We start from the raw sequence: 57,671 nt of genomic DNA on the forward strand, positions 1-57,671 counted from the left end.
CTTTTTTAGCCATGCTTTTCGAGTCACGACCTAGGAACCAATCTTTGACGCTACCTAATGTGACGTATAAGCAAGGTACCCAAATTAGCGTAATTACTGTCGCAAAGACGATACCAAATGCCAGAGAAACAGCCATTGGGATCACTAATTGTGCCTGCAAGCTAGTTTCAGTAGTAATAGGCAGTAAGCCGAAGAAGGTTGTAAGCGAGGTCAGGATAATAGCTCGGAAGCGACGAGTACCAGCATTTACAGCTGCCTCAACTCGTGACATACCTTCAGCACGTGCTCGACCAATAAAGTCGACCATCAACAGGCTGTCGTTCACTACAACCCCCGATAAAGCAATAATACCGAAGAAGGAGAACATGGATAAATCAAGTCCTAAAAGTAAATGACCTACCATTGCTCCAATAATGCCGAATGGAATCGCTGACATAACAACGACAGGTTTGATATAGGATTTCAAAGGTATCGCCATTAAACCGTAAATTAATATAAGAGCGATAATAGCCCCTTGAAGAAGTTCTCTTTTTAACTTTTCGGCATCTTCGCTTGGCCCACCTTTCTCCAGTTTTACTGTAGGGTGTTGCGCCAATATGTTTGGAACAACGTTAGTATTCATATCCTCTTGAATCTCTCCAGAGGTGATCGGTGCCTGAGGACTAACATCCGCGCTAATGCGATTTGCGCGAACACCATCAATCCTTGAAATTCTTGCGTAACCTTCTTGCACCTCATAGTCAGCTACATCGGTAAAAGTCACATATTCCCCAGAGGGTGTTTTGATTGGCATTTGTTCCAGATTGCCGATTGAGCGTCTGTCTTCTAGCGGATATCGAACAAAGACTTTTACTTCTTCGTTATCGCGTAGGAAGCGCTGAGCCTCTGAGCCATAGAATGCGTTACGAACCTGCTGAGAAAGAATTTGCGTGCTTAACCCCAGGTTATAGCCGTGAGGCTTAACTTCAACAACGACTTCTTCTTTACCACCGGACAAGTTATCACTGATGTCATAAACACCATCATACTCAGCCAGTTTGGCTCGGATTTTCTCTGTGACGATCTGTAATTCTTCAATATCTGAACCTACTAGACGATATCCTACTTGATCTCCGCCTGGGCCACCGCCGCCGCCGCCAAAGCTTATTTCTTCGATTGCGGGTAATGTTCCGACCTTGTTTCGCCAGCGGTCAATCAATTCAAACTGATGAATTGGTAAGTTTTCACTTTTCACCAACTCAGTCCACATATAACCGCCTGTATTTTCGCGAGTCCACATAAAGGCATGTTGGAAGACGCCAATTCCATGCTCAGCTTCGACCTCTTTATGTAGCTCGTTGAGTTTGTCCCAGACAACCTGAACGTTGCTCATGGCTTGCTCGGCAGTAGCACCTTCAGCCATTTTGATTTCGACAAACACACCATCATTTGGAATACTTGGGAACAAACGCGCTTTTACCCAACCGCTGCCAATAAAGCCGATGGTTGTGATAAATAACAAACAGAGAAAGGTTAGAATAGTTAGGCCTCTGTACTTTAAGAATAGCTCAAGTTTTGGCCTGTAAACATTTTTTATAAAGCGCGATAATAGATCTTTAACTTTTAAACGTATTGCGCGGAAGAATCCTTTGACGGCTCTTACTTTGGGGTTTTTAGTATCTTCTACTTTATTCAGCTTCATGTGAGCCAGGTGAGCCGGCAGAATGAGTTTTGACTCAACCAACGAGAACATCAAGCAGAACATGACTACTAGCCCCATGGATGCCATCGCATTGCTCCATGGTCCGCTGATTGCTAACATCGGATAAAAAGCAGCAATAGTCGTCAATACACCGAAGGTTGCTGGAAGCGCGACTCTTTTAGAGCCTTCCACGACACTATCAATGCTGTGTCCCTTTTCCTCAATCGAAGCCCAGGCGCTCTCCGCAATAATAATCGCATCATCGACCACGATCCCCAGCACCAGAATAAATCCGAAGAGGGTGATCATGTTGATGGTCATGGCAAAGCCAGGATACATGTACATCAGGGCGAATGCACCCAGGAAACACAAGGGGATACCAACCATGACCCAGAAAGCCAGTTTAAAGCGCAAGAAAAGAGCTAAAACGATGAAAACCAGGATCACACCTGTGATCATGTTTTGCTGCATCATCTCAAGACGACCTTTCAGGTAATAAGTACCATCTCCCCATGCTTCAATACCTATTCCTGCCGGAAGTGTGGGAGTTTTCTTATCCAGATACTCGTAAATTTGCTCAGCTATCAGTAGATCATCAGACTCAAGGGACGAGCGAACTCTCAAGCTGACCGTTGGTTGGCCGTCAAAGCGTGACAGAAAATTCCACTCAGCAAAGCCATCATCAATCGCTGCAATATCTGCCAATAATAAAGTGGTGCCATCCGGACGTGTTATGACCGGTATTTTTGCAAAGTCGTATGCATCGTAGGCCTGGTTCTTGGTTCTAACTAAGATATCACCGCCTAGAGTTTTGATGGTGCCGCTAGGCAAGTCCAGAGAGTGGCTACGGACAGCATTGGCAACATCCTGTAGGGTTAATCCATATTTGCGTAATTGATAATCGCTAACCTGAATACCTACTTCGTATGGTCTTGCGCCTTGTACCTCAACTAGTCCAACGTTCGAAAGTGTCAGGAGTTCATTTTTAATATCCTTGGCATACTCTTTAAGAGTCTGCTCATTAGCATCACCAAATACATTGATGCGCATGACATCGCGTTGGTTGCGATTTTCGTAGATCACAGGGCGTTCAGCTAGTGCTGGGAAGTTTGGAATAGCATCAACCTTAACTTTGATTTCATCCATCACGGCAGAAACGTCATAGTTGTCCTGAATTTCTACAGTGATACTTCCCATCCCTTCAGACGCGGTTGAAGTAACTTTTTTTATCCCCTCAATTTCTTTAATATTTTCTTCAATGAGGATGACAATGCCTTCTTCAACTTCCTGAGGCGCTGCGCCTGGGTAGGGCACTTGTATACTTACCGAGTTGATAACGATATCAGGGAAAACTTGTTGGCGAAGGTTCATTAAACCTATGACCCCAGCAACAAAAATGAAGATCATTAAAAGGTTTGCCGCAACTGAATTACGGGCAAACCAGGAAATGATTCCGGTATGTGTATCGTATTGTTTGACCATCTGCGAATTCCTTATTGCTTAGCTGCGTCAGCGCTCGTATTGAGAGCGGTGTCATTGGTATTTGCAGTGCTGGACTTCGGCTGACTACCAATTTTTTGGACTTTCATACCGTTAACGGGATTATGGACCGGAGTAATGATGACCTCGTCACCAGAGTTCAAGCCATTATCGATGTAAATAGTATTTGCTTCAGTACGCGCTAAGGTAACTTCCTGCAAGCGAATTTCACTTTCATTTTCCAGGATCAAAACCGTATTGCCGAAGTAAAGAGCTTGTCGTGGAAGAGCAATTAGGCCTTCACGCTGTTTACCAGCAATTTCAGCTCGGACAAACGTTCCGAATCTAAGCGGTCTGTTGTCACTATTTTGTGCTTTTAAATTATAAGGGTCTTGAATTTGAGCGACTAAGTAAGTTAAACGGTTTGTTTGTTCAACAACGCCTTCTGTACGGACAATTTTACCAAACCAGCTTTGCTCTTTTCCTGCATAGCTACCCATTAGGCGCACATCAGGCTGCGTTTGTGGATTTTCCATGTCAGGTAAGAGTAGATAAGCTAGCTCTTGATCTGGAACCGGTAAGCGAACTTCTGCATACTCTGTGCCATAAAGGGTTGCTACCTGACTGCCCACATTTACAAACTGACCCAGGCCAACCATTTTACTTTGAATTAATGCATTAAAACTCGCTTTAACTTTTGTTCTCTCTAAATCACGTCGAGCACGCATCAAATCCGCTTCTGCAGATTGAACTGTTGCTTCAGCTTGTTTCAATTGAGGGAGTCTTAGAGCAAGAGCAGAAGGCTCACCCGAGCCGATTTTTTTCCAGTCCTTACGAGCTTGCTCAGTTCGAGCTTTGGCATCCTGGAAGTTAGCTTGAGCTTGTGCAAGAGCTGCTTCTGCACTACGCATATTAGCAACATAGTTAGCAGGATCAATGGTAAACAGCGTTTCACCTTTTTCTACAAAGGCACCAACTCTAAAGTTATCAGAGACACTGATAATGCGGCCACTTACTTCAGCAACCATAGTTGAATTTTCAACTGGCAGGACTGGTCCTTGGCTGTCAACAATGAATTGAATGTCTTCACCTTCGACGGTTTTGGTTTCAACGACGATGGCTTGGACAAAAGGTTTCTTTTTTGGTGGTTCCGGCTTCATCTGGATAAGGCCGACAATAATTACAATAGTTGCGATAACTATTGAAGCACCAATTACGATTCTTTTGGTCATTATTTTTTCCCGCTTTACAAATTTTAGGATTACTCCAACTCGAAGCTATTATAACTCTCGACCATTTTTATAACCTAATGTTCAGTAATGACAAAAGGTTAACAAATGTTTCAATACGGTATTTTAAAGGCTGAAGTGTGAAAAAAAGGTGCCCGAAGGCACCTTTTAGTTGTTTTTAGATAGTAATTAGCTATGAAGGGTTTAGTTCGATAGTTTAAATTACTTGTCTGTGAGCCACTGATGTAACCAATTATTGACTACTTGGTGCCATTGTATGCTGTTATTAGGCTTCAAAACCCAGTGATTTTCATTTTCGAAAATTAACATTTGGCTTGGGATATCCTGGCGCTGAAGCGCTGTGAAAGTGGCCAAAGATTGTGTTTCTGGAACTCTGTAGTCTTTACTGCCTTGAACCACTAACATAGGTGTTTTCCAATTTTTAACAAAATGAACTGGATTATGTTTCTCAAAGTTTTCCGGTTTGTCGAAATAGGTACCACCATTTTCCCACTCTACAAACCAAAGTTCTTCAGTTGAGTAGTACATCATGCGGTTGTCGAAAATACCGTCGTGATTAACCAGGCACTTAAATTGATCAGACCAATTGCCAGCAATCCAGTTAATCATATAGCCACCATAGGAAGCTCCTAAAGCGCATGCATTATCGGTATCGACAAACTCATAGTTCTCTTCAACGTAGGCTAAACCTTTCTGTAAATCTTCCAGTGGCTTGCCACCCCAGTCGCCGGTAATTGAATCAGTAAAGTCTTGGCCATAGCCAGTAGAGCCATGGAAGTCGATCATAACGGCAACAAATCCCTGACCAGTATAAGTCTGTGGGTTCCAGCGGTAGTGGAAGTGATCACCAAAGCTGCCTTGAGGGCCGCCATGAATGAGAAATGCTAAGGGATACTCTTTCTCTTCATCAAAGTCAGCTGGTTTAATGATATAGCCGTAGACAGTTTCATCATTCCAGCCTTTAAAGCTGAATTGCTCGTAATCACCAAACTCAAGTTCAGACATGACTTCTTGATTAGCATGGGTAAGTTGACGTTTGTTAGCGCCATTAAGATCCATAATGAATAAATCAGCAGGATTTTTCAGATCATCATATTGATAAACGATTTTATCTGAACCCACATCAAATGCGGACACATAGCCAGCGTCAGTAAGTTGCTGCTTTTGTTTGGTTGCTAAATCGTATGACCAGATAACATTTTTACCAATATGGTTGCCATATAAGAAAACTTGTTTGCCGTCTTTGCCAAACTGGAAGCCGTAGAACGAGCGGTCCCACTCTTTAGTGACATTATCTGTTTTGCCTGTTTTCAAATCACGAATATGCAACTGTCGACGATCCGCTTCAAAGCCGGGACGATCCATCGCAAGCCAGGCTAATTTTCTGCCGTCCGGGCTAAATACAGGATAAGTATCCCATGCTAAATTGTCTTTGGTCAGATTATTAGCCTTGCCCCCTTTTATTGAAACTTCATATAAATCAAAGTTCGTTGAGGTAGGTTCTTTCTTGTCCGCGATACGCAGCGTGAAAATAACGGTCTTGCCATCTGGACTAATAGTGTATTCTTCGTCGCCACCAAATGGGCTTGAGGGAACATTGCCATTTAAGCTGTGGGAAAGGGCGATTGCATCTGTAAAAGGAGAGTTAGAAAGCTTGGCACTGAATAAGCGACTTTGTGTACCATCTAACCAATGATCCCAATGACGGACAAAGCTCTTGTCATACAGCTTGCCTTCCTGTTTGCTAATGCTCGCCGCTTCAGATTTTTCTTTGCTGCATTCTAGTGTTTCGCACTCAGGATAAACCGACGCGCTAAAAACAACCTGGCCTCCTGTTGGTGACAGTTTGAAAGTACCAATACTGACAGGTACATCGGAAACTTGCTCAATAGATTCAGACTCGACCGTATATCGCCAAAGCTGATTGCTACCACTGCGACTTGATAAGAAATAAAGATACTTACCATCAGCCGACCATTTAGGACTGGTGTCAGTAGCGGGGTCAGTCGTTATCTGTTTAGGTTTACTCTCTTCATCAAGCGAGCTGGTCAGGTAAATATCAAAGGTGCCCTTATCAGCTTCAAGATCTGTCGAACGAAGGATATAAGCCACCGAGTTGCCATCAGGTGACAGAGCAGGGGAGGCAACACGCTTCATGGTCACCATATCTTCAGCCGTAAATGGCTTCGATGCCACAACTTCACCAGCGTTTAAAGCCAGTAAGCCAAATAACAGGAATAAGTGTTTCATAACAGACTCAAACTTTTCTTAGTGTTAGGTGGTCAAAACTATACTGAGCTTTTCTCGCTAAGTCGATAATTTGCATCAAAATACAGTTGACAGTAACAAGCCCCGTGCTAAAATGCGCGCCATTGTTTTGGGGCTATAGCTCAGCTGGGAGAGCGCTACACTGGCAGTGTAGAGGTCAGCGGTTCGATCCCGCTTAGCTCCACCAATTTTGTGTTACTGCTTTGTTGAATGGTTCGTCGTTTACTGGAGTAAACTTACTCACCATTCGCCTCGCATTAACAGCAAAAGAATATTAGTTGTCAAAAGTAAGAATTGTGTCCCGTTCGTCTAGAGGCCTAGGACACCGCCCTTTCACGGCGGTAACAGGGGTTCGACTCCCCTACGGGATGCCACATTAAGAAAGCCCGACCTCCAGGTCGGGCTTTTTTTATGTCATTACGAAAGTGTAGGAGAACCAGTTCGACGACAACCAAGGATGGTTGAAGTGCCGAAAATGCAGGAGCAATTTTCGGCCTCCTCGATAGCAATGGCACTATATTGATTTAGGCAACATTGTCTCTGAGCTTTTTCCACGGTGTAGCCTAGAGTGTTTCTGAAAGGCCTAAGAGCAGATACTGACTCTGAATAATATTATTGGTTAGGGCGGTGCAACTGTATTGGCTTTTCCCTTGCTATTCTCAGTGAATAAGAAGACAGTGGTTAATCTCTTCTGCTTAATGTGAACTTGCACCAGCTGTACCTTTATTAGCCTATCTGACTGATTTATCGCCACTTTCGATTTAAAACAGTAAAAAACATAAAAATAGCCATAAAAATTTTGACAAACGGGGGTAGGGGCATTATTATTGCGCCCGCGTTTGAGAGAACAGTTTCAAACATTGTGTCCCGTTCGTCTAGAGGCCTAGGACACCGCCCTTTCACGGCGGTAACAGGGGTTCGACTCCCCTACGGGATGCCATATACAGAAAAAGCCCAGCTATATGCTGGGCTTTTTTGTATCTGTATTTTATAGCGGAGCCCTTAAACACTTCGACGACAACCAGGGATGGTTGAAGTGCCGAAAACGCAGGAGCAGTTTTCGGCCTCCCCTACGGGCAGCAAATGCTCCCGGCATTGTTGCTGCATTCCCCACATCCCTGTGGGTCAGTTCCATATAAATAAAACCCAGCCCTTGTGGCTGGGTTTTTTTATATCATATCGAAAGAGAAGGAGAACTCGTTCGACGATCGCCAGGAAGGCGAAAGTGCCGAAAATGCAGGAGCAATTTTCGGCCTCCCCGATAGCCATGACACTATATTAACCTTAGCACCCGCAGCTGGTTTCTTTATATCTGTATTTCGTTTGGGGATGGAGAAGCCCTGCCAGGGTTCGAAAAATTTGTCTGGAACAAATTTTAACAGCGGAGCAGGGCGACGCTGGCCCGAAGGAGGAAGCACAGGTCGATAAATTGCTCCCGGCATTGTTGCTGCATTCCTCACACCCCTGTGGGTCAGTGCCATATACAGAAAAAAGCCCGACACATAGCCGGGCTTTTAGAAGAGTTACTGCTTGCTTAAGCGGTTTCTTCTGAATCTTTCTCCGAAGGCGCCATAAAGAATAATAATGCACCAATTACAACTAAGCCACCACGAATTGCCCAAGCGATGTTCTCACCCCAGTTGTTAATCCAACCAAGTAGTTTTAGCTCGTAATCGAAGAAGAATAGAGCGATGGATGCAATTCCCAATAAAGCAATGAATGAACCTATATTTTTCATGTTAATATCCCCATTTGTTGTGTCTTGTTCTAGTATTCAGGATTTAAAATACGGAACAATTGATTGAAAATCAAATGATAAATGCCGCTAAACTAAGTTAGAACTGTCTTTGTATAGCTTCATAAATATGAGCTTTTACAACTCGGGCTGACAACTTAGTATTTGTATGAAGTCATAAAACTGCAAAATCTTATTCATTTTAGAGCAATCAATTTATGCTATAGTCGCTATCAGTTTTAGGTATGCCATCTATGAGAAAAACAACATGTTAGACACTTTAATTAACAGAGTTTCTTGTGGTCGTTTAAAAGCACCGGCTCCATCAAAAGAAGAAATGAACCAGGTTTTTAAGGCTGCTTTAAGGGCTCCTGATCACAAGCGCCTGATGCCGTGGCAGTATATTGTGTTTGAAGGTGAAAAGGCGTTGAACGAGCTAGGGGAAAAGTACCGCTTGGCTTGTGTTTCCGAAGATCCCAACACTGACATCGAAAAGCAGGAAAAAACCATGTCATTGCCGCATAGAGCGCCGATGGTGGTGGTCGCTGTGGCAAAAGCGCGTGGCCATGAAAAGGTGCCGCACATTGAGGAAGTGCTGTCTACCGGGGCGGGTGTACAAAATTTAATATTGGGGCTTGATAGCCTGGGCTATGGTGCTTATTGGCGAACAGGACCTTTGGCTTTTAATGAGCATCTCAAACCATTATTAGGCTTGGATCACAATGATACGATTGTGGGCTTTATCTATATAGGTACACCTGACATGGAGCTTAAGGCGAAGCCAATTCCTGAAGTCGATGACTTCGTCAGTTGGGCTTAACTTGACTTAACTTTTATATAGAAAGCGAGAGAGTGGAAAGGGGAAGGGTTAAAATTCTTCCCACAGTTTTGATTTTTTATCTTTATAGCCTGGATTATCACGCTTTTCATTTATCTCATCATACTTTGCTTTTTCCGCTCGACGAGAAGGTGAGTCAGGCTTAATGGTCTCATCAAGCTCTTGCAAAAAGTCTGTGATTTCACTGGTGTAATTCTTTTTTGACATCACTGTATCCGTTGACTGTGTGTACTGACTTCATACTAGCTCAATGCTACAAAAAAGGCCACGTTTGTGGCCTTTTTCATTTCAATGCTTGAACAACAGTTATTAGAACTTAACGTTGTTCGGTACACGAGGGAATGGAATCACATCACGGATGTTTTGCACGCCTGTCACATAAGACACGCAACGGTCAAAGCCTAAACCAAAGCCAGCGTGCGGCACTGTGCCATAACGACGCAAGTCGCGATACCACCAATAATCTTCCGCGGGTAAACCCATTTCTTCAATTCGCTTATCGAGCACGTCCAGGCGTTCTTCACGCTGCGCACCACCGATGATTTCGCCAATACCTGGAGCTAAAACGTCCATTGCGGCGACAGTTTTGCCGTCATTGTTCAAGCGCATGTAGAAGGCTTTAATGTCTTTTGGATAGTTCATGACTACGGTTGGGCGACCAACATACTCTTCTGCAATGTAGCGCTCATGCTCTGATTGCAGGTCGATTCCCCATTCGACAGGGTAGTCGAACTTCTTGTCTGCATTTTTCAGTACTTCGATTACCTCGGTGTAGCTCATGCGCTCGAAGTTATTATTAATGACGTTTTCAAGACGGTTGATGCAGTCTTTGTCGACGCGCTGCTGGAAGAAGGCCATATCATCAGCACATTCGTCTAGAACCGCTTTGAAGATGTATTTCATCATCGCTTCGGCTAAATCGGCGTTATCCGATAAATTGGCGAAAGCAATTTCAGGCTCGACCATCCAGAACTCAGCTAAGTGACGGCTGGTGTTGGAGTTTTCAGCGCGGAAAGTAGGGCCAAAGGTATAAACCTTAGACATGGCCATACAGTAACTTTCAACGTTAAGTTGACCTGAAACCGTTAGAAAAGATTCTTTGCCGAAAAAGTCCTGACTGTAGTCGATATCGCCTTTGTCATTCTTTGGTAGGTTAGTCATGTCCAGCGTGCTGACGCGAAACATTTCTCCGGCACCTTCGGCATCCGATGCAGTAATAATTGGCGTGTGGATCCAGTAAAAACCTTGCTCATGCATGAAGCGGTGAACCGCTTGCGCCAGGCAGTTACGAACACGAGTAACTGCACCGATTAAGTTAGTGCGTGGACGCAAATGAGCATTGTCACGTAAGAATTCAACCGAATGAGGCTTTGGCTGAATAGGGTAGGTGTCAGGATCATCAACCCAGCCTAATACTTCAACTTCAGTGGCCTGAATTTCAAAGGACTGACCTTTACCCTGAGACTCAACCAATTTACCGGTAACGCGTACTGAGCAACCGGCGGTAAGTTTAACCACTTCAGACTCATAATTAGCCACATTATTATCGACTACTGCCTGAATGGGATTAAAGCAGCTACCATCGTGAATATTAACGAACGATAGTCCGGCTTTTGAATCACGACGAGTACGTACCCAGCCTTGGACGGTGACTTGCTCACCGGCGGCGGGTTTGCCCGCTAGGGCGTCGACAATAGATACTAACATGATATTAAGGCTCCGATTTACCTTCCAAAATAGACGTGAGAATTTATATTAATTTCAATTTAAAACTTTTGTTTTCCTTCGAGTTTCAGGCGAAGGTTGACTGCTTTTTTCTGGTCATCAGTAAAAGTATGCCAGTTAAGAACTTCGTCAAAAGTACGTCCGCAACCACGACACACTTCATCGCCCAAAACGGTGCTACAGACGCCAATGCATGGCGAGGCGGTAGGACTTCTTTGGCCTTTGCTTGACATGGATACGATCTCTCCTGCAAAACTCACGAAAAAACAAACGCAGTATGTTACCGTGAGAAGCTCTCATTGGCTAGTGATAATCTTAATACATAAGCACCAGATAGAGTCATATTCAGTTACCATCTAAGGCTTGTAATTATTGGGGCTGTCAGCTATCTTGCCGCTATTGTAAATTTGCTGAAAATACCATGTTTCAACTAGACGAATCACAAATCCAAGAGTATCAGAACGACAAGCCAGAATACTATCGCCAGCTAGCATTACAGCTTGATGCTTTATTGGCAGAGGATAGTAACTGGATTACCAATATGGCACAAATGTCAGCTTTTATCTTTCAGATGCTGCCTGATTTGAACTGGTCAGGGTTTTATCTGGTCAATCCAGAAAAGTCAGAAAGCCTGATTCTTGGCCCATATCAGGGCAAAGTGGCCTGTGTGCATATTCCGTTTGGACGTGGTGTCTGCGGCGCGGCGGCGGCTACTCTGGAAACTCAGTTAGTAGAAGACGTGCATCAATTTGAGGGTCATATTGCCTGTGATGCCGCCTCGCAAAGCGAAGTAGTGATTCCAGTTGTGGTTGATGGCGATTTAAAAGGGGTGCTGGATATTGATAGCCCAAACACTAATCGGTTTGACCAGCAGGATGCGGATGGTTTGACCCTGCTTTTGAATACCTTCATTAAGCAAACACAATTTTAATAGCAGGCCCAGAATGAGTATTCGTCCTTTCCACTTAGCTATTCCAGTCCATAACCTTGATCAAGCACGCCACTTTTATGGTCAGGTTTTAGGCTTTGCCGAAGGTCGCTCCAGCGATCATTGGATTGATTATGATTGTTATGGCCATCAGTTAGTGGTGCATCTTGATGAAGCTATGAGTGCTGATCATGATAAAACCAATAATCAGGTTGATGGTCATGCCGTTCCTGTACCACATTTTGGCGTAGTGCTGGATATGGCGGCCTGGCAGAGTTTGGCTGATCGACTCAAAGAACAGGGCACCCAGTTTGCCATCGAGCCTTATATTCGTTTTAAAGGTCAACCCGGCGAGCAAGCGACCATGTTCTTTTATGATCCATCGGGCAATGCGCTGGAATTCAAGGCTTTTAATGATTTAAGCCAGTTGTTCGCAAAATAAAAGTAAAATTCTATGCTTCAACTGCTGGCTGTATACTGCAGTTGAGAGAGCCTGTTGAAAACGTTTGATCCATCATTTCTTTCAATTCAATTAAATGAGTTAACCCTCTGTCTTTGGCTTTAATACGGGGACTACTTATAGACAACTTCACCCCAAACTTTAAGCTAGACTCAAATACCCAGCTGTAGCCATCTGGACGGATTTCATCATTGGAGCTTAGATCAATTTCATTGAGAATTTCATCCACTTTATTTAATAAACACTTATAGTCCATATCTGAAACGGGATGTTTGCCCACATATATCTCCTTTGGGACTTCCTTGTATAGCTCTTGAATATTGGGGTATTGGTATTTTAGTAAATTATAGTCATCATGAAACTCATCATTGAGTCGGTAAACCGTCACAGTTTCGAAGCTAGGAGCAATAATCAAACGAAACTTATAATGGTCAGGGAAATGAATATCGCTACTTTCTATAGACTTCGCTGAGCCAGAGGCTATAGCCAACACAATACCAATTAATCCTAGTAGCCTTTTCATCTTTTAGCCTTAAAAATTCATGGCCTTAATCACTTCGTCCGGCAATTTAGGGAGTGCCGAGCGAGGAATCAGGAATGTGGTCAGGTTAAATAAATCACGGAAGAAGCGATTGTTTTGGGTGGTTTGACGTAAGTAGTCGTGGCCAGCTGAACCGCCAGTACCAATCTTGGAGCCAATCATGCGCAGCACCATGGTAGTATGGCGATAACGCCAGGTAGTAAATTTCTCGTCAATTTCCACAAGGCTCTGCAATAATCTGAAGGGGCCATTCAACATTGGCTGTTCACGATATAAATTGATAAACAGCGCGCTGAGCGTTGCTTCCTGACTCATGCGGAAACGGCCTTGGGTTTTCAGATCGTCGTATTTTTCTTTATCGAATAATGCATCAAAAGTGGCGTGGGTATTTTCCAGATCGTTTAGCTGGAAGGTTTTTTCCGCGTCGCTGAGATAATCCGCTTCTTTAAGCACTTTTTCATCATGACTGAGCATGGTTTCTACGGCGTCTTTGAAAATATTCCAGAACTTAAAGTCACCAAATTCTAGAAAAGGCATGCGTTCCAGCCATTTTTCAACCGCATCAAATAATGAAGGTTTTTCTTCCAGGTCCATCAGGTAGTTGCGATCTTTTTCATTAAGGCGGCTATAGAAGGATTTTTTATCGAAATTAATACGGTATTCTGATTTAAGGCCTAACAGAATCTCAATCTCTTTAAATTGAATACTCTGAAAGCCTGATGCTGGAATCAAATAGTCGCGAAAATCCAGAAAGTCGAGCGGTGTCATGGTTTCCAGGATATCGATTTGATCGACCAGTACATCTTGAATTCGGTGGATACGCTCAAGACGTAAGTTGACGGTGCTGATGTTGCTTTCGTCGACATGACTTTGAGAGAGTACAGGGAGAATAGAGTGAATCTCATGCAGAACCTGTTTGAACCACAGTTCGTAAGCCTGATGCACAATGATAAAGAGCGTTTCATCATGGGCTTCAGCGCCATACTTTGTACTTTCAGGATGCTGAGCATCTAACAGCTTATTAAGCTGAAGATATTCAGGATAGTAACAAGGTTTAGTGTTCTTTTGCATGGTCCACCACTTATATTTTATAGACTGTTTAGAAATTGTTTATCGTTATTTTTAGCACGTTGAATTTAGTACTTGGAAAATATTCGGATAAATAAAAAGGAGCACTTCAAGTGCTCCTTTAAATTATAGACCTTTGAAAAAAATATTGTCAGCAATAATTTTTCAAAGTAGGGCGATTAGCGCTTATTAAGATCAGTATATTCACGCTCGGTTGCGCCCGTGTACAACTGACGAGGACGACCAATACGACGATCATCTTCACCAATCATTTCGTGCCACTGAGATACCCAGCCCACAGTACGAGCCAAGGCGAAAATGACCGTGAACATATTGGTTGGAATTCCCATGGCATCAAGAATAACGCCTGAGTAGAAGTCTACATTCGGGTAGAGTTTCTTCTCGATGAAGTAAGGATCTTCAAGCGCAATTTTTTCTAGCTCAAGTGCTATCTTGAAGATTGGGTCATCATGCTTGCCCAATAAATCCAAAACTTCGTGCGCACTTTCACGCATAACTTTAGCGCGTGGGTCGAAGTTTTTATAAACACGGTGACCAAAGCCCATCAAACGGAATGGATCATTTTTGTCTTTAGCGCGTTCAATAAACTCAGGGATACGGCTAACATCGCCAATCTCACGTAGCATGTTCAAGCAGGCTTCGTTAGCGCCACCGTGCGCAGGGCCCCACAAACAGGCAATACCTGAAGCAATGGCTGCAAATGGGTTAGCGCCTGAAGAGCCAGCCAAACGAACCGTTGACGTTGAAGCATTCTGTTCATGGTCAGCATGTAGGATAAAGATACGATCCATTGCTTTAACCAATACTGGATCAGGTTTCCAGTCGTTGGTTGGCATGCTGAACATCATATTCAAGAAGTTCTCTGCCAGGCTCATATCATTATCAGGATAAACAAAAGGATGGCCAACGGTATAGCGGTAGCACATAGCAGCGATAGTCGGTACTTTAGCAATTAAGCGTAAGGCACTGATATCACGGTGCTGAGGGTTGTTGATGTCCAGTGAATCGTGATAGAAGGCTGAAAGTGCGCCGACTACAGATACCATGATCGCCATAGGATGGGCGTCACGACGGAAACCGTTGAAGAAGTTCATCATCTGTTGATGAACCATCGTATGATTATTAATTTTAGCAACGAAATTTTCGTATTCTTCTTTGCTTGGCAGTTCGCCATTTAATAGCAGGTAAGCAACTTCTTCAAAATTCGACTGCTCGGCTAGCTGCTCAATAGGGTAGCCACGGTACAGTAACTGACCTTTTTCACCATCAATAAAGGTGATTTTAGATTCACAGGCGCCTGTTGATACATAACCAGGGTCATAAGTGAAGTAGCCAGCTTTGCCTAACGCTCGTACGTCGATAACGTCTTTACCCAAAGTAGGGGAAAGTACGGTCAAATCCAATTCTTCGCCATTGGGTAAGCTAAGTTTAGCTGTTTGTTGCGACATAAAGTCTCCTTTGGACTATAAATTGCTTACTTTTTACTCAATTAATCGAGTCTAATCTCAATCAGGTGGTGCATTCTACAAAATTTTGTCACATTTTACATGAGATATTTTTGTGACACTTGATGATGATCAATAAGATTTTGGCATATAAAGAAAATCTATTGGGTTAATTAATTGTAATCACCGACAAGCACTTATATAATTTGCCTCCGAAACTTTGTATCACTACGGGGTTCCTGTCTGCAGCGTACTTTTCGGTCGCATTTCACGCAATGAAGCAAGACGGGACACAGAGACTCTCACGCCCTGGCGACCTGGGCAAAAATAGATAAGATACGTCGTGAATCAAAAGAGACCAACAAACCTGAATCTTGCTACGATAAGATTCCCTGTACCTGCAATTTCCTCAATCTTGCACCGTATTACAGGCGTTATATTATTCTTCGCTGTACCTATCCTTTTATGGATGCTACAAAAATCCTTAACTCCAGCCGGCTTTAGTGAATTGCAAACCATGTTTGCAGAGTCATTCCTTTGGCAATTTATCCTATGGGCTATAACAACTGCTGTTGCTTATCACGTTATTGCAGGTGTCCGTCATCTGTTAATGGATATGGGCATCGGTGAGTCCTTAGAAGGCGGCCGCCGTGGCGCCTGGTTGGTTATCATTCTATCTGCTATCGCAGCAGTAGCATTAGGAGTATGGGTATGGGCGTAGTAACAGCTTCTACAAGTCTAGGTCGCTCAGGCTTACACGACTGGATTATCCAGCGTGTATCAGCACTCGTTATGCTGGCCTATGTGATCTACCTGGGTTATTTCTTGTGCACAACTCCTGAGCTGACTTTCCCAGTATGGCAAGAGTTGTTTGCATCAACCTTTATGAAAGTATTCTCTCTACTGGCGCTTTTGTCAGTTATCGGACATGCTTGGATCGGTTTGTGGATCGTGTCTACAGACTATATGCCTAAATTGGCGATTCGTTTCATCTTCCAAGTATTAGTAATTCTCATCTGTCTTGCGCTGTTAGTGTGGGGCATTCAGATTTTGTGGAGCCTATAAAGCATGTCTAACCCAATCTCCTCGATTCCAACTTATACCTTTGATGCGGTAATCGTTGGTGGCGGTGGCGCTGGTATGCGTGCATCGCTGCAACTGGCGCAAAGTGGCCAGAAAGTCGCATTGATTTCAAAAGTATTCCCAACTCGTTCGCACACAGTTTCTGCTCAAGGTGGTATTACCGTTGCATTAGGCAACTCGCACCCTGACGACTGGCGCTGGCACATGTTCGATACCGTGAAAGGTTCGGATTATATTGGTGACCAGGACGCTATCGAGTATATGTGTGAAAATGGCCCAGCGGCTGTTTACGAACTTGAGCACATGGGCTTACCTTTCTCACGTTTGGATAACGGTAAAATTTACCAGCGTCCTTTTGGTGGCCAATCCAAAGAATTTGGTGGCGAGCAGGCCGCTCGTACCGCTGCTGCTGCTGACCGTACTGGTCACGCCTTACTACACACCTTATATCAAGCCAACTTAAAAGCTAACACTCAGTTCTTTAACGAGTGGTATGCGATGGACTTGGTGCGTAATGAAGAAGGTGATGTGTGCGGTGTTACAGCAATGTGCATCGAAACCGGTGAAATCGCTTTGTTTAAGTCGCGAGCTACAGTTTTCGCAACAGGTGGTTCTGGCCGTATCTATGCATCAACTACCAATGCATTGATCAACACTGGTGATGGTGTTGGTATGGCATTGCGTGCTGGCTTGCCAGTACAAGATATTGAAATGTGGCAGTTCCACCCAACCGGCATTGCCGGCGCAGGTGTTCTGGTCACTGAAGGTTGCCGTGGTGAAGGTGGTTACCTTATTAATAAAGATGGCGAGCGTTTCATGGAGCGTTATGCGCCAAATGCAAAAGATTTGGCGTCGCGTGACGTTGTTGCTCGCTCAATGATGAAGGAAATTCTGGCAGGACGTGGCGCTGGAGCTAATGGCGACCATGTATTCCTGAAGCTTGATCATCTGGGCGAAGACGTTCTTAACTCTCGCTTACCGGGTATCAGTGAGCTAGCTAAAATCTTTGCTCACGTTGATCCAGCAAAAGATCCGATTCCTGTGGTTCCAACCTGTCACTACATGATGGGTGGTATTCCAACCAATAAATATGGCCAGGTCATTGACCGCACGCCTGCCGGCGACGAAAAAATCGTTAAAGGTTTCTACGCAGTAGGTGAAGTGGCGTGTGTATCGGTACACGGTGCTAACCGTCTGGGCGGTAACTCGTTGCTTGACCTGGTGGTATTTGGTCGTGCTGCTGGTTTACACCTTGAAGAATCATTGCGTGAAGGACTGCAGTTTTCTGACTTTAATGATTCTGATGCAGAGCGTTCCCTTAACCGTTACACCCGTTGGAATGATTCTAACGAAGGTGAAGATCCGGTTGAGCTTCGTCGCGAGCTACAGAACACCATGCAAAACCATTTCGGTGTATTCCGAACTGGCGACTTGATGAAAGAAGGTCTGGACAAAGTTAAGCAGCTTCGTGAGCGCATGAAAAATGCTCGCCTGAAAGATAAGTCACAGGCTTTCAACACAGAGCGTGTTGAGTGTCTGGAGCTTGAGAACTTGATGGAAGTTGCTTATGCAACCGCTAAGGCTGCTGAGTTCCGTACTGAAAGTCGTGGTGCTCATAGTCGTGAAGACTTCCCAGATCGTGATGATGAAAACTGGTTAGTTCACTCTGTCTATTACCCAGCTACTGAAGAAATGGGTAAACGCGATGTGAATATGAGCCCAACCAAAATCGAAGCTTTCCCTCCGAAAGCCCGTACATATTAATCTGTAGCAACAGAATACGGAGTGAAGCAAATGAAATTTAGTATTTATCGCTACAACCCAGAAACGGATAAAAAGCCTTACATGCAGGAATATGACTTAGATGTTCCTGAAGGCTCAGACATGATGTTGTTGGATGCATTGGTTGCGTTAAAAGATCAGGATCCAACTTTGTCTTTCCGCCGCTCTTGCCGTGAAGGTGTTTGTGGTTCAGACGGTATGAACATTAATGGTAAAAATGGCCTGGCTTGTATTACTTCATTATCAAGCCTGAAAACCCCCATTGTTGTTCGTCCATTACCGGGCCTGCCAGTTGTTCGTGACCTGGTGGTTGATATGGCTCAGTTCTACAAGCAGTACGAGAAAATTAAACCTTTCTTGATTGCTAATGATGAGCCACCAGCAAAAGAGCGTCTGCAATCACCTGAAGATCGTGCAAAGCTGGATGGTCTTTACGAGTGTATCCTGTGTGCCTGTTGTTCGACTTCCTGCCCATCATTCTGGTGGAACCCCGACAAGTTTGTTGGGCCAGCAGGTTTGTTGCAAGCTTATCGCTTCTTGATCGATAGCCGCGATACACAAACTGAAGAACGCCTGGCAGATCTGGATGACGCATACAGCGTATTCCGTTGTCGTGGCATTATGAACTGTGTTGACGTGTGCCCGAAAGGTTTGAACCCGACTCGTGCCATTGGCCATATACGTTCTATGCTTCTGAAAAGCGGAGTCTAGTTCGACTGATTCTTAAGAAGGTTTGAAGACGAAAAGACTGGAGTTTACCTCTGTTCTTTTCGTCTTTTTTTGCGATAAACAGGCTACTTTTTGATACATAGTGATTATCGCCTTAAGAGATTGTCCGATTTAGTGCAGAACTTGATTTGCCACTAGATCATAAAAACAATGAGTTAATCAGGCTTTTTTAGCCAGTACTTTTAGCAATTAAAGAGCTAATACTGTGTTAAGACCCCTGATTTTTAGTTATCATAGCGACTTATAAATACCAAGAGTGGTGTTACGTACATGAAAAATGGGTTAGAGGCGATGTTTGAGAACGCCTACCTATCAGGTAGCAGCGCAAGCTATCTGGAAGAACTATACGAGCAATACTTAGAAGATCCTCAGTCTGTCGACTCCGACTGGCGACAAAAATTTGATGAGTTTGCAAAAAACAGCGATACGAAAGATGTACCTCACAGCCATATTCGTGAGCATTTTCGTCAAATTGGCTTAAATCGTCAGAAGATTGCCTTCACTCAGGGTGGTGGTTCTTCAGTTGCAGACCCAAAACAGGTCAAAGTATTGCACCTGATTGAATCTTATCGTGCTCGTGGTCATCACCACGCTAATATTGATCCACTTGGTCTGTGGAAACATCCTTATCCTACTAATTTAAGCCTTGAGAGCTTCGAGCTGTCTGAGGCTGATCTGGATACAAAATTCCATGTTGGCAATTTGGCCGGTCCTGACCAACAAAGCCTTAAAGAGATTCTTCAGAGATTAAAAGATACTTATTCCAACTCTATTGGTGCTGAGTTCTTACATATTAATGATCTGACTGAACGCCGCTGGATTCAGGAAAAGCTTGAGGAAGCCAATTCTTCGCACAGCTTCCGCGAAGAAACCCGCAAGAAGATTTTAGAAGGCTTGACTGCAGCAGAAGGGCTTGAGAAATATTTGGGCTCTAAATTTCCGGGGGCAAAACGCTTTTCACTAGAAGGTGGCGATAGTTTAGTGCCAATGATGCGTGACCTGGTTAATCAAGCGGGCATTGTGGGCGCTAAAGAAATTGTCATCGGTATGGCGCACCGCGGTCGTTTGAATTTGTTGGTTAATGTTCTCGGCAAGAACCCGCAAGTATTGTTTGATGAGTTCGAAGGCAAAAATGCGGTCGTTAAAAACGGTTCTTCTGGAGATGTGAAATATCATATGGGTTATTCCAATGATGTTGAAACAGAAGGTGGTCCTGTTCATTTAGCGTTGGCATTTAACCCTTCACACCTTGAAATCGTTAGTCCTGTAGTGCTTGGCTCTGTTCGAGCTCGTCAGGAACGCCGCAAGGATAAAGATTGCGATCAAGTTATTCCAGTGCTCATCCATGGTGACTCTGCGATAACCGGACAGGGTGTTGTCATGGAAACCTTCAACATGTCGCAAGCCCGCGGTTTCTATATCGGTGGCTCAATACATGTAGTGATTAACAATCAGGTTGGCTTTACTACGTCCAAGCTGCATGACACTCGATCTACTGCGTACTGCACAGACGTTGCCAAAATGATCGAAGCGCCAGTTTTCCACGTTAATGGCGATGACCCAGAAGCGGTATTGTATGTGTCGCGCCTAGCTTTAGAGTTCCGCAAGAAGTTTAAGAAAGATGTTGTGATTGATTTGGTGTGTTATCGCCGCCATGGCCATAATGAAGCTGATGAGCCTAACGCAACACAGCCTTTGATGTATCAAAAAATTAAAAAGCATCCTACGCCGCGCAAAATTTATGAAGACCGACTGGTCGATAATAAAGTTGTATCGACAGACGATGCTAAAAAGATGTTGGACGAATACCGTGATCTACTTGATGCTGGTAAGAGTGTAGTGCTCAATCGCATTGAAGATAGAGAACGCGAGTTCAACGTCGATTGGTCTCCATTCTTAGAACAAACTTGGCAATCTCCAGCAGATACTAAGTTGCCTAAGTCTAAGTTCAAAGAGCTAGCTGAGAAAATTTGTCATTACCCAAGCGATCTTCCACTACAGTCACGCGTTAAAAAGCTAATGGGCGAACGTAAGAAAATGGCTGCAGGAGAAATCAGCATGGATTGGGGCTTTGCCGAAACCATGGCTTATGCTTCATTGCTTGATCAGGATTTCGAAGTTCGCTTATGTGGTCAGGATACTGGTCGTGGCACTTTCTTCCATCGCCATGCGGTGTTGCATGATCAAGACGATGCTGATGTTTATATCCCACTTCAGAATATTAAAGACGATCAGCCACAATTCATGGTGATTGATTCCGTTCTTTCTGAAGAAGCGGTGTTAGCCTTTGAATATGGTTACTCAACTAATGAACCAAATTCAATGGTCATCTGGGAAGCTCAGTTTGGTGACTTTGCCAACGGTGCACAAGTGGTTATCGACCAGTTTATTAGTTCTGGAGAACAAAAATGGGGCCGCTTATCGGGCTTAAGTTTGTTCTTACCGCACGGCTATGAGGGTCAAGGTCCTGAGCATAGTTCTGCAAGATTAGAGCGTTTCTTACAACTCTCTGCAGAACATAATATTCAGGTTGTGGTGCCATCGACACCTGCTCAGGCATTTCACATGATCCGTCGTCAAATGATTCGACCATTACGTAAGCCACTGATTGTGATGACGCCAAAGAGTTTGTTACGTCATAAGTTGGCAGTATCAACGATCGATGAGTTGACCAAAGGCCAATTCCAAAATGCTATTGATGAAATTGATAGTTTGGATAAAAAGAAAGTGACTCGTATCGTGATGTGTTCTGGAAAAGTTTATTATGACTTGCTGGAAAAACGTCGTGCCGAAGAGTTGGATAATGTGGCCATTATCCGTATTGAACAACTCTATCCTTTCCCTCATGATGAGGTAAAAGAGATTCTTGCTCAGTATAAGAAAGCGAAAGAATTTGTCTGGTGTCAAGAAGAGCCACAAAATCAAGGTGCTTGGTATTGTTCACGTCATAATTTGGACGAAGCAGTTCCAGCTGATGTGTCAGTTGAGTATGCAGGAAGAGAGGCGTCGGCAGCACCAGCTGTTGGTTATGCTTCTATCCATAATGAGCAGCAAGCAAAACTTGTTAAAGATGCACTCGGCATCAAATAATCGAATTGAATTTATTTAGGTAAGGTAAAAGGTTAAAACATGGCTATCGAAATTAAAGTTCCTGTGTTACCTGAGTCAGTAGCAGACGCTACTATTGCTACATGGCATGTGAAGCCAGGTGAGTCTGTATCACGTGACCAAAACTTGGTTGATATTGAAACGGATAAAGTCGTTCTTGAGGTTGTTGCTCCTGATGATGGTGTGATTTCTGAAATCATCAAAGAAGAGGGTGACACAGTGCTTCAAGAAGAGGCTATTGCAAAGTTTGAAGCGGGTGCATCAGGTGATGCTAAAGCTGATAGCAGCGATGACAAGAAAGACGACTCTTCAAACGAAAGCAAGAAAGACGATAAAAAAGAAGAAGCGAAATCTGATAAAGAAGAAACTTCTTCTGCAGACCTGGACGTTCTATCACCTGCAGTACGTCGTTTGGTTGCTGAGCATAACCTTGATCCTAAGCAGATTCCAGCAAGTGGAAAAGGTGGTCGCTTAACTAAAGAAGACGTTGAGAAATTCATCAAAGATGGTGGGGCTTCTGCTAAATCATCTGAGAGCAAGAAAGATTCTGGTTCTGCGCCTGTATCAGCAGGCTTACGCGAAGAGAAACGCGTGCCAATGACGCGTCTTCGTAAACGCATTGCTGAGCGTTTGGTTGAAGCACAGCATACTGCGGCAATTCTAACCACTTTTAATGATATCAACATGAAAGAAGTGGTTGAGTTACGCGCGCGTTACAAAGAACAGTTTGAGAAAGTTCATGGTACGCGTTTAGGCTTTATGTCTTTCTTCGTGAAAGCTACCGTTGAAGCACTTAAGCGTTACCCGGCAGTCAACGCATCAATCGATGGCGATGATATTGTTTATCATGGTTTTTACGATATAGGTGTTGCCGTTTCTTCTCCACGCGGCTTGGTGGTGCCAGTTTTGCGTGATGCAGACACTATGAGTCTTGCTGAAATTGAAGCTAAGATTCGTGAGTTTGGTGAAAAAGCTCGTGATAACAAGCTGACAGTTGAAGATATGACTGGCGGTACATTTACCATTTCCAACGGTGGTGTATTCGGGTCATTGATGGCTACGCCAATTATCAACCCACCGCAAAGCGCCATTCTTGGTATGAACCGTATGGAAGATCGTCCTGTGGTTATCAATGGTGAGATTGTGATTCGTCCAATGATGAACGTCGCGCTATCTTATGACCATAGAATTATTGATGGACGCGAGTCTGTAGGCTTCTTGAAAACGATTAAAGAATTCATTGAAGACCCAGCTCGTATGTTACTGGATTTGTAAATTCCAGAATATAAGCGCTGATGCCGAACCTAGGTTCGGCATTGGTGTTTTTAATCACCCTAAGTTTTTAAATTTTATGTGCTTATAAAAGCACTTATGCCAAAGCAATAGGAACATAAACATGAACCTACATGAGTATCAAGGTAAACAGCTTTTTAAAGAGTATGGTTTACCAGTATCCGAGGGTTACGCAGTTGATAATCCTCAGTCTGCATTTGAAGCAGCTGGTCGCATTGGCGGCAATGTGTGGGTGGTTAAAGCCCAGGTACATGCCGGTGGTCGTGGTAAGGCTGGTGGTGTAAAACTTGTCAAGACCAAAGAAGAAGTTAAAGATTTTGCGAAGCAATGGCTTGGTAAAAATTTGGTTACTTATCAAACTGATGCTAACGGTCAGCCAGTTAGCAAGATTTTGGTTGAAGAGTGTACCGACATCGCTCAAGAACTTTACTTGGGTGCCGTCGTTGACCGTTCAAGCCGTCGCGTTGTATTCATGGCTTCAACTGAAGGTGGTGTTGAAATCGAGAAAGTTGCAGAGGAAACTCCTGAGAAGATTCTTAAAGCAACCATCGATCCATTAGTTGGCGCGCAACCTTACCAAGGCCGTGAACTTGCATTCAAGTTAGGCTTGGAAGGTAAACAAGTTAAGCAATTTACTCATATCTTCTTGCAGCTTGCTAAGATGTTTGTAGAAAAAGATTTAGCGCTTCTTGAAATCAACCCTTTGGTTATTAAAGAAGATGGCGATTTGCATTGCCTTGATGCCAAAATCAATATTGATGGTAACGCAATGTACCGCCATCCTAAATTGTCTGAAATGCACGATCCTTCACAAGAAGATGAGCGTGAAGCTCATGCAGCTAAGTTCGAGCTTAACTATGTAGCACTTGATGGCAACATCGGCTGTATGGTTAATGGAGCTGGCCTAGCGATGGGGACTATGGATATCATTAAATTGCATGGTGGCGAACCTGCGAACTTCCTGGATGTTGGTGGCGGCGCTACTAAAGAACGTGTTACGGAAGCATTTAAGATTATCCTCTCAGACTCAAACGTAAAGGCTGTATTGGTTAATATCTTTGGTGGTATCGTTCGTTGTGACTTGATTGCTGAAGGTATTATCGGTGCGGTTAAAGAAGTGGGTGTTAAAGCTCCAGTTGTTGTTCGCCTTGAAGGTAACAACGCTGAGTTAGGTACAAAAGTTCTTGCTGAATCCGGTTTGAACATCATCGCAGCAGAAAGCTTAACTGACGCAGCGAAAAAAGTAGTTGCTGCAGCGGAGGACAAATAATGAGTATTTTAATCAATAAAGACACTAAGGTTATTTGTCAGGGTATTACTGGTTCACAGGGTACTTTCCATACTGAACAAGCGATCGAATACGGCACTAACATGGTTGGTGGCGTAACTCCTGGAAAAGGTGGTCAAACTCACCTGGGCTTGCCGGTATTTAATACTGTTAAAGATGCTGTTGAGGCAACCGGTGCAGAAGCTTCAGTTATTTATGTGCCAGCACCTTTCTGCAAAGATTCAATTTTAGAAGCTGCAAACGGCGGTATTAAGCTAGTTGTTTGTATCACTGAAGGCATTCCAACTATGGATATGCTTGAAGCTAAGATTGTTTGTGACAATTTGGGCGTGCGTTTGATTGGTCCTAACTGTCCGGGTGTTATCACCCCGGGAGAGTGTAAGATTGGTATCATGCCTGGCCACATCCATTTGCCAGGTAAAGTCGGTATCGTTTCTCGCTCAGGTACTTTGACTTATGAAGCCGTTAAACAAACCACTGACTTTGGTTTTGGTCAATCGACTTGCGTCGGTATCGGCGGGGATCCAATTCCTGGCTCAAACTTCATTGATATTTTAAAGATGTTCCAGGATGACCCTGCAACTGAAGCAATTGTTATGATTGGTGAGATTGGTGGTTCTGCAGAAGAAGAAGCTGCAGCCTTCATTAAAGACAATGTTACCAAACCTGTAGTTTCATACATTGCAGGTGTAACTGCGCCTCCAGGCAAGCGTATGGGCCATGCTGGTGCTATCATTGCTGGTGGTAAAGGTACAGCTGCCGAAAAGTTTGCTGCCCTTGAAGATGCAGGTGTGAAGACTGTTCGTTCATTAGCTGATATCGGTAATGGACTGAAAGAAGTGACAGGCTGGTAATTAGCTAACCGCTTGAAATTAAAGCCGCTCAGGACATCTTGAGCGGCTTTTTTGTATCTGTAAGATTTGTAGTAAAAAATGTAATACTTATTAACAAATAGCCACTACACAGTTACACCACTTTTATGGATACTCCGTGCTTGTATTGGACTGTCTTATAGTTATTGAAAATTAAGAGGGATATATGACTCTAAAATTAAAAACAGCTGCTTTAGCTCTGGTGCTTATATCCAGTGTTACTGTTGCTTTTGCGAAACTACCTAAAGGCGTAGAAAAAGTTACTACGGTTGAAGGTATTTCTGAATATCGTCTTGATAATGGCTTACAGGTATTACTGTTTCCTGATCAGACTCAGGAATCAATTACCGTTAATATCACCTACCATGTGGGTTCAAAGCATGAAAATTATGGTGAAACAGGTATGGCTCACCTGCTTGAGCACCTGGTTTTTAAAGGTACACCAAATCATAAAGATATCCCTCAAGAGTTGAGTGAGCGCGGCGCCGAGCCAAACGGTACCACCTGGCTTGATCGCACTAACTATTACGAAACATTTGCGGCTACAGAAGACAATTTAAACTGGGCACTGGATCTTGAAGCTGACCGTATGATCAACTCATTCATCGCCAAGAAAGACTTAGACAGTGAAATGACAGTTGTTCGTAATGAGCTTGAGAATGGTGAGAATAGTCCGGTTCGCGTTTTAATGCAGCGCTTGATGGCTGTTGGCTATGATTGGCACAACTACGGTAAATCAACTATCGGTGCTCGTTCTGACCTTGAAAATGTTGATATTACCAATCTTCAAGGTTTCTATAAAAAGTACTATCAACCAGACAATGCTACTTTGATCATTGCCGGCAAGATTGACGAAGAAGCCACTATCAAGAAGGTTGACAAATATTTTGGTGACATTAAAAAGCCAAAACGTCAACTGCCTGAGTTATATACCGAAGAGCCGATTCAGGATGGTGAGCGAAAAGTAACCATCCGTCGTACTGGTGATGTACAGGTAGTTGGTGGTTTGTTTAAAACTCCGGCTGGCCCACACGAAGATTTTGCGGCAGTTCAAGTGTTATCACAAATCATGGGTGACTCACAAACTGGCCGTCTTCGTAAAGAGTTAGTTGAGAATGACCTAGCCGCTTCTGCGGGTGGTTTCGCTTTCCAATTGGCAGAGCCGGGTGCTTTGTTGTTTATGGCTCAGGTCGCAAAAGATAAAGACCTTGCTAAGACCGAAGAAGCTTTTGTTAACGTTTTAGAAGGTGTTGCGGAAAATCCAATTACTGAAGAAGAAGTTGAGCGTGCAAAAATCAAACTATTAAAAGGTATTGAGTTGAGCTTCAATAATACTCAAAGTGTCGCACTTCAATTGACTGAATGGGTGGGTATGGGCGACTGGCGTTTACTATTCTTAAACCGTGATCGATTAGAAGCAGTAACTGTTGAAGATGTCCAAAAAGCAGCAGAGGAATATCTTGTAAATGATAACCGCACATTAGCCTTGTTTATTCCTGAAGAAAAGCCTGATCGTGCAGATTCTATTGCAAGACTGAACAAAGAAGATGTTCAGAAAATGTTGGAAGGCTATACAGGCCGTGAAGCTGTAGCACAGGGTGAAGATTTTGATGCTTCTTATGCCAATATTGATGCACGCAGTGAACGCACAACATTATCTAATGACGCTAAAGTTGTCTATTTGCCTAAGAAAACTCGTGGCGGGTCTGTGGTTATGACTGTCAAACTTGATATTGGTAACCTTCAAGACTTACGTAATGTTGGTGTTGTTCCATCGCTCACTTCGAGCATGTTAATGCGTGGTACTGATAAACATACTCGTGAAGAGCTACAAGCAGAGTTTGACCGTCTCAAAGCTAATGTCAGTGTTTCCGGTGGTACCACTAGCACTTCAGTGCGTATCCAAACCGTGAAAGAAAACCTACCCAAAGTGTTATCACTGGTTGAAGAAGTTCTTAAGAAGCCTTCGTTTGATGCCAAAGAATTGGAAATTCTTAAAAAGCAACAAGTCGTTGCTCTTGAACAGCAAAAGCAACAGCCTCAGTCGCAAGTGTTTAGACAATTAAGCCAACACTTAAATCCCTACGATCCAAGCCATCCGCTTTACAGTATGAGCATTGACGAGCAAATTGAAGCGATTAAAGCTGTTGATGTCGATAGTTTGAAGAGTTTCCACTCTAATTTCATGGGTGCTTCGGATGCTGATATTGCGGTAGTTGGAGATTTTGATCAGATATCGTTACAACAGCAATTAGATGATATTTTAGGTGACTGGAATGCTGATGTTGACTATCAGCGCATCAAACAAAGTGTAGCTGATGTTGAAGCTATCAATAAATTTATTGATACTCCAGACAAAGCTGGTGCTGCGTTTGCTGCAATGACTAAAATTGCACTAAGTGATCAACACCCAGATTATCCTGCACTAGAGATGGCCAACGAAATCTTTGGTGGCGGTTTTTTAAACAGTCGTTTAGCAACTCGACTTCGCCAAAAAGACGGCTTGAGTTATGGTGCCGGCTCATTCTTTAGAGCTAGCTCTGAAGATGAAAATGCTTTATTTGGCGCTTACGCAATTTCTGCGCCAGAGAACTTACCACGCGTTGAGCTCGGTTTTAAAGAAGAACTTGAGCGTGTATTAAAAGATGGCTTTACTCAAGAAGAGCTAGATAAAGCGCGTGACGGTGTTTTACAGAATAACCGTATCGATCGCTCTAAAGATTCACGCTTAGTCAGCACCTTGGCCGGTAATCTTGATCTTGACCGCACTATGGAGTGGTCGAAGGAATACGAAGAGAAACTTAAAGCTTTAACCCTTAAGGATGTGAACGAAGCCTTCCGTCGTCATATTAAGATGGATAATATTTCAATCATTAAGGCGGGTGACAAGGCCAAGTTAGACGCAGAGTAAATTTATTTAACTCTCATTAAACCTGTAAAAAAAAGCCACGGCTGTTACCGTGGCTTTTTTTATCCGCTGTGTTGCTTACCAACTGTATTCAACAGTATAAGTTACTTTAGTTTCCCCATTAGCCGGTACTTTGACGTTAAAGTGAACATGGCGCGAGTCTTGCTTTTTATAGTCATGAGATTTACGTGTAATGTTCCAGTTTGTCCATCGATAGAGGTTTTCTCTGACAACCACTTCAACGGTTTCATCTTTATGATTCTTCACCGTAATCTCAAAGCTTTCAGTAAGTTCTTTACCACTGGTATCAATCTTATAGTCTGTTTGTTTTCGCTCGCCTTTAATATCGAAAGCATTCCCGACTTTGATTAGCACGTCTTCATTCTTTGGTGTGTGATCAATAATATCTTCACCGATAAACTCAAGACTACCATCAGTATCACGTTGATTAACTCGAATTCTGCCAGCTGGTAAAGGTATGCCTAAAGCATTTTTTTCTTCGTTAGCAAACCTTAAATAGACGTTAACGTCTCCAGAAGAGTTTTTGCCGTAACCTTCGTTAGTATTCATTCCATAATAGCTATAGAACTGACTGGAAGCGTCAAACACTAATTCTTTATTACATTGAACATCTTTAACTGAAGGGAATAATTCTAGTTGCTTTGTGGAATTGTTGGCTAAGTCAGCAGGGCGTCCTAAGGTGTATAGGTGATACTCAAAAAAAGCTTTTTGTTCGAAACCTTTGTCCATCATTGCTTCTTCCGCAACGCGCGAGGACATCACTCTAAGAGGCTCATTTTGTTGTGCGCGATTAACATCGCCGGCAATCAATTTAAGCTTTGCATTGTTAAAGCTGGCTCCTGACTGATTGATAATGCTAACCCAGCTGGATAAGTCCATCTTGCAAGTGTCAGACTCATCATAGGTAATATTGTAATCCGTCCACCAGGTCATGCCTTCAGTTTGATAACTGAGCTCAATGGTTTGCTCGCCGGAAGCAGGGGAGTAGAGGTCCCAGATGAGAGTCGGTTTTGTCAGCAGACCTTCGGGAAGGTCGGGAAAGATAATATTGGTGTAATAGCTAAGGGTCTGAATATTCCCCTTGTCGGTTTTGATGACCAAGTTGCCATCAGCGCTTAGCAGCTCGCCTTTAATTTCAACTAACTCATCACCAGAACTTTGTTGGACAGTAATGGTTTTGCCGATAAAGCGTTGCAAGAGTTGATGTCCGTTAACCAAATCAAATTGGTAGCTTTGTTCCAGTACCCGAGTATGCTTATTGTTTAATGAGCGAAATGATACGGTTGTAGGATCAATAAAGGCCGCTACATCCGTGACTTGTAGGCTATTCTGACCTTTGTCGAGCTGATAGTTGCGAGTGGATTTAACCACTCCATAGCCCGGTACGGTGTAATGACCTCTATTTTGTCCTGGTATGGGACGATATAGGTCTGGGTCAATGGCGCCTGGCTGAGCACTGCTATAAATGGTGACGGCATCTTGCTCCTCGGCAACAGCGTCCGAGTTGCATCCCAATAGGGCAAGAGCTATGACGGCTGGGACGACTCTTATAGCTGCTATCCTTTTAGAAGCTATACGCTCAAGTAATAGTGACTTTGTGTTTGATGTTATTTTCATACTCATTACCTTATGTTGTAATCGTGTCCATATAAACGCCAGAGTAACTGAAAAGGGTTACTACGGCCAACAAATGAATTGAAATTGAGGTGTTATGGTGTTTCTTAATAAGTTGCCAATGACTGTATTATTGCTTTCGAGTATTTTATTCGCCAGTTGCCTTTCAGCCAATGAGTCGCTGAAAGTCATAGCGGCCGATAGCTATATTAAGTTTAGTGGTGTTCAGAACAAGAAGACTGAATTTAAAGGGGAGTTCCAAACTTTTACCCCAGTTATCGTGTTTGACAAGGACAATTTGGAAGCCAGCTCCATTCGAGTTGAGGTGGATTTGGCGAGCGTCGAAAGTGGTAGCGAAAAGCGTGACGGGATGCTCAAAAAAAGCAATTGGTTCGATGTTGAAAATACGCCAAAAGGTATATTTGTCAGCAATAAAATTGAACTCGAAAGCGAGGGGAAATATAAGGTTGAAGGCTTACTTACCCTCAAAGGAATTGAGCAACCTGTGACCCTGTTCATGAATTATGTGGAACTGGGTCGCTTGATAGAATTGTCAGGAGACTATACATTAAACCGACTCGATTTTAAGCTTGGACTTGGTGCTTGGAAGAACCCTGATTGGGTTAAGCATGAGGTTGAAGTCAATTACAAAGTAGTTTTAGAACAATAACCCTGGCTCGTTAGCTATTTGTTTTAACGGGCTGAAAACCATATAGCAAATGCCCGTATGAAACGATCTGTTTTAATGGTTGTTGTGATGTTTTTGATATCACTCAACGCACAAGCTAACGTTCTGAAAATTGACTCCCAGATGGCGAGTCAAATCACTTCTATTTGTAAATTTGTTCAAGGTAAAGGCCACCCAGAGGACTTGCGTCTGAAAGGCATGGCCTGGTGTAAAGTCGGGGTGGATTATTTGCCGGATGAATTTACCGAACAGAAGTTACAAGTGATAGAGCTTTATGAATCTGAAGAGTTCAGCGAGTTAAAAGAGAATCAGAAATTTGCTAAATATTTAAGTCAGGCTCGACGTAGAATTGCAGAAGTGTCGCTAGGATTGGCTAGCTTCAGCGAGTAATTGTTTATGACATTCAATATAAAGAAGTTATCCCACCAGTTTACTAACATAGCGATAGTAAAGCAGAGCAAATGGCGCTCGTAACAGAGCGCCTTTGCATTTTCTGCTCAGTGCGTCGGTCTATTGGATGCTAGGCAGCTCTAGCTCACTAACCATATCATTAAATACACCTTGATCAATCAGCGATTTTATCGCTTCAATATCTGGGCCAAAATGACGGTCTTTCTCATAATACGACACCTTTACACGAATAGCGTCATAGGCTTTTTGTAAGCGCGGCGAGGTTTTTAGTGGTGCTCTGAAATCAATGCCTTGAGCAGCGGAAAGCAGCTCAACGGCGATGACACCGGCAGTATTGAAATTCATATCGCGTAACCGGCGCGCAGCAAAGGTAGCCATCGACACATGGTCCTCCTGGTTGGCTGACGTTGGCAAGCTATCTACCGATGCAGGATGAGCCAGTGTCTTGTTTTCCGAGGCTAAGGCGGCTGCAGTAACTTGAGCAATCATAAAGCCAGAATTGACACCGCCATCCTGTACCAGGAATGCTGGCAGTCCACTCAGGTGCTTATCAAGCATCAAAGCAATTCGACGTTCTACAATGGCACCAATTTCTGAAATGACAATCGCCAATAAATCAGATGTTATTGCTACTGGCTCGGCATGGAAGTTACCGCCAGAGATAATGTCTCCTTCATCAGGGAATACAAGCGGATTGTCTGAAACCGCATTTGCCTCAGTGAGTAAGACCGATGCCGCAAAACGCATGTGGTCAAGCGCAGCCCCCATGACCTGGGGTTGGCAGCGAAGCGAGTAGGGATCCTGGACCTTTTCGCAGTCTTCATGTGACTCGTTGATTTCGCTGCCTTTGATCAGGTTTAGCAGGCTCAATGCCACCTGTTGCTGTCCTTTATGACCGCGAACCTCATGAATACGAGCATCAAAAGGTGCAACGCTTCCCATAACCGCATCAACTGAAAGGCCGCCGGCGACTATCGCGGCGGCAAAGTTATTCTCAGCACCGAACAAGCCAGCAAGTGCCAATGCCGTTGAGCACTGTGTGCCGTTCAATAAAGCCAGCCCTTCTTTGGCGCCTAATGTGAGAGGAGTCAGTCCAGCAACTTTTAGGCCTTCAACTGCAGAAATGATTTTGCCCTGATGGCGAACTTCGCCAACCCCGATTAGTGTACAGCTCATATGGGCCAGTGGCGCCAAATCACCTGATGCACCTACCGAGCCTTTTTCAGGAATACAGGGATAGACTTCGTGACTCACCAAGCTAATCAGCGCATCGACGGTTTCACGACGGACGCCAGAATGGCCTTGAGCTAAGCTAGAGAGTTTTAATACCATCAACAAGCGTACGACATTGTCTGGTAGTAACTCACCAATGCCTGCGGCGTGAGAAAGCACTAGGCTTTCCTGTAACAGTTCCAGTTTTTCTTTTGGAATACGGGTTGAGGCCAATAAGCCAAAACCTGTATTAATACCGTAAACGGTTTCATCATTCTTGATGACGTCAGCCACCGTTTGTGCGGCACGATCGATGACCGGATAAAAGTTTTCACTCAACTTAATGGAAACTGGTTCTTGATAGATTGCACGGCAGTCTGCTAATGAAAGCTCGCCAGGCGTTAGTGTAAATTGATGCATTTTAGAACCTCTTATGAATTCTTGTTGTTAAGCATAGGTAGGTCTAAACCCTGCTCTTTGGCGCAATTAATGGCGATATCGTACCCTGCATCTGCATGGCGCATAACGCCAGTTGCAGGATCGTTAAATAACACTCGCTCAATTCGCTTATCGGCTTCTTCGCTGCCGTCGCAACAGATGACAACTCCGGAGTGTTGCGAGAAGCCCATACCAACACCGCCACCGTGATGTAGAGACACCCAGGTTGCGCCACCAGCCACATTGAGCATGGCGTTCAATAATGGCCAATCGGATACGGCATCAGAGCCATCCATCATGCCTTCTGTTTCACGGTTAGGGCTAGCCACTGATCCCGAGTCTAAGTGGTCACGGCCAATCACTACAGGAGCTTTCAATTCACCGGTACGAACCATCTCATTAAAAGCTAGACCAAGTTTGTGGCGCAGGCCAAGACCAACCCAACAAATGCGCGCGGGTAAGCCCTGGAATTGAATGCGTTCACGAGCCATATCCAGCCAGTTATGCAAGTGTGGATCATCGGCAATAATTTCTTTTACCTTCTGATCAGTTTTATAAATATCTTCCGGGTCACCGGAAAGGGCTGCCCAACGGAATGGACCAACACCTCGGCAGAAAAGAGGGCGGATATAAGCTGGAACAAAGCCAGGGAAATCAAAGGCATTGTTAACGCCTTCTTCCAACGCCATCTGGCGAATGTTATTGCCATAGTCGACCGTTGGGATGCCGTCATGATAAAAATCCAACATGGCCTGCACCTGAACCGCCATCGATTTCTTTGCTTCTTTACTGACACGCTCAGGATTAGCTTGCGCTTCTTGGCGCCACTCTTCAACCGTCCAGCCAATCGGCAAATAGCCATTAACCGGATCATGCGCCGAAGTTTGGTCAGTGACCAGATCAGGCTTGATTCCACGTTTATGCAATTCTGGGAATACATCTGCCGCATTGCCTAATAGGCCAATTGAAATAGCCTGGCCTTTATCAAGTGCTTCGTTTAATTGAGCGATGGCTTCATCCACACTGGTCGCTTTTTTGTCGACATAACCAGTACGGATGCGAAAGTCAATTCGAGTCTCATCACACTCAACAGCAATCATGCTGTAACCTGCCATAGTTGCAGCTAGCGGCTGTGCGCCACCCATACCGCCAAGACCACCGGTTAAGATCCATTTGCCACCTGTAGTGCCATCAAAATGCTGACGACCGGCTTCGACAAAGGTTTCGTAGGTGCCTTGTACAATGCCCTGGCTACCAATGTAAATCCAAGAGCCGGCAGTCATCTGGCCATACATCATTAAGCCTTTCTTATCGAGCTCGTTAAAGTGCTCCCAGTTAGCCCAGTGTGGGACTAGATTTGAGTTAGCAATTAACACTCGTGGTGCATCGCTATGGGTTTTAAATACTCCCACCGGTTTGCCAGATTGAACCAATAAGGTCTCATCATCATTCAAGCGCTTTAGGGTTTCAACAATCTTGTCATAGCATTCCCAGTTACGAGCAGCGCGACCGATACCACCATAAACCACTAAGCCTTGAGGGTGTTCGGCAACATCAGGATCAAGGTTATTCATTAGCATGCGAAGCGGTGCTTCTGTCAGCCATGATTTGGCGTTGAGAGTTGTGCCATGTGGCGCTCGAATGACGCGATCGGGATCTAAACGATTCTTGTCAGTCATATTCATATTCCTCTTTATCGAATCTTGTAATGAGTGTTATAGCTCGGTTAATTGATGTTCGGTTTTGAAGCGCCCGGTAATTTGAAAACGGCTCGCTGGATGATAAAGCTGGCTGTAACTGACCAGAGTATCGTTTGACCAGGTTGCTCTATCGATACACAAAACAGGCTCGTTCTCTTGCAATTTTAAGGTCACTTGCATGAATGGGTCTGCCTCACGTGCTTCTATCTGGTGCTCCGCTTCAGTTAGCGGTGCTACTTTTGACAAATAAACATTGGGAGTGATTTTGGCATAATCCTGTTTCAAATAATCGGGTGCGGCTTTGGGGTTCACGTAGCGCTGCTCAATTTGAATCGGTTTGTCATTATCTTTATGAACCATGATCGAATGGTAAATGTTGTCACCTTCTTCAAGCTCGAAACGATCCAGTAGATGAGTTGGGCAATGCTCTTGTTGCAATAAAATAAGCTCATTGGAGTAGTCGCCACCACGCTCAATGATCTCTTCGGCAATGTTGCGGATCTTGAGCATCGGAGAGTAGAGCTTTTTCGGAGCTACAAAAGTGCCACGGCCTTGTACGCGATAGAGAACGCCTTCTTCGGTGAGTTCATCTAGAGCGCGACGTGCCGTCATGCGGCTCACTTTGCAGGTTTCCACCAGCTCATTTTCTGAAGGCACACGCTTGTGTTCTTTCCAGCGTTGCTGCTCGATACCTTGCTTAATAAACTCTTTCACCGTGATATAAAGACGAGTATTCTGTTCAGTCATTGATGGCGCCCAATTACCTTTTTTGTTTATAAGTGATCAGTCTGTGCTAACTCTTTCTCTGATGTTCCTCTGAGTCAGTTTGACTAATAGAAACAATCTTGTATGCTAGGTTGTATATACAACCAAAAACGCTGCTTAAAAGCAACTACTGCAGAGAAAAAAATAGGCGTTAGAATGGAACAGAAATTGAATAAATTTTGAAGGTAATCCGAGTAATCATATGAATATCAATAAGTTAATAGAACAATTTGAAGCCCAGTCTATTGCGGCTAGTGACTTTAATCATCGTAATCATTTACGGGTTGCCTGGTTCTACATTAATCATTACTCGATTAACATAGCTCGTGAGAAAGTCCATCAAGGACTCATTAAGCTGACTAAAGCGCTCGGTGCAGAAGATAAGTACCATCGATCATTGACTGATTTTTTCGTTGATTATCTGTTGCAGGTAAAGTGGTATTTGAACAGTGAATCATGGGATGAGGTTGAAGCACGTTGTGGCTTCCTAATGAATGATGCCAAATCACTACTTAATATCTATTACTCACCAGAAGTGATTGGTTCTGAGCAAGCGCGAACGAATTATGTTGAGCCAGATAAACTGGCTTTGGATAGGGCGACCTTAAAGTTGCAGGCTGCTGATTATCCCGTCTTTGACTGTCAGGAGTATCATTCCCCGATCATTGTTTCTATGCCACACCATGGCCAATTTATTCCTAACGATGTTATCCAGCAAATGCAGCCTGCTGCTTACGACAGTGCTGATACTGACTGGTATCTGGTTGATCTGTATAGCTTTTTGGATGAGATGGGAATTACTAGAATCAATGCCAATTACTCTCGCTACCTGATTGATTTGAATCGTGATAAATCGGGTGAAGTTCTCTACGCCGGTGCTGATAATACTGAGCTATGTCCAACCAGTAATTTTGATCGCGAACCTTTATACACCGAAGAAAAGTTGCCGACCAGTGCAGAGATAAAGCGCCGGGTTGAGTTGTATTGGCAACCTTATCATGACCAGTTAGTGCGCTTAATTAAGCAAGCCAAACAACAGCATGGTTTTTGTTTGTTGTTTGAAGCCCATACCATCCAATCGGAAGTACCGCGCTTTTTTGAAGGTCAGTTACCAGACTTTAACTTCGGCACCAATAACGGAGCAACCCTTAATGAGCCGCTTACAAAAGCATTAGAAAATTTCGATACTCAACAGTATAGCAAAATCATCAATGGTCGCTTCAAAGGGGGTTACATTACTCGCCATTATGCTGACCCAGAGAATCAAATTTACTGTTTGCAGCTTGAGCTTTCGCAGATTACCTATCTTAATGAGCAGAAGCGGCTGTTGGATAAAACAAAGACTCAGAATGTGCAAAAAGTTATTGCTAAACTGTTTGAGCAATTGAGCCTATCTTTGCATAAACAAAAGTAATCTATATTGATTTATTTATGAAAAGATATACCGCGAAACTGTGGTCTTATTCATGTCTTGTTCACACTAAAGTGGTATGCTAAATGCGTGTTTAAACAAACGTAAAAGGTGACAAAATGCGTAAGATTCTATTAACAGTTGTTCTAGCTTTATTTGCTATGCCATTGTTTGCGAAAGACGTTGTTGTAAACAGCGATGACGCTATGAAATTCGACGTCAGCGAAATTAAAGTTAAAGCTGGCGAAGAAGTTAAGTTAACCTTAAATCATACCGGTAAACTGGCTAAGGACGTCATGGGTCATAACTTTGTTGTGTTAGCAACAGGCACTGACGTTCAGGCATTCGCTAATGCTGCAATTCAGGCTAAAGCCAATGATTATATTCCTGAAGGTGATGACCGCGTATTAGCCCACACTAAAGTGATTGGTGGCGGTGAAAGCGATACCATTACCTTTACTTTGAAAGAGAAGGGTACCTACGAGTTTATTTGTAGTTTCCCTGGTCACTCTTTCATGATGAAAGGTGCCATAATTGTAGAGTAGGCCTTTTATTAAGCTTAGGCCTAGCTAATTCAAACAATGAAAAAGAGCGCTCAAGGCGCTCTTTTTTTTATGGATATATTGATTTTTTGATGCTTAGCTCTTAAAAGTTCGTGTCCAGTTACTACCCCCAAGCTGGTAACTTAACTGATTGGGGTGCTCAATATCCCACAATACCATATCGGCTTTTTTACCTACCTCAATAGAACCAACTTCTTTTTCAATTCCAAGTGCTTTTGCCGCATTGATGGTTACGCCTTGTAGAGATTCAAGCGGTGTCATTCTAAAGAAGGTACAAGCCATATTGAGCATCAGCAAAATGGATTCTGCAGGTGATGTGCCGGGATTACTATCCGTTGCAATTGCCATTGGCACATTGGCATTACGAAGCGCTTGAATAGGTGGTAGTTTGGTTTCGCGTAGGAAATAAAACGCGCCGGGAAGTAACACAGCAACCGTACCACTTTTAGCCATCTTATCAATGGAGTCTTGTGATAAGTACTCGAGATGATCGGCAGAAAGAGCATGATAGTCTGCAGCGAGTCCAGCACCCGCCTGATCCGATAATTGTTCGGCGTGAAGCTTAACCGGCAGGCCTAACTGTTTAGCCGTTTCAAACACTTTTTGTGTCTGCTGATAGCTGAAGCCAATATTTTCACAAAAGGCATCTACAGCATCAGCCAGTTCAAGTTCAGCAATCGTTGGTAGCATTTCATTACATACTAAATCAATATAGTCATCGCCGCGTCCCTTATATTCTTCTGGCAATGCGTGCGCTCCTAAAAAAGTGGTTGCCACTCGTACTGGGAATTCTTTACCCAGTCGTTTGGCAACTTTTAGCATCTTAATTTCTGACTCTGTATCAAGGCCGTAACCGGATTTGATTTCGATCGTGGTCAGGCCTTCTTTTAATAAGGATTTCAACCGCTTTGCAGCACTATCAAAAAGCTTTTGCTCGCTAGCACTACGAGTCGCTCGAACAGTAGAAAGAATACCGCCCCCCGCTTTAGCGATTTCTGCATAATCAGCACCGTTTAAGCGCATCTCGAATTCATTAGCGCGATTGCCGCCATAAACCAGGTGAGTATGGCAATCGATCAACCCAGGGGTTAGCCATTGGTTATGGGCGTTGATCAGGTTTTCTGTGTTATGTTCGAGCTCAGAAGGGTGAGTAAGCTGCTCTTGAGTGCCAACAAACTGAATAATCCCTGACTTGACACCAATGCAAGCATGGTTGATGACTCCATAACCATTGTCATTGGTCATGGTTGCCAGATTGACATTATGAATAAGGTAATCAAAGGGTTTCGTTTCTGCTTGGCTCATATTATGATCTCGTTTAACTTTTTGACTTTACTTTCAACTCTGGACTGACGCTATTATGCCTGAAAAAAATGACAAGCAACTGTTTGCCAAACATCTTCTGACTGAATCTGGCTGGGCCAAAGATGTTTTAATCAAGCTAGATTGTAATGGCGTTATCTTAGAATTGAAACCTGACACGCAACTCGATTCTGATTTTTGTGGCGAGCAGTTGCACGGCAGTGTGATTCCGGGCCTGCCCAACAGCCACTCGCATGCCTTTCAATGGGCGATGGCGGGCTTGGGCGAGAAAAGCGGCAAGGGTGGCGATAGCTTCTGGACCTGGCGTCAGGCAATGTATGGCTTTGTCGATGCTATCAGACCTGAAGATTTACAAGCAATTGCGTCGGCGCTCTATATGCAGATGCTGAAAGCTGGCTATACCTCTGTTGGCGAATTCCATTATCTACACCATAACACTAACGGAGCTGCTTTCGACAATCCTGCGGAAATGTCGCAACGGATCTTCGAGTCAGCAAAAGAGTCAGGCATAGGACTAACACTACTGCCTGTATTTTATCGATACAGTGGTTTTGGTGAGCTGGCTCCTAACGATGGCCAAAAGCGCTTTATCCATGACCAACAAGCTTATGCGACATTGATTTATAATGTGGCAAAGCTGTCAGAGCAGTATCAACAGTCTTTTGGCATAGCCCCACATTCGCTTCGTGCTGTGAATCAACAGGACTTAAGTTTCGCCATTGACCATTTAAATACTCTAAATGACAAAGCACCTGTCCATATCCATATCGCTGAGCAAATGAAGGAGGTGGATGACTGCCTGGTGTTTCATAGCAAACGACCAGTGGAATGGTTGCTGGATAATCTTGATGTGAATGAGCGCTGGTGTTTGGTTCATGCTACCCACATGACACAGCAAGAAACACATAGGGTTGCTCAGTCCAATGCTGTTGTTGCAGTTTGTACCACAACCGAAGCCAATCTTGGTGATGGTTTCTTTCCTATGTTGGAATACAAAAAAAATCAAGGCCGGTGGTCTGTCGGAAGTGATAGCCATATTTCGGTTGATGCAGCGGAAGAGTTACGTTGGCTTGAATATCAACAAAGATTAGCGGAGCAGTCGCGTACTGTAATGGTTGAGGAAGAGCATAGTTCAAATGGTTACTGGTTATGGCAACAGGCAGCAGGAGCAGGGGCGCAATCACTAGGCCGTAATGCTGGCTGTATTAAGGTTGGCAACAAAGCAGATTTTATTGAGCTAAACCCTGAGAGTTTCGCATTGTTAGGAAAAAGTGATCATCAATTGATTGATGCATTTATTTTTAACCATCAGTTTAGCAATGACGCTATTCGCTCAGTGTGGGTTAATGGTGAGTGCCAGGTAAGCGATGGAGTGCATCGAAATGAAGAGAAAATAAGACACCAATATCAGAAAACTATTCATCGTCTGAGTCAGTGTATAGCTTAATAAGCATTGATTTTAGTTCGTGAATATCGATTGGTTTTGCAATATAACTGGCATTTAGAGATTTAAAGAGCTCGCTACTCTGCACATCGCTATCACTGCTAATGACAAGTATTTTCGTTGGTTCTTCCTGTTGAGCGAGTTCGCTCAGAAGATTGGTAAAAAAGAATGGATCCGGTTCACTAAAAAAGTCAGAGTTCACCATGATTACATCAAACCTTTCATGGCGAAGTTTTTGCAAAATAACCTGTTTCGTTGAAGCTTTATCCGTCATGACGCCTAGCTTTTCCAGGTAACCCATTAATACCATTTTATCTATAGGGTCTGAGTCGAAGATTAAGGCGTTAATATTCGTATCGATGGGGCTTACGCTATCGGTCCAAACTTCCGGCTCGTCGGTAGCCAGTGTCGCCACAGGGATTTCCAACCTGATTTCTTTTTCGAAATAAAAATATTCCCCTCCAAACTTTCTAAGCAGGTGCTTCGCTGCAATTAGGTGAATATTGTTGCTATAACAAGTTACCGGTGCGTCGTGTGTGAAGTGGAACAGGCTCTGTGTGTTGAGTCCCTTAATAAAGTTTGGTGCGTCAGAGTCAATAGCAATACGTAATACAGTAGCATCATTAAGTGCTTGTCTTTGATCAAAAGAAACCGTTAACTGATAGCCTTTGCAGACGATTACCAACTCTTGCAGTAATAACAATAAAAAGCGTTTAAAGTTATCTTTATCAATAATCACCTGTCTATTAATGCGGTCTCCACCGTAATTATCGTAAATAATAACCTTTTCACTTTTTGCTAAGCTAGATAGTTCAGTGATGACTTGTTTGAGCAAGTCTCTAGACCAGATTGAGCTTTTCCTATCGCCCATTTCTTGAGTAATAGACTGATAAAACAGTTGAATAGTTTCATCATCATGCTCTATGGGGTTTTTTAATAAAAAGCCTAAAAATTCCTGTAGTTCAGTGTTGGCATCCTTTCTTGCTTGAGCCACCTCTGTCTTAAGTAAAGTTAATTGATGCTCAAGATTTTTGTTGTGTAGGAACACATCAATAATGGCTTTTGTTAATGCCTGTGCTTCACGTGTCTTAATATTATAAAGTATATTCCGAGGTAAGACTGACTTATTCAGTGACTCTGTCATTTTTTTCATGACTCGACTGGTGTAGCTTAGTCGATAGTACATATAGATCCAAAGTAGGGCCATGAGTAATATGATGGATCCGCTAAGCGCTAGTCTATAGTTTTGCAAAACTTCAGAGACTTGGCTGTATGCAAGTGGCGTCATGCCCAGCCTGACCTCGCCTAAGCGCCGCTCCAGCTTAACACTTTTAAGGATTTCTTCATTCAGTAGTAACGAATCGCTGAGTGAGCTACTTGGGCTTTGGTTGATCGGCTTGATTATTTCTATTAATTCTTCGTCATCGGGAATGGATAAAGACTCTCTGTTATCCAGTTCTGCCATAGTGTTTTTCTGGTTGTCATAAACCGTTATTATCGCTACTCCCTTATTATCTCTTAGTGCTTCCAATGAGTTCTTCAAGTCAACTTTGTTACCAAAAGATAAGCCGTATTCCAGTTCAATCGTCAGGTTCGACAGAATTGATTGGCTCAAGTTTTGTTGCTGATAAAAGTGCTGTTTTTGGGTCAGCTTTGTAAACAGATAGTTGGCAAGTAACAGTAATGTGATAACTGCAACTATAAAAGCCAGATTATATTGATTGACATATTTTGAACGTCTCAAAGGCAATACCTGTTTATTGTGGGGCGGTCTCGTTCTAGGTTCCTGGATACAACTCTGCAATTTTTGCTTCTAGTTCTTCTTTAGAAACTATATCCAGTCCTAGTGAGTGAGCTACTTCTAGATTGTAACTGATATCATAATATTTACTATGCCTGGTGAACGAAGCTGTTTCATTATTTAATATTTCCTGAGCTGATTCCTCCAAATCATCTATCAGCATTTCAGCTGTAGTATAGGTGGTTGCTACCGCGCCAGCTTTAACGACTCCAGTTGAATAACCTATAACCACTTTTCTTTGTCGATAACTGGTTAACAAGACTCTAGGGAGTGTCTGACTGTTATAAATAACTGGGTCAGGTTGAGCAATAATAAAGTCTGCTTTTTGGACTAGTCTCGGGAATTGAATGGCGACCTCTGTTGTTTGCTTTAGTGGGATGGCGTTCAATGATAAGTCTAAGGCTTCGGTGATGGTTTGGTATTCTTCAATAAAGAAAGGAGTTTCCATTGAATGCATGACGCCTACAGCATCTGAAAGCGGTAACAGCAACTTACCTAAGGTTATCTGTCTTAGAGGGTCTGGGTCATAAAAGATTGCACTTAATGCATTAGGAGTTGCTTCTTGCTTTACAATCTCTCTGAAGTCCTGATAAGTGATCACTGCGGCTAAAATAGGTTTCTGATGTCCTGTTTTAACTAACTCTTCTAGTGGGGAACGTCCTAAGCTAATAATGAGCGCTGAGTCAGGTTGCTGGCGCTTCCAGTCAGCTAGCGACATGTTCACTACTCGATAGGAGTCTGATAAAGAGGAAAGTGATAAACTTTTTGCGATATTAGAGAAGTGGCTGGAGAAGTGCTGAGCAATTATAGTGATTTGCTTTTTCTCTTGGATTGGCTCATTGCTGCCATTAGATACTTGGGGCTCTGCTGAATAGGCAAAACTAAACCCGCCCGCAAATAGGAGTAAAGCTATGAGCAGAAAGGAAGTGTTTTTAAAAGCCCTAAAAAAGCAGTTCATAATCCATCAATGTTTCTATATTCCTTGCTACAAATGCGCACTAATACTAAGGTTATTCATGTAGTTATATAAAATCTACCTTGGCAAAGCCAGCTCTGCTTGTTGTTCAAGATGAGCCTAAGTCCATTCTATCGGTGTTTGGTTATTATCAACAAGTATTTGATTCGTTTTTGAAAAATGTTTACAGCCAAAAAAACCGCGGTGTGCCGAAAGTGGCGACGGATGCGGAGCGCTTAAGATAGTGTGTTTAGGGTTATTTATCAAGCTGGATTTGGCCTGGGCCTGTGAACCCCATAACAGGAATACAATGGGCTGTGGGGCCTTGTTGAGGCTTCTTATCACCTCATCAGTAAAGATTTCCCAGCCTCGACCTTTATGGGAGTTTGCCTGGCCAGCTTCCACGGTCAGCACCGTGTTGAGAAGTAGTACTCCCTGTTTTGCCCAATGACTTAAGTCACCGTTAATCGGTGGTGGACACTTTAAATCGGCAGCCAGCTCTTTATAGATGTTGCGCAGTGAAGGGGGAAGAGGCTGATCAGGATGGACTGAAAAGCATAAACCGTTGGCCTGATTGGCACCGTGATAGGGATCTTGGCCTAGGATGACGACTTTGACATCTTTCAGGTCTGTCAGCTTCAATGCCGCAAATATGTGGTCTTTGGGTGGGTAAATAGTTTTACCAGCTTGTTGCTCTGATTGCACAAACGCTAAGAGGTTCTGGAAAAAATCTTGTTTTTTTATTGCCGCTAGTACATCAGCCCAGGTGGAAAACGATTCTGTCATACAAAAGAGGGTAATTTATTGTTTTACGGATTATAGCGAATGGTCAGAGGATGACCAGTTCTAAAGCTGCTTATGCTCTTTTCACGATAAGAAATTGAATGATTAGTGGTCAATTCAATTGTTAATAGTCATTCGAATCTATAATGTTTAACACATCATCTAATGAGCCGGGCGCTAATTCGAGTTCATCGCCAATGGTATAGTCGTCTACCTCTAATGCACCGCTCCAGTCTTCAGGCGGGGCTGCTTGACTGAGTTCAAGCAATTCCCAACTATGTAAGTCTAGTTCCTCAATCTCACCACCAAAGTACTGAACTTCAATGGTTCCATCATCGTCGTCAATCGCAACGACCTCAAAGATAGTGTTTAGGTCTGAACGCTTATACCAATGGCCACGTAAGGGCAGTAATGCTTGTGCCATGTGACCTCCTTTTTTACTATGTATTCAGAGTATCAACATTGTTTAAAAATTGCACGATATAGACAATTGATATTGTCTATTATGCGACGTGGATTAACAAACAATGACAGCTAGTATTTCAGCCCTTCATTATTTACAATGGCGACAAATAACAGACCAACTAGTATGGAAGAAAATGTCTACAACCAAACAGCTGAAAGCTATTATTTCTAGTGTATTGATTTTATTAAGTTTACCGTCTATATCTGCTGAATGGCGTGGTGTTGTTGCCACTGACGTTCGGTATTATTTTGAAGATGGAGACTTTGGTCAGGACCAAGAGCTTGCTTCAATTATGATTGAGCCTGAGTTCTATCATAACTGGGATGAGCACAATATCAGCCTGGTTTTCAAGCCATTCTATCGTTGGGACAGCATGGACAGCGAGCGTACTCATGGCGATATTCGTGAGCTGATGTTGCAATATGTCGGTGATGAGTGGGAAGTTAAAGCGGGGATTGGCAAAGTGTTCTGGGGCGTCGCTGAGTCCCAACACCTGGTGGACATCATTAATCAGACAGATTTTGTCGAAAATATTGATGGTGAAGATAAGCTTGGTCAACCAATGATAGCGATATCCACTGAGCGTGATTGGGGGCTATTGAGTTTATTTGCTTTACCAGGATTTCGTGAAAGAACTTTTGCGGGCGAAGAGGGGCGACTGCGTTTCCCTTATGTGGTCGACACGGACAATCCGATTTATGCTGATCCAGATGGTAAATCACGACTAGATGGCGCTATTCGTTGGTCGAATTGGATTGGAGACTGGGATATTGGTATTGCGCATTTTTCAGGAACCAGTCGTGACCCACAATTTGTTCTGGATACCACTAATCCGTTAGACCCTAAGTTAAGACCGGTTTATGTGACCATTGATCAAACCAGTGTCGATGTTCAAGCTACAAAAGGAGCCTGGTTATGGAAGCTTGAGGCTATGTCACGTTCAGGTTTCGACCAAGGTCGTTACTCGGCAGCTGTTGGTGGCTTTGAATATTCATTTTATGGCGTTACAGAATCAGGTGCAGATTTAGGCATTATCATGGAGTATCAATATGATTCCCGTGATGTGCTTCCCGGAGGTTTCAGGCAAGAAGATATCGTGGTCGGAGGCCTGCGTTTGGCCATGAACGATATTCCATCAACAGAAGTATTGTTGGGATACTCATATGCGGAAAACCAGCAGTTTATTAATCTCGAAGCCAGTCGCCGATTAGGGGATAGCTGGAAGTTAGTGATCGAAGGACGTTGGTTCGAAGGTATTGATGAGACCAGGCCGATGGATAGCTTCTTGTATCCATTAAGAAATGATGACTATTTATCGATTAGTTTCGAAAGGTATTTTTAGTACTCAGACTGAACTTAAGATGTAAAAGGCGCCAGTGGGCGCCTTTATTTTTTGTCACCGGTTTCAGTCGTTAAAATATACTCAAAAATATCGTCATCAAGCCCGAGCTTTAGAGCATAGACTTGCCGATAGGTCATAACTCGTTTGATATAGTCGCGCGTTTCAGTGTAGGGAATGGCTTCTATCCAGATCTCGGTTGGGTAACGGCCAAATGTTTTCCATTGTTCAATTCTTTTTTTACCGGCGTTATAGGCGGCTGAAGCATAAATGGGATTCTGCTCAAGTTCTTCGTAGCGCATTTGCAGGTAGCGACTGCCCATTTGAATATTAATAGCCGGATCTAACAGATCACTGCGATGCGTATAGGGGATCTGGAATTTCCTTGCAAAGGCTTTCGCGGTATTGGGCATCACTTGCATTAAGCCATAAGCCCCAGCCGGCGAAACAGCCCTTGGCCCGTATGCGCTTTCCTGTCGAGCAACCCCCATCAGCCAGTGAGGAGGCAATTGCACCTGCTTGCCCATTCGAATGTAATCATCTTTAAAAGCCGTTGGAAAACGAATGTCTGTATCATCCCAAGACTGAGCCCTGGCAATGGTTAGAATGCTTTGGTTATACCAGCCCCATTGATTGGCTATCACCGCAGCTGCATGAAACTCTTGTGGTGATTCCAGCTTGCTCATCAGGCTCCGCCATTCTCTACTGGCATCAAGATAGCGCTCTATGGCGTACAACTCTTTTGCGCGCTCAACATTAGCAGATTGACTCACAGAGTTCATGGTCTCTTCAGGGATGAGTAAAGGGGCGTGATTGAGAAGAATTGGGAGCTTAAGCCGAGTAGCTGCTTTATAACCGTAATAATCACGTTCGCCCGCTAGGTCGCTTAGGAGGATTTTGGCTTCTTCTTTTTTCCCTAAATTATCTAACGATACAGCATACCAATAGCGCCATTGTTCGCTACTTTGTTGCTCAAAAGGTAATAGCTCATAGAGCTCGGTGATGGTTTGCCAGTTCTCGGTTCTTAATAAAGTGACCAGCTTCCAATGATTAACCAGTTCATCATCTAAATAGTCATCGAGATGATCCTTAGTCATATCAACAGCTTTGGTGTTATTTTCGGTAGCCAGAGCAAGAAACAAAGTTCTTTCTACATCAGATGTGTGTCCTCCCGCTAATGGAATTCGGTTTTGTGTTCGCTTCCAGGCGCTGTAAGCATCGTCACGGTCATCCCAGGCCAGGCGCTTAACTGCATAGACTAGAAGGCTGGCTTCTTTTTCAGGGTTTTTGCCCGGAAAAAAATTAGGGCGAGTGACTACTTTGGGGTTGCGTCGAACTTTTAGCCATAGATCTGCAAGATATTGCTCATCACGTGGCAGATAGCGCTTAAGATAACTCAGTAAACCAACCGGGCCTTCGTGCGCAGTTTGATAAAATCGTTGATAGGCAACATCCTGTTGTAATTGGTTGTTATCAATCCACTTCTCAAAAACACTGTCGCACTCTTTAGGTTGTGATTTCGACACATTCCACAAGTTGGAAATCTGTTCGGATAGAGCGCTGATTGGCTTTCCTTGCTTGAGTTGGTGGTTGAGTAACATACAGTCATAGCTGGTAACAGAACCAAAAGAATAGTACTGGGCCATCAGGTCGTAATTTTTTGCTTTAGCCAATAGACGCACAAAGTCCCAACGAAGCGTGCTCGCTAGTGGCGAAGACTCGTATTGTTCAATAAAGTCATCTACAGCTTGTTGACTGTTTACATTGAGGTTTTTCTTTATTTCTTCGTATTCAAGATAGGGAAGGAGCGCATAGTTGGCAAGGCTCTTCTTGAGCTTTTGGTATTCTGTACTCTTTCCTTGTTTAAAGGCTTTTTCAGCCTCAATAAAGGCTTTTTGGTTGCTTGTATAGGCTGGTTTGGCCTGTGCTATATTAAAAAAGGTTATAATGGTAAGAGATAAAGCAATCGCTAATGTTCGCATTGTCATTAACATCCTTGAGTGACTAACTGCATGTTTACGTTAATTTGACTGTGGTTCTTATACAATACGCTTGTTTGAGTATTTTGCATCGTTTGTTTTCAATTTAGACAAGTTTAATATGAACTGGCCAATTAATTAAATTGGCGACGGAATTTATACCAAGAAGTTTATGCAACTTAAAGTGTAATTCTCGTGAAAAGTGTTACTAAACTTTAGTATTGCAAGGCACTTAAAAGTTCCACTGGTTAATTGAAGCGTTTGGCAGTTTTTACTTGTTTTCGTGGTCCAAGGTATTGATAATGTGCCGCGTGATGCGCGAAGTTAGATACCGAAGTTAAAGGTATAAGGTAAGATAAACTAATTGAAACATTGAAGAGGTAGTTACATGGGTACAGGTACCAAGTATAAAGCTCGTCCAATGGATGAAGATGGCTTTATTCACTATACAGACGAAGAACATCAGGTTTGGCATGAGTTAATAACACGCCAGGAAAAACTGATCAAAGGTCGTGCCTGCCCAGAGTATTTCGAAGGTCTTGATAAAATTAATCTACCTAAAGACCGTATTCCGCAATTAGAAGAAGTATCCAGCGTTCTTAGAAAGGAAACCGGCTGGGAAGTGGCTTGGGTTCCGGCTTTAATCAATTTCGATAAATTCTTTGCTCTTCTGGCTGATAAGAAATTCCCTTGTGCGACATTTATTCGTACTCGTGAGGAAATGGATTATTTGCAAGAACCTGATGTTTTTCATGAGATTTTTGGCCACTGCGCCATGTTAACCAATCCATATTTTGCCGAATTTACCAGTGCTTACGGTAAGTTGGGCTATGCAGCGTCAAAAGAAGACCGTGTTTTCTTAGCGCGACTTTACTGGTTCACTGTTGAGTTTGGCTTGATCAATACAGCAGAAGGCCAGCGTATCTACGGTGGTGGTATTTTGTCATCGATTGGCGAGACGCCGCATAGTCTGGAAAACCCAGACGTTATTCGCAAACCTTTTGATCCAATTGATATGTTACGCACACCGTATCGCATTGATATCATGCAACCACAGTATTTTGTGATTGATGATTTTAAGCAATTATTTGACCTGGCTAAATCTGATGTCATGTCGATGGTGGAAGAGGCCAAGCGTCTAGGCTTGCACAAGCCTTTATTCCCACCCAAAGAAGAGAAAATGGCCAGCTAAGATATAGCTGAACATTCTATACCCAGGCAGCCCGCGATATTGTTAATATTGGCGGGCTGTTGCATAATGAAGGGATCGTAAATAGCTACTTTAAAATCAAGCTGTTACAGGGCAAAAGACACTATGTTATTGATGTTTACCAAACAACTCACACCAACGTTTATCGTTGCCGACCAAATTCGTGCTCAATGGAGCTAGCGTCCAGTTTACTTTGCGCATGATTTCATGCGTAGGGTTCGTAATCTTTACATTCGTTACTTAATTACGAACCAACCCTTTAAATGGGCGTGTTTTAGCACAATCTAACTAAGAATCGCCTGAAAGCTTTAAATTTAGAGGCTTGCACAAGAAGAGTTAAGCCTCGCATAAGATTTAGGAGTCAAACATGACTGATACAACATTTAACCCACTGGGTACCGATGGTTTTGAGTTTGTTGAGTATACAGCGCCAAATAAAGAGGGCGTACAGAAGTTAAAAGAATTATTTGAATTGCTTGGATTTACCGAAATCGCCAAGCATAAATCTAAAAATGCTGTGTTATTTCGTCAAGGCGACATTAACTTTATCGTTAATGCTGAGATGGACGGCTACTTCCATGAGTTCAGTAAGCAGCATGGTCCATGCGCCTGTGCTATGGCGTGGCGTGTAGAAGATGCGCAAAAAGCCTTCGATTACGCGGTAGAAAAAGGTGCCAAGCCTTTTGATCAGGAAGAGCACATGTCTCACCCGGGTGTTTATGGTATTGGTGGTTCAGTTCTTTACTTCATCGATAAATGGGGCAATAAGCCGAACAGCTTCTATGATGACGATTTTGAATATTATGATGGTGTTGAGAAATTCCCTAAAGGTAAAGGTCTGCTGACACTTGACCATCTGACTCATAACGTTAAGCGTGGTGGTATGGATGTTTGGGCGACTTTCTATGAAAACATCGCCAACTTCCGCGAAATCCGCTACTTCGACATCAAAGGTAAGCAAACTGGCTTATTCTCAAAAGCAATGACTGGCCCATGTAACAAGCTACGTATCCCAATCAATGAGTCTTCAGATGAGAAATCACAAATTGAAGAGTTCTTGAAAGAATACAACGGTGAAGGTATCCAGCATATCGCACTATCAACAGACGATATTTATCAAACTATCGAAGACTTGCGTGCCGGTGGCATGAAGTTCATGGACACTCCAGACACTTACTACGACATGATTCCTAAGCGTATTCCAGAACATCATGAAGACGTTGATGTATTGCGCAAAAACCGTATCTTGATTGATGGTTCATTGGATCATGAAGAAGGCATCTTGCTTCAGATCTTCACCAATACGGTGATCGGTCCTATCTTCTTCGAAATCATACAGCGTAAAGGTAACCAGGGCTTTGGTGAAGGAAACTTTAAAGCGCTATTTGAATCTATCGAACTTGACCAAATCCAACGCGGAGTGATTTAAGATGCGTAAATGGATTGCGTTCCCTCATAAAGAAGGAACCATTTCACGCCAGGCGCATGCTGACTTGCCTGAAGAGGCAATTTACGAGCGTGAAGCAGGCCGAAGTGGTTTCTTTGGTCCAACAGCGCACTTTCATCACAAGCGTGCGCCAACCTCGTGGGAAAAATGGGAAGGTCCATTACGCCCACGTGCGTTTGATTTGAATGATCTCGACAAGGCGAGTCTCTCGCCTTGGAGTGCCAAAGAATTGTTGCATAACGCCAGTTGTAAGTTCCGTATCTGGGAGTGCGCAGAAAGTATGCCTGCCTTGGCGCGTAATGGTGATGGCGATGAACTGCTTTTTATCCATAAGGGTAAAGGTGATTTATTCTGCGACTATGGGCATATGGAAGTTCGCGATGGTGACTATGTGGTTATTCCGCGTGGAACTATGTGGCGTCTTGAGCCTCAAGAGCCTATGACCATGTTATTGATCGAGGCGACCAATGATAGCTATCAGTTGCCTGAAAAAGGTTTAGTTGGGCCGCAGGCGATTTTCGATCCGGCAATGCTGGATGTACCAAGCGTTAATGAAAAATTTTTGGCGCAACAGGATGATAAACCCTGGTCGGTAGAAATTAAGCGCCGCGAACAAATTTCGAAAGTTCATTTTAACTATTCGCCCCTAGATGCGATTGGTTGGCACGGTGACTTGTCGGTGGTCCGCATTAACTGGCGTGATATTCGTCCATTAATGTCACACCGCTATCATTTGCCACCTTCGGCACACACCACCTTTGTCGCCAGTCGTTTTGTGATCTGTACTTTTGTACCGCGTCCGATCGAGTCGGATCCTGGTGCATTAAAAGTGCCTTTCTACCATAATAATGATGACTTTGATGAAGTGATTTTCTACCACGCGGGCGATTTCTTCAGCCGCGACAATATTGATGCTGGCATGGTCACATTCCATCCGTCTGGCTTTACTCATGGTCCACACCCGAAAGCATTTGAAGCAGGGCGTAAGTACGCCAAGAAAGCAACCGATGAAGTGGCTGTGATGATCGATACACGTGATGCCTTAGAGGTTTCTGATGCAATGAGCAGTGTAGAGAATGAAGAGTATTGTAATAGCTGGAAAGCCAGCAAATAACTTCATTCACACCATTCAATTGATTTGACAAGAATTTAGGAAATAAAAATGAAATTAGCAACTTTAAAAGATGGCTCAAGAGATGGCCAATTAGTCGTAGTCAGCCGTGATTTATCACGTGCCGTTAAGCCTGGCTTTGTTAAAACTATGCAGGCTGCGTTAGATGATTGGGATAACTTCAAACCACAACTGGAATTGTTGTACTCCGATCTGAGTGAAGGCAAGGCAACAGATGCATTTGAGTTTGATCAAGCTGCCTGTGAATCACCATTACCTCGCGCCTATCAATGGGCTGATGGTAGTGCTTACGTTAACCACGTTGAATTAGTTCGTAAAGCGCGTGGTGCAGAAATGCCGGAAACTTTCTGGACAGACCCATTGATGTATCAAGGCGGTAGCGATACTTTCCTTGGACCTCGCGAAAACATCAGAATGGCCAGCGAAGAGTATGGTATTGATATGGAAGCCGAAGTCGCTGTCATCACTGGTGACGTGCCGATGGACGCGACGCCTGAGCAAGCAGAAAAAGAAATCCGCTTGTTGATGACAGTGAATGATGTGTCATTGCGCAACCTCATTCCTGGTGAACTGGCTAAAGGATTCGGCTTCTTCCAATCTAAACCATCATCAGCATTTTCTCCTGTTGCGGTCACCCCTGATGAATTAGGCGATAAGTGGGATGGCAAAAAAGTGTATTTACCATTGGTAACGCATCTCAATGAAAACCTATTAGGTAAACCTGAGTGTGGCGTCGATATGGTTTTTGATTTCCCAACTTTGGTAGCCCATGCGGCAAAAACACGTCCATTAAGTGCTGGCACAATTGTCGGTTCAGGCACCATATCTAATAAAGACCAGTCAACTGGCTCATCCTGCTTGGCTGAAGTTCGTATGTTGGAAATTATTGCCAATGGCAAGCCATCTACACCATTCATGCAATTCGGTGACCGTGTGACCATTGAAATGTTTGACGAAAATGGTGATAGCATTTTTGGTCAAATTAATCAGATCGTAGAAAAGTATTAAGCTTAAGGCTAATTAAAGGAGAGGGTTTATGCTGAAACTTTATAGTTACTGGCGGTCAACGGCGGCTTATCGAGTTCGCATTGCGTTAAATGTAAAGCGCCTGTCTTATCAGATGATTCCTGTTCATTTGGTTAAAGATGGTGGTGAGCAGCATAAACCCGAATACCTTGAACGAAACCCACAGGGGCTTGTTCCATTGTTGGATGACAATAGCAAGCTTCTAAGCCAGTCGATGGCTATCTGTGAGTATATTGATGAGGTCTATGACGGTCCCAAATTACTTCCGTATGAACCTTTTTTAAAAGCTAAAGTCAGAAGCCTGTGTCAAGTCATTGCTTGCGACATTCACCCTGTCGATAATTTAAGAGTTCTTAAATACTTGAAAGGTGAGCTTAATGTCAGTGATGAGGCTAAAGATACCTGGTATAGGCATTGGATTCATGAAGGATTCAGGGCGATAGAACTAGAATTGCAGAGCTACAAAGAGCAGGGCCCATTTGCCTTTGGTGACTTGCTGACTTTAGCGGATGCCTTTATTGTGGCTCAAATGTACAATGCTCGACGCTTTAACGTCGATTTAACTGATTACCCGCGTCTGGTTGAAGTAGAGCAACACTGTTTAACCTTAGACGCCTTTAAAGATGCCAGGCCAGAATCACAGCCCGATGCTGAGTGATTTCTGATGATGACACTCTGATGTCTCATAATAGGAATGCATTGATTACACCAAATTCGTCAATATAAGAGAAATAGAATGAAACAACAGCGATTTAAGAAAACTTTACTTGCGTCTTTGCTTACATTGAGCACAGGACTTGCGCTCTCCGCACCTTATGAGATTGTTGACTTAGGCGGCCTCGATGGCAATTACAGTGTTGCTTATAAGCTTAATGAACTGGGTGTTGGTGTAGGTGTTGCCAACGGACCAAGAAATGAAGAGGGCAGCAGGGACTTTTTTGGTCATGCAGTAAAATACCAACAAGGTGGAAATCAGGACCTAGGTGTTTTAGCTGATGGGACTGTCAGTGAGGCTATAGGAATTAATTCTTCAGGTGTTGCCGTTGGTTATGCCAATGTCTTAACTGAAGTTGTACGTGAAGGTAGTGACCCACTAATTCAAGAGAACAACTTTGCAGTGATCTTTGATTCAGGAATTGAGAAGTTAGTAGAAAAAGAAGACCTGACTCAAACAAGGGCCGTAGCCATAAATGATGACAGTTTAATAGTTGGTTATGGACAATTTGACGTTGATCCCGATGATGAAAATGATGCTGTAGATAGAGGCTTCATATATAACAACAACGACCAAAGTTATTATATGGTTCCATCCTTGGCTGATGAAGCAACTCGAAAGTCCTATATGACAGGCATTAATAATTCGGGCAAAGCACTTGGCTTCTCAGATGCGCCAGTGCCTGATACAGAGCAGTACACTATAAAGTCATTCATTATCGATACAAATAATCAAAATGCCGTGACCGAATTGCCAATTAAAGATAACCGTGCGACATTCGCCCACGATATTAACCTTTATGACGAAGTGGTTGGTAGTGTTTACATTTCAGGAAGTCGCAATAATCAAGAGGCTTTCTACTTTGATGCGCAAAGTGGCTCAGATGAATTGACCTTTATCGGTTTCTTCCGGTCGGACTTTACTGACTCAAGAGCAAGAGCTATTAATGACAATGGTCAGATTGTTGGACGGGCACTAATTTCCGCTCCTACATTGAATGAGTTTGCGGCATTTATTTATGAAAACGATGAAATGAAAGATCTGAATGATTTGGTTCCATGTGACTCCGGCTGGAAATTAACCGAAGCTACAGATATCAATAACGCTGGCCAGATTGTGGGTTTTGGAGCAAAGGATGGTGAGATTAGAGCATTCAGGCTTGACCCAACAGGTGGAGCGATTGAAAGCTGTGATACAGAAGAAGACAACAACTCAGGTGGCGGTAGTGTGCCCTTCTTGATGCTAGCACTATTAGCTTTATTCGGCTTAAGAAGAAAGCAAAGCTGAAAAATTAGACTCATAAAAAAAGCGGCTACAGCCGCTTTTTTTATGTCCATAATTTGTTCTAAATCATGAGTTACATATTGGGATAGTTTGGTCCGCCAGTGCCTTCAGGAGTAACCCAATGAATGTTCTGGCTTGGATCTTTGATATCACAAGTTTTGCAGTGCACACAGTTCTGCGCATTGATCACAAACTTGGGATTATTACCGTCATCATCACGTACTATTTCGTAAACCCCAGCAGGGCAGTAGCGTTGCGCAGGCTCATCATATTTTTCCAGGTTAACCTCAATCGGGATGGAAGGATCTTTAAGCTGTAGATGTACCGGCTGATCTTCTTCATGGTTGGTGTTGGAAACAAACACGGACGAAAGCTTATCAAACGATAATTTGCCGTCCGGTTTTGGGTAGTTGATCTTTTTGCATTCTGAAGCTGGCTTTAATTGTGCATAATCAGGTTCAGGATCGCTTAAGGTCCATGGCAGTTTGCCATTGAAGATATTCAAATCGATGAAGGCATAAGCTGAACCTAACAGGTTGCCCCATTTGTGCTGTGCAGGACCGAAGTTACGTTGTGCATGAAGTTCTTTCCATGCCCATGACTTCTTGTAATTGTCTGCATATTCAAGCAAGTCATCATTAGCGCGTTCGCTAGCCATAGCCGATATAACCGTTTCAGCGGCAATCATGCCTGACTTCATGGCGGTATGTGAGCCTTTAATTTTTGCAAAGTTTAAAGTACCTGCATCATCACCAATCAGTAAGCCACCCGGGAATGACATTTTCGGTTGTGACTGTAAACCACCCTTAGTAATCGCACGTGCACCATAAGAAATGCGCTCACCACCCTCAAGATATTGTTTAATGGCTGACTGGTGCTTGTACCGCTGGAATTCATCAAACGGACTAACGTGTGGGTTTGAATAGGAGAGGTCGGTAATCAGGCCTACAACTACCTGCTCATCTTCAATATGGTACAGGAAGCCGCCGCCAGCAGAGCCTGACTCACTTAATGGCCATCCTGCTGTATGAACAACAAGACCTTGCTTGTGTTGCTCGGCTGGAACTTTCCACAGCTCTTTAATGCCAATACCGTAATGTTGCGGCTCTTTACCTTTATCAAGCTTAAATTTGGCAATCAATTCTTTACCTAAGTGACCGCGACAGCCTTCAGCAAATAGGGTGTATTTAGCGTGCAGCTCCATTCCCGGCATATAGCCATCTTTCTTTTCGCCGTCACGGCCAATGCCCATATCGCCAGTTGCGATACCTTTTACTGAGCCGTCGTCATTATAAAGCACTTCGGAAGCAGCAAATCCTGGGAATATTTCAACGCCTAATGCTTCAGCTTGCTCAGCTAACCAGCGGCAGACATTGCCCAAACTGACAATATAGTTGCCATCGTTATGCATGGTTTTAGGTGCAAAGAGATTTGGGATCTTGATTGATTTGTTCTGACCTCTAAAGAGATAAATATTATCTTCAGACACCTTGGTCAACAGGGGAGCGTTCTTTTCCTGCCAGTCAGGAATGAGTTCGTTCAGAGCAGTCGGTTCAAACACAGCTCCAGATAGAATGTGCGCACCGACTTCGGAGCCTTTTTCAACCACACAGACCATTAAGTCCTGGTCTTTTTCGGCTGCCAGCTGGCGAAGACGAATCGCTGCCGATAAGCCCGCAGGGCCTGCACCAACGATTACGACATCAAACTCCATAAATTCACGTTCCACTTAATTCTCCCCTTATCTGTTTTTTTACTCAAAAACGGTTAAAATCTGTTCAAATTCGGCTCAAATTGACCGTTAACTATTGACCTTAAGGTCTTAAAACGTCACCATTGCGGCCTATTTTACTAAAGATAGGCGCTCCAGTCGTCTATATCTGGCGAAATTATACATAGATAGGGTTTTCATGAAAATTCTCGTTGCAATAAAACGTGTTATTGATGCGAATGTTAAGGTTCGTGTTAAGGCGGACAACACCGGCGTCGAAACCGCCAATGTTAAAATGTCCATGAATCCATTCTGTGAGATTGCTGTCGAAGAAGCGGTGCGCTTGAAAGAACAGGGCGTGGCCAGCGAAGTGATAGTGGTTTCTATTGGCAACCAACAGTGTCAGGAAAGCTTGCGTACTGCGCTAGCTCTTGGTGCGGATCGCGCCATTCTGGTGAAATCCGATGACGCAGTTGAGCCTTTAGCAGTGGCCAAGGTGTTGAAGAGCCTTGTCGAGAAAGAGCAGCCGGAAATGGTTCTGCTTGGTAAACAGTCAATCGACGGTGATAACAACCAGACTGGCCAGATGCTTGGCGCTCTTCTTGGTTGGGGGCAGGGCACTTTTGCTTCTAAAGTCGAAGTTGCTGACGGTAAAGCTCAGGTTACGCGTGAGATTGATGGTGGTCTGCAAACTTTGGATGTTAAGTTGCCAGCCATTATCACCACAGACTTGCGTTTGAACGAACCTCGTTTCGCTTCACTTCCAAACATTATGAAAGCAAAGCGTAAGCCGCTTGAAGAGTTTGCGATAGCCGACTTGGGTGTTGATGTAGCGCCACGCACAGAAACGCTAAAAGTGGAAAACCCACCAGCACGCAAAGAAGGTATCAAAGTTGAAACTGTTGCCGAACTGGTTGATAAATTAAAGAATGAAGCGAAGGTGATCTAATGGCCACTTTAATCATTGCAGAACATAATAACAGTGAGTTGCAGCCTGCAACTTTTAACACCATTGCTGCCGCTAAGCATTTAGATGGCGACACAGTCGTTTTAGTAGCCGGTCACGATTGTAAATCAGTGGCTGAGGAAGCTGCTAAAGCAGAAGGTGTCGATAAAGTTCTTTTGTCCGAAGCTGAGCATTACGCGCATTTGTTGGCTGAAGACTTAGACAAGTTAGTGGTTGAGCAAGCTGAGAACTTTTCTCATATTCTTGCGCCAGCAACCACCTTCGGTAAAAACATTGCTCCACGCATCGCGGCTTTACTGGATGTCCAACAAATTTCAGACATCATTGCCATTGAAAGCGACGATACTTTTAAGCGTCCTGTGTATGCTGGTAACGCAATTGCTACCGTAAAAAGTAACGACAGCAAAAAAGTGGTTACAGTTCGAGCAACAGCATTTGATGCTTTGTCACACGAAGGTGGTTCAGCTTCTGTAGAGTCGATAGGCACAACAGAACATGGCGCTTTAGTGGATTACGTAGGTGAAGAACTAACTGAGTCAGAGCGTCCTGAACTAACCTCTGCCAAAGTCATCGTTTCAGGTGGTCGCGGTATGGGTAATGGTGAGAACTTCGCCATGCTTGAGCAATTGGCTGATAAATTAGGTGCAGCTGTTGGCGCTTCGCGTGCAGCAGTGGACGCAGGCTTCGTGCCTAATGATTACCAGGTTGGTCAAACCGGCAAGATTGTTGCTCCTGAATTGTACATAGCAGTCGGAATTTCTGGT

The 57,671-nt window shown here is 43.6% G+C and carries 47 protein-coding genes and 3 tRNA genes (2 of these 50 only partly in view); 29 read left to right on the plus strand and 21 right to left on the minus strand.

All coding sequences use genetic code 11. The annotated features are described in order from the left end of the window. From ACN0VI_RS06955 to ACN0VI_RS06965, 3 genes are all read right to left on the minus strand, one after another. Positions 1-3,163, minus strand: the 5' portion of a protein-coding gene (locus ACN0VI_RS06955; protein WP_417446239.1) for an efflux RND transporter permease subunit. The gene continues 20 nt to the left of window position 1, outside the view; the window shows 3,163 of its 3,183 coding nt (coding positions 1-3,163); it begins with the start codon at positions 3,161-3,163; the stop codon falls past the left edge of the window. A gap of 11 nt (positions 3,164-3,174) precedes the next feature. After that, positions 3,175-4,392: an efflux RND transporter periplasmic adaptor subunit gene (locus tag ACN0VI_RS06960; protein ID WP_417446240.1), complete on the minus strand. Its 1,218-nt coding sequence runs from the start codon at positions 4,390-4,392 to the stop codon at positions 3,175-3,177. Between the two features lie 219 nt (positions 4,393-4,611). After that, positions 4,612-6,660 (minus strand): prolyl oligopeptidase family serine peptidase, encoded by a 2,049-nt coding sequence (locus ACN0VI_RS06965; RefSeq protein ID WP_417446241.1) that lies wholly within the window; start codon positions 6,658-6,660, stop codon positions 4,612-4,614. Between the two features lie 129 nt (positions 6,661-6,789). Here ACN0VI_RS06965 and ACN0VI_RS06970 point away from each other — a divergent pair. From ACN0VI_RS06970 to ACN0VI_RS06980, 3 genes are all read left to right on the plus strand, one after another. After that, positions 6,790-6,865, plus strand: a tRNA-Ala gene (locus tag ACN0VI_RS06970). A 111-nt stretch (positions 6,866-6,976) separates the two neighbouring features. Beyond that, positions 6,977-7,052: transfer RNA gene (locus tag ACN0VI_RS06975), tRNA-Glu, on the plus strand. Between the two features lie 490 nt (positions 7,053-7,542). After that, positions 7,543-7,618, plus strand: a tRNA-Glu gene (locus ACN0VI_RS06980). A gap of 594 nt (positions 7,619-8,212) precedes the next feature. Here the strand turns inward: ACN0VI_RS06980 and ACN0VI_RS06985 are convergent. Further along, complete coding sequence (locus ACN0VI_RS06985; RefSeq protein ID WP_331891352.1) at positions 8,213-8,416, minus strand: hypothetical protein; 204 nt, start codon at positions 8,414-8,416, stop codon at positions 8,213-8,215. Between the two features lie 265 nt (positions 8,417-8,681). Between ACN0VI_RS06985 and ACN0VI_RS06990 the strand changes: the two genes are divergently transcribed. After that, positions 8,682-9,233: a nitroreductase gene (locus tag ACN0VI_RS06990; protein ID WP_417446242.1), complete on the plus strand. Its 552-nt coding sequence runs from the start codon at positions 8,682-8,684 to the stop codon at positions 9,231-9,233. 48 nt (positions 9,234-9,281) lie between these two features. Here ACN0VI_RS06990 and ACN0VI_RS06995 read toward each other — a convergent pair whose 3' ends face one another. The 3 genes from ACN0VI_RS06995 to ACN0VI_RS07005 all read right to left on the minus strand — a co-directional run bounded on the left by ACN0VI_RS06995 (position 9,282) and on the right by ACN0VI_RS07005 (position 11,209). Further along, positions 9,282-9,458, minus strand: coding sequence for a CBU_0585 family protein (locus ACN0VI_RS06995; protein ID WP_417446243.1), 177 nt, complete (start codon positions 9,456-9,458; stop codon positions 9,282-9,284). A 102-nt stretch (positions 9,459-9,560) separates the two neighbouring features. Next, on the minus strand, positions 9,561-10,958 hold the full coding sequence (asnS, locus tag ACN0VI_RS07000) for an asparagine--tRNA ligase (RefSeq protein WP_417446244.1): 1,398 nt from the start codon (positions 10,956-10,958) through the stop codon (positions 9,561-9,563). Positions 10,959-11,017: 59 nt separating this feature from the next. Continuing rightward, the gene (locus ACN0VI_RS07005) at positions 11,018-11,209 is read right to left on the minus strand and encodes a DUF1289 domain-containing protein (RefSeq protein ID WP_026309294.1); all 192 of its coding nucleotides are present in this window, start codon (positions 11,207-11,209) and stop codon (positions 11,018-11,020) included. Between the two features lie 188 nt (positions 11,210-11,397). On the opposite strand from ACN0VI_RS07005, the gene ACN0VI_RS07010 reads away from it, so the two are divergent. Next, positions 11,398-11,907 (plus strand): GAF domain-containing protein, encoded by a 510-nt coding sequence (locus tag ACN0VI_RS07010; protein ID WP_417446245.1) that lies wholly within the window; start codon positions 11,398-11,400, stop codon positions 11,905-11,907. A 13-nt stretch (positions 11,908-11,920) separates the two neighbouring features. Then, positions 11,921-12,346 carry a VOC family protein gene (locus ACN0VI_RS07015; protein WP_331891347.1) on the plus strand — a complete coding sequence of 142 codons (426 nt, stop codon included), beginning with the start codon at positions 11,921-11,923 and terminating at the stop codon, positions 12,344-12,346. A 10-nt stretch (positions 12,347-12,356) separates the two neighbouring features. Here the strand turns inward: ACN0VI_RS07015 and ACN0VI_RS07020 are convergent, their stop codons facing one another. From ACN0VI_RS07020 to gltA, 3 genes are all read right to left on the minus strand, one after another. After that, entirely contained in the window at positions 12,357-12,887 is a 531-nt protein-coding gene (locus ACN0VI_RS07020) for a hypothetical protein (RefSeq protein ID WP_331891346.1), read from the minus strand. 9 nt (positions 12,888-12,896) lie between these two features. Continuing rightward, positions 12,897-13,976 (minus strand): tryptophan 2,3-dioxygenase family protein, encoded by a 1,080-nt coding sequence (locus ACN0VI_RS07025; protein ID WP_417446246.1) that lies wholly within the window; start codon positions 13,974-13,976, stop codon positions 12,897-12,899. Between the two features lie 176 nt (positions 13,977-14,152). Next, positions 14,153-15,442, minus strand: a complete 1,290-nt coding sequence (gene gltA, locus ACN0VI_RS07030) for a citrate synthase (protein ID WP_331891344.1) — start codon at positions 15,440-15,442, stop codon at positions 14,153-14,155. Between the two features lie 340 nt (positions 15,443-15,782). Between gltA and sdhC the strand changes: the two genes are divergently transcribed. The 9 genes from sdhC (at position 15,783) to ACN0VI_RS07075 (ending at position 28,505) form a co-directional block, all read left to right on the plus strand. Then, a complete protein-coding gene (gene sdhC, locus ACN0VI_RS07035; protein ID WP_417446247.1) occupies positions 15,783-16,160 on the plus strand; it encodes a succinate dehydrogenase, cytochrome b556 subunit in 378 nt (125 codons plus the stop codon). Next, positions 16,151-16,504 (plus strand): succinate dehydrogenase, hydrophobic membrane anchor protein, encoded by a 354-nt coding sequence (gene sdhD, locus ACN0VI_RS07040; protein WP_331891343.1) that lies wholly within the window; start codon positions 16,151-16,153, stop codon positions 16,502-16,504. Before sdhC ends, sdhD begins: the two co-directional genes overlap by 10 nt. A 3-nt stretch (positions 16,505-16,507) precedes the next feature. Then, positions 16,508-18,286 (plus strand): succinate dehydrogenase flavoprotein subunit, encoded by a 1,779-nt coding sequence (gene sdhA, locus ACN0VI_RS07045; RefSeq protein WP_331891342.1) that lies wholly within the window; start codon positions 16,508-16,510, stop codon positions 18,284-18,286. 30 nt (positions 18,287-18,316) lie between these two features. Continuing rightward, positions 18,317-19,015: a succinate dehydrogenase iron-sulfur subunit gene (locus ACN0VI_RS07050; protein ID WP_331890532.1), complete on the plus strand. Its 699-nt coding sequence runs from the start codon at positions 18,317-18,319 to the stop codon at positions 19,013-19,015. Positions 19,016-19,303: 288 nt separating this feature from the next. Next, entirely contained in the window at positions 19,304-22,123 is a 2,820-nt protein-coding gene (locus ACN0VI_RS07055; protein ID WP_331890530.1) for a 2-oxoglutarate dehydrogenase E1 component, read from the plus strand. 39 nt (positions 22,124-22,162) lie between these two features. After that, complete coding sequence (gene odhB / locus ACN0VI_RS07060; RefSeq protein WP_331890528.1) at positions 22,163-23,416, plus strand: 2-oxoglutarate dehydrogenase complex dihydrolipoyllysine-residue succinyltransferase; 1,254 nt, start codon at positions 22,163-22,165, stop codon at positions 23,414-23,416. Between the two features lie 121 nt (positions 23,417-23,537). Next, positions 23,538-24,704 (plus strand): ADP-forming succinate--CoA ligase subunit beta, encoded by a 1,167-nt coding sequence (sucC, locus tag ACN0VI_RS07065; protein WP_331890526.1) that lies wholly within the window; start codon positions 23,538-23,540, stop codon positions 24,702-24,704. Continuing rightward, on the plus strand, positions 24,704-25,576 hold the full coding sequence (sucD, locus tag ACN0VI_RS07070) for a succinate--CoA ligase subunit alpha (RefSeq protein ID WP_331890524.1): 873 nt from the start codon (positions 24,704-24,706) through the stop codon (positions 25,574-25,576). Before sucC ends, sucD begins: the two co-directional genes overlap by 1 nt. 184 nt (positions 25,577-25,760) lie before the next feature. Then, positions 25,761-28,505 carry a M16 family metallopeptidase gene (locus ACN0VI_RS07075; protein ID WP_417446248.1) on the plus strand — a complete coding sequence of 915 codons (2,745 nt, stop codon included), beginning with the start codon at positions 25,761-25,763 and terminating at the stop codon, positions 28,503-28,505. A 75-nt stretch (positions 28,506-28,580) separates the two neighbouring features. Here the strand turns inward: ACN0VI_RS07075 and ACN0VI_RS07080 are convergent, their stop codons facing one another. Further along, the gene (locus tag ACN0VI_RS07080) at positions 28,581-30,140 is read right to left on the minus strand and encodes a DUF4139 domain-containing protein (protein ID WP_417446249.1); all 1,560 of its coding nucleotides are present in this window, start codon (positions 30,138-30,140) and stop codon (positions 28,581-28,583) included. 94 nt (positions 30,141-30,234) lie between these two features. Between ACN0VI_RS07080 and ACN0VI_RS07085 the strand changes: the two genes are divergently transcribed. Beyond that, positions 30,235-30,807 carry a YceI family protein gene (locus tag ACN0VI_RS07085; RefSeq protein WP_417446250.1) on the plus strand — a complete coding sequence of 191 codons (573 nt, stop codon included), beginning with the start codon at positions 30,235-30,237 and terminating at the stop codon, positions 30,805-30,807. A gap of 57 nt (positions 30,808-30,864) precedes the next feature. Beyond that, positions 30,865-31,215, plus strand: a complete 351-nt coding sequence (locus ACN0VI_RS07090; RefSeq protein ID WP_331891754.1) for a hypothetical protein — start codon at positions 30,865-30,867, stop codon at positions 31,213-31,215. A 120-nt stretch (positions 31,216-31,335) separates the two neighbouring features. Here the strand turns inward: ACN0VI_RS07090 and hutH are convergent, their stop codons facing one another. From hutH to hutC, 3 genes are read right to left on the minus strand one after another with little or no spacing between them, the layout of a single operon-like run. After that, positions 31,336-32,868, minus strand: coding sequence for a histidine ammonia-lyase (gene hutH, locus ACN0VI_RS07095; protein ID WP_331891753.1), 1,533 nt, complete (start codon positions 32,866-32,868; stop codon positions 31,336-31,338). Positions 32,869-32,879: 11 nt separating this feature from the next. Beyond that, positions 32,880-34,565 carry a urocanate hydratase gene (gene hutU / locus ACN0VI_RS07100; protein ID WP_417446251.1) on the minus strand — a complete coding sequence of 562 codons (1,686 nt, stop codon included), beginning with the start codon at positions 34,563-34,565 and terminating at the stop codon, positions 32,880-32,882. A 36-nt stretch (positions 34,566-34,601) separates the two neighbouring features. After that, positions 34,602-35,333: a histidine utilization repressor gene (hutC, locus tag ACN0VI_RS07105; RefSeq protein WP_331890599.1), complete on the minus strand. Its 732-nt coding sequence runs from the start codon at positions 35,331-35,333 to the stop codon at positions 34,602-34,604. Between the two features lie 220 nt (positions 35,334-35,553). On the opposite strand from hutC, the gene ACN0VI_RS07110 reads away from it, so the two are divergent. Together ACN0VI_RS07110 and azu are read left to right on the plus strand one after the other, a co-directional pair. Further along, positions 35,554-36,765: an N-formylglutamate amidohydrolase gene (locus ACN0VI_RS07110; protein WP_417446252.1), complete on the plus strand. Its 1,212-nt coding sequence runs from the start codon at positions 35,554-35,556 to the stop codon at positions 36,763-36,765. Between the two features lie 116 nt (positions 36,766-36,881). Next, positions 36,882-37,307: an azurin gene (gene azu / locus ACN0VI_RS07115; protein ID WP_417446253.1), complete on the plus strand. Its 426-nt coding sequence runs from the start codon at positions 36,882-36,884 to the stop codon at positions 37,305-37,307. Positions 37,308-37,400: 93 nt separating this feature from the next. On the opposite strand, the gene hutI is transcribed toward azu, so the two are convergent. Beyond that, positions 37,401-38,630, minus strand: coding sequence for an imidazolonepropionase (gene hutI, locus ACN0VI_RS07120; RefSeq protein ID WP_417446254.1), 1,230 nt, complete (start codon positions 38,628-38,630; stop codon positions 37,401-37,403). 55 nt (positions 38,631-38,685) lie between these two features. Between hutI and ACN0VI_RS07125 the strand changes: the two genes are divergently transcribed. Next, complete coding sequence (locus ACN0VI_RS07125) at positions 38,686-40,095, plus strand: formimidoylglutamate deiminase (RefSeq protein WP_417446255.1); 1,410 nt, start codon at positions 38,686-38,688, stop codon at positions 40,093-40,095. Here ACN0VI_RS07125 and ACN0VI_RS07130 read toward each other — a convergent pair. From ACN0VI_RS07130 to ACN0VI_RS07145, 4 genes are all read right to left on the minus strand, one after another. Then, the gene (locus tag ACN0VI_RS07130) at positions 40,064-41,836 is read right to left on the minus strand and encodes a response regulator receiver protein (RefSeq protein ID WP_417446256.1); all 1,773 of its coding nucleotides are present in this window, start codon (positions 41,834-41,836) and stop codon (positions 40,064-40,066) included. The two genes, ACN0VI_RS07125 and ACN0VI_RS07130, sit on opposite strands and share 32 nt — an antisense overlap. Positions 41,837-41,870: 34 nt before the next feature. Further along, complete coding sequence (locus ACN0VI_RS07135; RefSeq protein WP_331890608.1) at positions 41,871-42,611, minus strand: ABC transporter substrate binding protein; 741 nt, start codon at positions 42,609-42,611, stop codon at positions 41,871-41,873. Between the two features lie 357 nt (positions 42,612-42,968). Beyond that, the gene (gene ung, locus ACN0VI_RS07140) at positions 42,969-43,634 is read right to left on the minus strand and encodes a uracil-DNA glycosylase (RefSeq protein WP_417446257.1); all 666 of its coding nucleotides are present in this window, start codon (positions 43,632-43,634) and stop codon (positions 42,969-42,971) included. Positions 43,635-43,755: 121 nt separating this feature from the next. Continuing rightward, positions 43,756-44,055, minus strand: a complete 300-nt coding sequence (locus tag ACN0VI_RS07145; RefSeq protein WP_331890610.1) for a DUF6763 family protein — start codon at positions 44,053-44,055, stop codon at positions 43,756-43,758. A 175-nt stretch (positions 44,056-44,230) separates the two neighbouring features. Here ACN0VI_RS07145 and ACN0VI_RS07150 point away from each other — a divergent pair, with 175 nt between their 5' ends. Further along, the gene (locus tag ACN0VI_RS07150) at positions 44,231-45,439 is read left to right on the plus strand and encodes a hypothetical protein (RefSeq protein ID WP_331890611.1); all 1,209 of its coding nucleotides are present in this window, start codon (positions 44,231-44,233) and stop codon (positions 45,437-45,439) included. A gap of 44 nt (positions 45,440-45,483) precedes the next feature. On the opposite strand, the gene ACN0VI_RS07155 is transcribed toward ACN0VI_RS07150, so the two are convergent. After that, positions 45,484-47,424, minus strand: a complete 1,941-nt coding sequence (locus ACN0VI_RS07155) for a transglycosylase SLT domain-containing protein (RefSeq protein ID WP_417446258.1) — start codon at positions 47,422-47,424, stop codon at positions 45,484-45,486. Positions 47,425-47,803: 379 nt separating this feature from the next. Here ACN0VI_RS07155 and phhA point away from each other — a divergent pair, with 379 nt between their 5' ends. From phhA to ACN0VI_RS07185, 6 genes are all read left to right on the plus strand, one after another. After that, on the plus strand, positions 47,804-48,607 hold the full coding sequence (gene phhA / locus ACN0VI_RS07160; RefSeq protein WP_331890871.1) for a phenylalanine 4-monooxygenase: 804 nt from the start codon (positions 47,804-47,806) through the stop codon (positions 48,605-48,607). Between the two features lie 385 nt (positions 48,608-48,992). Further along, positions 48,993-50,054, plus strand: coding sequence for a 4-hydroxyphenylpyruvate dioxygenase (gene hppD / locus ACN0VI_RS07165; RefSeq protein ID WP_331890870.1), 1,062 nt, complete (start codon positions 48,993-48,995; stop codon positions 50,052-50,054). A gap of 1 nt (position 50,055) precedes the next feature. Further along, on the plus strand, positions 50,056-51,186 hold the full coding sequence (locus tag ACN0VI_RS07170; RefSeq protein ID WP_331890868.1) for a homogentisate 1,2-dioxygenase: 1,131 nt from the start codon (positions 50,056-50,058) through the stop codon (positions 51,184-51,186). Positions 51,187-51,234: 48 nt separating this feature from the next. Beyond that, positions 51,235-52,212 (plus strand): fumarylacetoacetate hydrolase family protein, encoded by a 978-nt coding sequence (locus tag ACN0VI_RS07175; RefSeq protein WP_417446259.1) that lies wholly within the window; start codon positions 51,235-51,237, stop codon positions 52,210-52,212. Positions 52,213-52,240: 28 nt separating this feature from the next. Then, complete coding sequence (maiA, locus tag ACN0VI_RS07180) at positions 52,241-52,888, plus strand: maleylacetoacetate isomerase (protein WP_331893133.1); 648 nt, start codon at positions 52,241-52,243, stop codon at positions 52,886-52,888. 78 nt (positions 52,889-52,966) lie between these two features. Continuing rightward, complete coding sequence (locus ACN0VI_RS07185) at positions 52,967-54,232, plus strand: DUF3466 family protein (RefSeq protein WP_417446260.1); 1,266 nt, start codon at positions 52,967-52,969, stop codon at positions 54,230-54,232. Positions 54,233-54,302: 70 nt separating this feature from the next. Here the strand turns inward: ACN0VI_RS07185 and ACN0VI_RS07190 are convergent, their stop codons facing one another. Further along, positions 54,303-55,958 (minus strand): electron transfer flavoprotein-ubiquinone oxidoreductase, encoded by a 1,656-nt coding sequence (locus ACN0VI_RS07190; RefSeq protein WP_417446261.1) that lies wholly within the window; start codon positions 55,956-55,958, stop codon positions 54,303-54,305. Positions 55,959-56,139: 181 nt separating this feature from the next. On the opposite strand from ACN0VI_RS07190, the gene ACN0VI_RS07195 reads away from it, so the two are divergent. Both ACN0VI_RS07195 and ACN0VI_RS07200 read left to right on the plus strand, forming a co-directional pair. After that, a complete protein-coding gene (locus tag ACN0VI_RS07195) occupies positions 56,140-56,889 on the plus strand; it encodes an electron transfer flavoprotein subunit beta/FixA family protein (RefSeq protein WP_417446262.1) in 750 nt (249 codons plus the stop codon). Further along, on the plus strand, positions 56,889-57,671 hold the 5' portion of the coding sequence (locus tag ACN0VI_RS07200; protein ID WP_417446263.1) for an electron transfer flavoprotein subunit alpha/FixB family protein. The gene runs 147 nt beyond the window's last position; only the first 783 of its 930 coding nucleotides appear in the window; it begins with the start codon at positions 56,889-56,891; the stop codon falls past the right edge of the window. The genes ACN0VI_RS07195 and ACN0VI_RS07200 overlap by 1 nt, the downstream gene beginning before the upstream one ends.

It is taken from the genome of Kangiella sp. (assembly GCF_048265365.1).
Classification (GTDB): domain Bacteria; phylum Pseudomonadota; class Gammaproteobacteria; order Enterobacterales; family Kangiellaceae; genus Kangiella.

Bases quoted from the DNA above. Each gene is read 5' to 3' on its own strand.
- ACN0VI_RS07050 (WP_331890532.1), top strand. From the start codon at position 18,317: ATGAAATTTAGTATTTATCGCTACAACCCAGAAACGGATAAAAAGCCT.
- ACN0VI_RS07110 (WP_417446252.1), top strand. From the start codon at position 35,554: ATGAATATCAATAAGTTAATAGAACAATTTGAAGCCCAGTCTATTGCG.
- odhB (WP_331890528.1), top strand. From the start codon at position 22,163: ATGGCTATCGAAATTAAAGTTCCTGTGTTACCTGAGTCAGTAGCAGAC.
- sdhA (WP_331891342.1), top strand. From the start codon at position 16,508: ATGTCTAACCCAATCTCCTCGATTCCAACTTATACCTTTGATGCGGTA.
- hutH (WP_331891753.1), bottom strand. From the start codon at position 32,868: ATGCATCAATTTACACTAACGCCTGGCGAGCTTTCATTAGCAGACTGC.
- ACN0VI_RS06985 (WP_331891352.1), bottom strand. From the start codon at position 8,416: ATGAAAAATATAGGTTCATTCATTGCTTTATTGGGAATTGCATCCATC.
- sucC (WP_331890526.1), top strand. From the start codon at position 23,538: ATGAACCTACATGAGTATCAAGGTAAACAGCTTTTTAAAGAGTATGGT.
- ACN0VI_RS07125 (WP_417446255.1), top strand. From the start codon at position 38,686: ATGCCTGAAAAAAATGACAAGCAACTGTTTGCCAAACATCTTCTGACT.
- hutU (WP_417446251.1), bottom strand. From the start codon at position 34,565: ATGACTGACAAGAATCGTTTAGATCCCGATCGCGTCATTCGAGCGCCA.
- ACN0VI_RS07155 (WP_417446258.1), bottom strand. From the start codon at position 47,424: ATGACAATGCGAACATTAGCGATTGCTTTATCTCTTACCATTATAACC.
- ACN0VI_RS07055 (WP_331890530.1), top strand. From the start codon at position 19,304: ATGAAAAATGGGTTAGAGGCGATGTTTGAGAACGCCTACCTATCAGGT.
- ACN0VI_RS07085 (WP_417446250.1), top strand. From the start codon at position 30,235: ATGGTGTTTCTTAATAAGTTGCCAATGACTGTATTATTGCTTTCGAGT.
- ACN0VI_RS07005 (WP_026309294.1), bottom strand. From the start codon at position 11,209: ATGTCAAGCAAAGGCCAAAGAAGTCCTACCGCCTCGCCATGCATTGGC.
- hutI (WP_417446254.1), bottom strand. From the start codon at position 38,630: ATGAGCCAAGCAGAAACGAAACCCTTTGATTACCTTATTCATAATGTC.
- ACN0VI_RS06990 (WP_417446242.1), top strand. From the start codon at position 8,682: ATGTTAGACACTTTAATTAACAGAGTTTCTTGTGGTCGTTTAAAAGCA.
- ACN0VI_RS07185 (WP_417446260.1), top strand. From the start codon at position 52,967: ATGAAACAACAGCGATTTAAGAAAACTTTACTTGCGTCTTTGCTTACA.
- ACN0VI_RS07080 (WP_417446249.1), bottom strand. From the start codon at position 30,140: ATGAAAATAACATCAAACACAAAGTCACTATTACTTGAGCGTATAGCT.
- asnS (WP_417446244.1), bottom strand. From the start codon at position 10,958: ATGTTAGTATCTATTGTCGACGCCCTAGCGGGCAAACCCGCCGCCGGT.
- ung (WP_417446257.1), bottom strand. From the start codon at position 43,634: ATGACAGAATCGTTTTCCACCTGGGCTGATGTACTAGCGGCAATAAAA.
- ACN0VI_RS07025 (WP_417446246.1), bottom strand. From the start codon at position 13,976: ATGCAAAAGAACACTAAACCTTGTTACTATCCTGAATATCTTCAGCTT.
- ACN0VI_RS07010 (WP_417446245.1), top strand. From the start codon at position 11,398: ATGTTTCAACTAGACGAATCACAAATCCAAGAGTATCAGAACGACAAG.
- maiA (WP_331893133.1), top strand. From the start codon at position 52,241: ATGCTGAAACTTTATAGTTACTGGCGGTCAACGGCGGCTTATCGAGTT.
- ACN0VI_RS07170 (WP_331890868.1), top strand. From the start codon at position 50,056: ATGCGTAAATGGATTGCGTTCCCTCATAAAGAAGGAACCATTTCACGC.
- ACN0VI_RS07145 (WP_331890610.1), bottom strand. From the start codon at position 44,055: ATGGCACAAGCATTACTGCCCTTACGTGGCCATTGGTATAAGCGTTCA.
- ACN0VI_RS06965 (WP_417446241.1), bottom strand. From the start codon at position 6,660: ATGAAACACTTATTCCTGTTATTTGGCTTACTGGCTTTAAACGCTGGT.
- ACN0VI_RS06995 (WP_417446243.1), bottom strand. From the start codon at position 9,458: ATGTCAAAAAAGAATTACACCAGTGAAATCACAGACTTTTTGCAAGAG.
- hppD (WP_331890870.1), top strand. From the start codon at position 48,993: ATGACTGATACAACATTTAACCCACTGGGTACCGATGGTTTTGAGTTT.
- sdhD (WP_331891343.1), top strand. From the start codon at position 16,151: ATGGGCGTAGTAACAGCTTCTACAAGTCTAGGTCGCTCAGGCTTACAC.
- ACN0VI_RS07015 (WP_331891347.1), top strand. From the start codon at position 11,921: ATGAGTATTCGTCCTTTCCACTTAGCTATTCCAGTCCATAACCTTGAT.
- ACN0VI_RS06960 (WP_417446240.1), bottom strand. From the start codon at position 4,392: ATGACCAAAAGAATCGTAATTGGTGCTTCAATAGTTATCGCAACTATT.
- ACN0VI_RS07090 (WP_331891754.1), top strand. From the start codon at position 30,865: ATGAAACGATCTGTTTTAATGGTTGTTGTGATGTTTTTGATATCACTC.
- sucD (WP_331890524.1), top strand. From the start codon at position 24,704: ATGAGTATTTTAATCAATAAAGACACTAAGGTTATTTGTCAGGGTATT.
- phhA (WP_331890871.1), top strand. From the start codon at position 47,804: ATGGGTACAGGTACCAAGTATAAAGCTCGTCCAATGGATGAAGATGGC.
- gltA (WP_331891344.1), bottom strand. From the start codon at position 15,442: ATGTCGCAACAAACAGCTAAACTTAGCTTACCCAATGGCGAAGAATTG.
- ACN0VI_RS07175 (WP_417446259.1), top strand. From the start codon at position 51,235: ATGAAATTAGCAACTTTAAAAGATGGCTCAAGAGATGGCCAATTAGTC.
- ACN0VI_RS07150 (WP_331890611.1), top strand. From the start codon at position 44,231: ATGTCTACAACCAAACAGCTGAAAGCTATTATTTCTAGTGTATTGATT.
- ACN0VI_RS07020 (WP_331891346.1), bottom strand. From the start codon at position 12,887: ATGAAAAGGCTACTAGGATTAATTGGTATTGTGTTGGCTATAGCCTCT.
- azu (WP_417446253.1), top strand. From the start codon at position 36,882: ATGCGTAAGATTCTATTAACAGTTGTTCTAGCTTTATTTGCTATGCCA.
- ACN0VI_RS07075 (WP_417446248.1), top strand. From the start codon at position 25,761: ATGACTCTAAAATTAAAAACAGCTGCTTTAGCTCTGGTGCTTATATCC.
- hutC (WP_331890599.1), bottom strand. From the start codon at position 35,333: ATGACTGAACAGAATACTCGTCTTTATATCACGGTGAAAGAGTTTATT.
- ACN0VI_RS07135 (WP_331890608.1), bottom strand. From the start codon at position 42,611: ATGTCGCTAGCTGACTGGAAGCGCCAGCAACCTGACTCAGCGCTCATT.
- ACN0VI_RS07195 (WP_417446262.1), top strand. From the start codon at position 56,140: ATGAAAATTCTCGTTGCAATAAAACGTGTTATTGATGCGAATGTTAAG.